We start from the raw sequence: 56,580 nt of genomic DNA on the forward strand, positions 1-56,580 counted from the left end.
TTATAACGTATAAAAAGCTTTTAAATTTTTGAATAAAATTAGAAATTTCGGGTTTTATGTTGAAGTTAAATTTTTTATTTTGCTTTAAATTTTATTTGTTTTTGCGCAAAGCTTATAATATAGGCATTAGAAAAGTTTAGTTATATAGGCTAAATATATATAAATAAATTTTTTTAACTTATATACTTGACATTGATAAACTAAAGTTGTATAATCCGCTTAGCAATTAAAAAGAAAGAGTGCTAAAAGTGAGTAAAACAAATAAACGCGATTTGATACTAAATTCTATCATTGAAGCCTATTTGCAGAACAATGCGCCTATTGGCTCAAACGAGCTTGGCTCTCGCATGAGTATGGCGATACCGGCATCTACGATACGTGTTTATTTTAAAAAGCTTTCAGATGAGGGCGAGATCACAAAGCTTCACATCAGTGGCGGCAGGATCCCAACTATCGCTGCGATGAGGAGATATTGGAGTGAAATTTTTGCTGAAAGCGACATAAATTTAGAGATAAATGATCCAAGAAGCTTAAAGATGCTCTGTGATGAATTTGAGCTTTATTGTATGATTTTTGGCACGATTGACAAGGAGTTGCTAGAAATTTTAAATTTAAATGATAGATATTTGGTTTTAAATTTTAGTGGTGATGAGATCGTTATCAAATTTGACGCTAGGATGTATAAATTTTTAAACAACCTTATCGGAGTTAGTTTAGACAAGCTTGAGCTTATCTGCTCTCAAGTTGGCTTAAGCGAACTAAAAAACAAGATAAGAGAGCTTAAGAGGACTAAAATTTACTTCCAAGAAAATGAAATTTTAGCCTTTGATATGTTTAAGGATAGACGCTTTAAGATGGTTTTTGACCCAAGTTTTAGCTTGCAGATGGATGAAGAACTTACATTTTCTCCTATGTTTGATGAAAATTACATGGGGCTTAAATTTAAAGCAAACTACCTTGGTAGCGAGGCACAGATGATCTGTGCTGGCAGTGTTTATACTGATTATGTGAAATTTATAAATCTAATAAAGGAGGTCGCGTGAGCGAAGAGACAAAAGAGCAAAATCTACCTGAGGTCGAGCCTGTGCAAGAGGCAGCTAGCGATAGCGTAAATTTAGATGCACTTGGCGATATCTCAAAAGTGGAGAAGCTCGAAAAAGAGCTTGGTGAGATCACTGATAAATATTACAGAGCGAATGCTGAGTTTGAAAATATCAAAAAGCGTTACGAAAAAGAGAAAGCAGACGTTGCAAGCTATGCAAATGAGAAATTTGCAAGGGACTTGCTACCAGTCATCGATGCGCTTGAGATCGCTGCAAATTTTGACCCAGAGGATGATGAATTTGCTAAAAAGATCAAAGAGGGTATTTTGATAACGATAAATCAGTTTAAGAAATGTTTTGAAAAGCATGGCGTGAGCGAGATCGCAACTGATGCCGAGTTTGATCCAAATGTGCATAATGCCGTTTTAAGGGTTGATAGCGAGGAGAAGCAAAGCGGTCAGATCGTGCAAGCTTTGCAAAAAGGCTATATGATAAATGGTAGGGTTTTGCGCCCAGCTATGGTCAGTGTGGCAAACTAAATTTAAAAAATAAATCTAATAAAGGAAAAATATGTCAAAAGTTATAGGTATAGACTTAGGTACAACAAACTCTTGTGTGAGCGTTTTTGAGCGCGGCGAGAGCAAGGTTATCCCAAACAAAGAGGGCAAAAACACAACTCCATCTGTTGTTGCTTTTACAGACAAAGGTGAAATTCTAGTAGGTGATGTTGCAAAACGTCAAGCAGTTACAAACCCTGAAAAAACGATATATTCTATCAAACGTATCATGGGTTTGATGAGTAATGAAAAAAATGCTGAAGAGGCAAAGGCTCGCTTGCCATATCATGTCGTAGATAGAAATGGCGCTTGCGCGGTTGAGATCGCTGGCAAGGTCTATACTCCGCAAGAAATTTCAGCAAAAATTCTTATCAAACTAAAAGAAGACGCTGAAGCATATCTTGGCGAGAGCGTGACAGACGCGGTTATCACTGTGCCTGCATACTTTAACGATAGCCAAAGAAAGGCTACAAAAGAAGCTGGAACGATCGCTGGTCTAAACGTGCTTCGTATCATCAACGAGCCAACAGCTGCGGCACTTGCTTATGGTCTTGATAAAAAAGAGGCTGAGAAAATTTTAGTTTATGACCTAGGTGGCGGTACATTTGACGTTACAGTGCTAGAAACTGGCGATAATATCGTTGAAGTTTTGGCAACTGGCGGTAATGCATTCTTAGGTGGCGATGACTTTGATAACAAGATCATCGACTGGTTGGTAAGTGAGTTTAAAAACGAAACTGGTATCGATCTAAAAGGCGATATCATGGCGCTTCAACGCTTAAAAGAAGCCGCTGAAAATGCTAAAAAAGAGCTAAGCTCAGCTCAAGAGACTGAGATAAATTTACCATTTATCACAGCTGACGCGACTGGTCCAAAACACCTTGTCAAAAAGCTAACTCGTGCTAAATTTGAAGGTATGATCGACTCACTTGTGGGCGAGACTATCACTAAGATAAATGAAGTCATCAAAGATGCAGGCCTAAGCAAGGGCGACATCAAAGAGGTCGTAATGGTCGGTGGTTCAACTCGTGTGCCACTTGTTCAAGAAGAGGTTAAAAAAGCATTTGGCAAAGAGCTAAACAAGAGCGTAAATCCAGATGAAGTCGTAGCTATCGGTGCTGCGATCCAAGGTGCAGTTATAAAAGGCGACGTAAAAGACGTGCTACTTCTTGACGTTACTCCACTTAGCCTTGGTATCGAGACACTTGGCGGCGTGATGACTAAGATCATCGAAAAAGGCACAACTATACCAACTAAGAAAAGTCAAGTCTTCTCAACTGCAGAAGATAACCAAAGTGCCGTTACTATCATGGTTTTACAAGGTGAGCGTGAGTTTGCTAGGGATAATAAATCACTTGGTAACTTCAACTTAGAGGGCATCCCAGCAGCTCCAAGAGGCGTGCCTCAAATCGAAGTTGAATTTGACATCGACGCAAACGGAATTTTAACCGTTTCAGCAAAAGATAAAGCAACTGGTAAAGCGCAAAATATCACTATCTCTGGATCAAGCGGTCTTAGCGAAGATGAGATAAATAGCATGGTAAAAGACGCTGAGCTTCACAAAGAAGAGGATAAAAAACGTAAAGATGCAGTTGAAGCTAGAAACCAAGCAGACGCGCTAGTTCATCAAACTGAAAAGAGCATGATCGAGCTTGGCGAGAAAGTCCCAGCTGATGATAGAAGCAACATCGAAGCTGCGCTAAATGATCTAAAAGAGGTCTTAAAAGATGAAAACTCTTCAAAAGAGCAGATCGATGCAAAGGTAGAAGCCCTAAGCAAAGCTAGCCACAAACTTGCAGAAGCTATGTATAAAAAAGATGAAAACGCTGGCGCAAACGGCGGCAATAAAAAAGACGACGACGTAATAGACGCTGAAGTCGAGTAAAACTCCTAGAGCAGGGCGCTTGCCTTGCTCTTTTAACTTATAAATTTAAACCTCTAAACACTTCTTAACACACTCTCACAACATCATCTTATAAGATGAAAAGTATAAATTTCTAAAATGCATAAATTTAGCCGCGCCTAAAAATTTAAGACCTTCTTACAATCTCTATCCACCTATCAAGCTCTTGTTGCTCGGCTTTTAGCGTGCTACCTTCGCCGTGTCCTGGATAAAGTGCGAAGTCGCCATTTAGATTTTTGCATTTTTCTAAACTTTTTAGCATCTCATTTTTATCTGAAAATGGAAAGTCCCAGCATCCGATGCTACCTTTAAATAAAAAATCCCCACTAAAGATCGCATCTTCTATCTCTATCATCGAGCAACCTGGTGTGTGTCCTGGAAAATGGTGAAATTTAAAAGAAAAGTCACCCACCGCAAAGCTCTCATCGCCATCAACTAAAATGTCTGGCACAAAGGTATTTTTCATATAGCCAAAAATGTCACTCTCACACATAAAAGCATCAAATTTATTGATATAAACTGGGATTTTTAACTCATTTTTTAGCTCGCTCACGTCGTAAATATGATCAAAATGTCCATGAGTGCAAAGTATCGCCTTTAAATTTTGTGCATTTTGCAAAACACACTCTTTTGCGCCGTCGCCTGGATCTATCACCAAACTTGAGCCATTTTTGGTAACAATGTAGCAATTTGTCCCAAAATCGCCAAAATTTTTATGCATTACTCTCATTTTTTACCTTAAATTTATTATTTCTTAAATATTTGCATCTTTTTACTTAAACTTAAAGAAAAATTTTAAATTTAATTAGTATAATTTTTGCAAAAGGAAGCAAATTTAGGCAAAGGGACAATGAAGGGGTATCAAAAAATAGAAGAAACCTTAGTTTTTAGCTTAAAAGATAAAACTAAAGGTAAAAAACTACTATTAGGCGTAAGCGGCGGTATTGATTCTGCTGTGGTTGCGACACTTTGTGCGAGAGCAAAGCCAGATGAAACTCATGCACTCATCATGCCAACAGCATCATCAAACAGACAAAATATGGATGACGCCTTAAATTTATGCGAAAAACTAAACATAAAATACAAGGTTTTATCCATAGAGGGCATTTTAAATGCCTTTTGCGAAACGATAGATGCAAATTTAAGCAATTTAAGAAAAGGGAATTTAGCAGCTAGAGTTAGAATGAGCTTGCTTTATGATTATTCATCTAGTATAAACGCTCTAGTCATCGGCACAAGCAACAAAAGTGAGCTTATGCTTGGCTATGGCACTATATTTGGGGATTTAGCATGCGCGATAAATCCTATCGGAGAGCTTTATAAGAGTGAAATTTTTGAATTTGCAAAACATCTTGGTGTTGATGAAAATTTTATCAAAAAAGCACCTTCTGCTGATCTTTGGGATGGACAAAGTGACGAGGGCGACATAGGTTACAGCTATGCTGTTATCGACGAGATTTTACAAAATTTAGAAAATAACAAGGAGCAAGCCATCAAAAAGTTTGGATTAAAAGCGGTCTTGGATATAGAAAATAGAGTTGTGTCAAACAGGTTTAAACGACAAATGCCGTTGATAGTGAAAATTTAAAGGATTAAAGATGAGAGAAATTCCGTTTTACAAACCAACTATCACTGAGCGTGAGAGTGAGCTTATCGAAGAGGCTTTGCATTCTGAAAATGCTACTGATACGGTTGCTAAATTTGAAGAAAAGCTAAAAGAGTACTTTGGTGCTAAATTTGTTGTCACTACAAATAACATCGCAGCAGCGCATCATCTGGCTCTAAGTGCGATGGATACAAAGCGCGGTGACAAGGTCATCTGCTCAGTAAATGCCTTCCCTAGCGTGGCTCAGGCTGTTAGGCATTTTGATGCTGAGCCTATCTTTGTCGATATCGATGAAGAGGACTTTAACATCAGCCCAGAAGCCCTTGAAAAGGTGCTAAAAGAGCAAAATCACAAGAAATTAAAATGTGCTTTTATCTCACACATCGCTGGACAAAGCGCTAGACTTGATGAGATAAAGGCTATCTGCGAAAAATATGGCATCGTCGTTTTAGATGATGCAAACCGAGGCATAGGACTAACATATAACGGCAAAAAGGTTGGTTCGGACTCGTTTTTGTCATGCTTTCAGACAAACTCACGCGTGCAAAATCCTATCTCAACAGTTGGATTTTTCACGACAAATGACGAAGAGGTCTATAAAAAAGCAAAACTACTTCGTAACTATGCCCTTGTAAATGGTATAGATAAATTTGGTAGTTTAAGCTACATCTATGACGTCGTTGATATAGGTTTAAAATACGACATAAACTCGATAAATGCGGCATTTTCTATCGCCCAGCTTGAAAAGACAGACGAGCTCATAAAACGTAGAAAAAAGATCGCTGAAATTTACGATAAAGAGCTTAAAGAGTGTCACAACATCACAACTCCAGTCAAAAAACGCGAGCACATCTACACTCAGTACATCATCAAGATAAATAAAAACCGCGACAGCTTTGCTAGAGAGCTTTTGGAGCGTGGAATTCACACTTCGTTGCACTACATACCGATACATTTGCTAAGCTATTATAAAAATAAATATTCGCTTAAAGTAAATGACTTCCCAAATGCTCTAAAGACATATCAACAAGTCTTGTCGCTACCTATATATCATAGTTTGAGCGACGAAGAGGTGCAATATATCTGCAACACTGTAAAAGAAATTTCTAAATCTCGTGTTTAAGAAATTTAACATCCTTTTACACTCTTGGGCGAATAACTACTTCTTTCGCCCAAATTTCTTTCAAATTTTACTAGCATTTTTACTTTTGCCACTAAGTTTTATCTACGCTTTAGTCGTTATTTGCAAGAATTTTAGCGCGCAAAAAAAAGAGTTTGGTATAAAGATAATAAGCGTTGGAAATTTGACCCTTGGAGGAAGCGGCAAGACCCCACTTTGCATCGCTATCGCTAAGAATTTCGAAGGCGCTTTTATCATCCTTAGAGGCTATAAAAGAAAGAGCAAAGGCATGCAAGTTGTCGCAAGGGATGGAGAAATTTTACTTGACGTGGCGGCAAGTGGCGATGAGGCGATGATATACGCTACAAGCCTTAAAAACGCAAATGTGATCGTTAGTGAAGATAGAAAAGTAGCCATAGACTACGCCAAAACTCACGGCGCAAAGTATATCTTGCTGGATGATGGATTTTCTAAATTTGATATAGCCAAATTTGATATTTTGGTGCGCCCAAACCCAGAGCCAAAGCTAAAGCTTTGCCTGCCAAGCGGGGCTTATAGATATCCATTTAGCTTTTATAAATTTGGTGATTTCATCGCACGTGAGGGGCAAACTCACTTTAGAAAGAGCGAAATTTTAAACAAAAGCGAAAAAATGGTGCTAGTAACCGCCATAGCAAACCCAGCCCGCCTTGAAGCATTTTTTAGTGAGTGCGTGGGGCAGGTATTTTTCCCTGATCACTACGACTTTTCAAAAGAAGAGCTAAGTGAAATTTTACAAACCTACGGCGCGACCTCGCTTTTGATGACGCAAAAGGACTATGTAAAGGTAAAGGACTTTGGGCTGAGAGTTTCGCTTATCACGCTTGAAGTTACGCTAAGCAAGGAGTTTAAAAAGGTTTTGGCGCAGCAAATTTAAGCCCATTTTGTTATAATGAGCCACTTTTTAAAAGGAAAATTTAGATCAAAATGAGAATTTTAATCACCTCAGTCGCAGAGAAAAAAGAGGCAAAAAAACTAAGCAAAAAGCTCGTGAAAAAGGGACTTGCAGCTTGCGTGAGTAGCTTTAGCGCAAAGAGCATTTATCTTTGGCAAGAGAAGCTTTGTGATGAAAAAGAGCAAATTTTACTCATAAAAACAGACATGAAATTTAAAAAAGTAGCTAAATTTATAAGAAAGCATCACAGCTACGAAACCCCAGAAATTTTGGCACTTAAGCCAAAAGAGATATTTAAAAAATATGAAAATTGGATAAAAAAATCAACCAAAAAAGGCAAAAAATGAGACTAACACCAACTAGAAGCGTGAAAGATGAAAAGGTAAAAAATGTAAATTTAAGCACAGCCATGCTTAGCCCAAGCTCCGCTCACGGCGGACTTTACGCGCCAAAGAAGTTACCAAAGATCACAAAGGTAAAGTGGCAAGAGCTCTCAAGCCTAAGCTACGAAAAGCTCGCACTTCACATCATCTCGCTATTTAAATTTGATGTGCCAGAGGCGTTTTTAAAAAAAGCACTCAAGAGATATGCAAGCTTTGATGATCCAAAGCACCCTGTCATTTTTAAAAAAATAGATAAAAATTTATACGTAAATGAGCTCTATCACGGCCCAACTAGGGCATTTAAGGATATGGCGCTTCAGCCTTTTGGCTCGCTACTTAGCCAGCTAGCAAAAGAGCGAGGCGAAAAATACCTTATCATGTGCGCGACAAGCGGTGACACGGGTCCTGCGACGCTTCAGACCTTTGCAAATGACGAAAATATAAGGGTTGTCTGCCTCTATCCAGACGGCGGTACGAGTGAGGTGCAAAAGCTTCAGATGCAGACCATGCAGGGTGAAAATTTAAAGGTTTTTGGCATAAAAGGCGACTTTGACGACGCTCAAAGGGCGCTAAAAACGTTGCTTGCAAATGATAATTTTAAGGCCGAGCTTAAGAAAAAGCGTCTTAAACTAAGTGCGGCAAACTCGGTAAATTTTGGAAGAATTCTATTTCAGATCATCTACCACGCCTATGCCTACGCAAATTTGCTAAAACAAAAGGCGCTTAAGGCAAACGAGAGCTTTGACATCATCGTGCCAAGCGGAAATTTCGGCAATGCACTTGGAGCGTATTACGCTAAAAAAATGGGCGCAAAGATCGGCAAGATCAAGATCGCCTCAAACGCAAACAACATCTTGACGCAGTTTTTTACGACCGGCGTTTACGACCTAAGAGACAAAAAGCTAGTTAAGACGATAAGCCCAGCCATGGATATCTTAATCAGCTCAAACGTCGAGCGCTTGCTATTTGATAAATTTGGAAGCGTTAGAACTAATGAGCTTATGCAAAGCCTTGCTAAAAATAAATTTTATAAGCTTAGCAAGCAAGAGCTTGAAGCGCTAAAAGAGGACTTTGAGGCTAGCTGGTGCGACGACAAAGAGTGCGAGGCATACATCGCAAAGCTCGCAAAGGACGGCTACGCGATCGATCCGCATACGGCAACTTGCTTTAAAATGGTGGATGCTGGACGCATAAACGTTATCACATCGACCGCGCACTGGATGAAATTTACTCCAAGCATGATCAAGGCGTGCCAGATCAAAGATACAAAAGATGAAAAAGATGCGCTGGCAAAGACCGCTAAAATCTTAAACGATCATGTGCCAAACTCGATAAACTCGCTATTTAGCGCGAAAATTTTGCATAAAAATATCATAAAAGAGGACGAGATCGAAAAGTGCGTCCTAGAATGGATCGAGCGATGATAATCATCCCAGCCCGCCTTGCCTCAACAAGGTTTAGTAATAAAATTTTAAAAGAGATAAACGGCGTGCCGATGTTTGTGGCGACGGCTCTTAGAGTAAGCAGCGTGGATGATGTGGCGGTTGCGGTGGATGAGCCAAGCGTGCTTGATATCGCCAAGGCTCACGGCATAAAAGCTGTGCTAACTAGCAAAGATCATCAAAGTGGCACTGACAGGATAAACGAAGCGGCGCAAATTTTGGGGCTAAATGGGGGCGAGATCATCATAAACGTGCAAGCCGACGAGCCATTTATAGAGCCTGAAAATATCGCTAAATTTAGGGTATTTTGCGAGCAAAACAAGGAGAAAGCCTTTATGTTTTCTTGCTACAAAATGATGGACGATGAGTTTGCTGATGATAAAAATTTAGTCAAAGTGGTGACTGATTTTGAGGGCTATGCGCTCTATTTTTCAAGATCGAGGATACCATTTAACAGAAGTGAGTGCAAAAACTACAAGGCGCACCTTGGCATCTATGGATACAGCGTAAAAAGCCTAAAAGAGTTTTGCGGCCTCTTACCTTCAAGCCTTGAAAATACCGAGAAGCTCGAGCAGCTGCGTGCCCTAGAAAATGGCAAAAAGATAGTGATGCTAGAGGTTGAAAGTCAAAGTATCGGCATCGATAGCGAAGAGGACTACCAAAGAGCGCTAGCTAAATTTGGCAAATGAACCTAAATTTGCTCTGTTTGGGCGTTTTGGTTGCCGCAGAGCAAGTTCTAAATTTTTATAAATTTGGGTAATGGTTTGGCTGATATTTTGTATTTGATTTTGTGGTCTTGTTCGTCGCTTGCTTGCACGTGATTTTGATTAAGTTCTAGCTGTGTTATTTGTTAAATTTACTACAAATTTCATATTTTTAAATTTATTTGAAAAATTTTGTCTATTTGCTGAGATATTCTAAATTGCAAACTTGACTGAAGTTTTTTGACTTCGCGGTCTTGTTTGCGCGTGAGATGAGTGAAATTTGATTGCATTTTAGTTGAATCCTAAGGCTAAGTTAAATTTATTGTAATCTTCGCGGTTTGGGTTGTTTTAGCAAATTTTATATTTGCTGAGATATTTTAAAATTTCATGAATTTAAGATAATCGTAAGCTTTGTTTAGTTTTGTTTTCGCATTACGGTCTTGTAGCACGCGATTTGGTGCAAAATTTGATTAAATTTTTAGTTGTCTTGCTGCCTTGGCGCTAAACTAAATTTAGTTTCTATTTCTACTTGTTGGCATGTTTTAAAATTTGATAAATTTAAGATAATTTGCAAGTTTTGACTTTGCGATTTTACTTATGTCGCCGCACAATATAAATTTGATAGCTGATTTTACTTATTTGCTACATTTCTAGTTAGCTACAAGGTTTGCAAAGCCTAGATAAATTTAGCTGATAAATTTAAAAATCCAGCCAAATTTGCTTTTGTAATCTAAATTTTCTCAAGCTTTGCTAGGAAATTTTGAGCATTTATAAAGCCGATCGTTCTAAGTGATTTTTGCTCTTCGCCGTTTTTAAAAAGTAGAAGTGCAGGCGGATCAATGAGCTCAAAATTTCTTAACATCTCATCATTTTGCGACCCGCCACTTGTCACGTCGATGCGAATAAGCATAAAATTTGCCAAAGCATTTTTCACGCCAGCGTCTTTAAAAGTGATATGCTCTATCTCTTTGCAGCTCGCGCACCAGTCGGCGTAAAAATCCACCAGCACTGGCTTACTTGAGCTTTTTATCATCTCATTTAACTCGTTTAAATTCCTAGCTTGTTTAAAATTTAGCTCACTCTCGTTTTTGGCTAAATTTAGCCCAGAAAGCGGCGAAAATGCGTCTTTTGAGCCCAAAAATGCGCCAATTATTAGCATGAAAGAGTAGATAAAAGCTAGCATGCAAAGTGCTTTTTTAAATTTAGCCCAGCCGTTATTTGCTGCTTCAAACGCCCCAAGATAAATGGCTGCAAAGACGCCTATGACGCCATAACCAAGTAGCTCAAAAAACGCTCCAAGCACGCGTGCAAGGATCCAAACGGCCATGATGAGCATCAAAAAGCCAAAGAGTTTTTTGACCTCGTCCATCCAGCCACCAGGTCTTGGCAGGAGCTTGCCAGAGCTTAGCCCTATCACAAGAAGTGGCACGCCCATGCCAAGCCCCATGACAAAGAGCATGATGCCCCCATAAAGTGCATCTCCGCTTTGCGCGATATAAAGAAGTGCGCCTGCTAGCGGTGCTGCCACGCAAGGCGAGACGATGAGCGCTGAGGCAAAGCCCATGATGAAAACGCCGATGAGACCCGAGCTGTTTTGCGACTTTTTGCTAATCATATTTTCAAATTTAGAGGGCAGTTTGATGTCGTAAAAGCCAAACATACTAAAGCTTAAGATGACAAAAATGGCCGCAAATGCGCCGAGCACGTAGATGTTTTGGAGTGTCCCTGCGATGCCAAAGCCAAGTAGGCTTGCTCCAACGCCAGCAAGCGCGTAAGCAAGGCTCATCGCAACTACATAAACTAGCGAGAGCAAAAAGCCTTTTTTAGCATTTAGACTGCCACCCTTTGAGACGATGATGCTTGATAAGATCGGTATCATTGGAAATACGCAAGGTGTGAGCGAAAGCAAGAGACCGTAGCCAAAAAAAGTGGCAAGTGAGATAAAAAAGTTTTTGCTACTTAGCTCGTTTGCAATGCTTTGATCTTCTGAAAGCTCGGTAAATTCAGGATTGGTTTCATCTTTTTGCTCTTTTTCAAAGGCTATGATGCTAAATTTGCCAAATTTCTCAAAGATGTCATAAATTTTAGTTTGCGGACGGTAGCAAATGCCATTTTTAGCGCAGCCTTGATAGCTTAAATTTAGCCTAGCATTGCCGTTTTTAAGATGCTCTTTTACTAAATTTAGTGGGATAAACAGCGAAAAATCTTTTGGGTAAATTTCGTATTCGCCAGTGTTTTCACTCTTTGGCATATTTAAGAGGCTGTTTATCTTCTCTTCGCCAAGCTTAACCTCAAAGCTATCTTTATAAAGGTAGATATTTTCGCCAAATTTAAACTTGATCTCAACGCCTTGTTCGTCGATACTTGGGCTTAAAACAAATGCCTTGCTAACATCTAAAACCTCGGCAAAAAGTGAGCTTGCAAATAAAATGAAAGAAAAAATAAATTTAAAAAACATGCTAATCCTTGCTAAATCAAAAGAGATGATTTTAGTCTAAATTCTTAAATTTATTCTATTTTATAGTAAAATCTTGAAAATTTTAGAAGGAGCGAAGATGTCAAAGGATAAAAAACACCAAAAAAGCGATAAACTTGGCTACGAAGAAGAGCTAAGACTGCTTCAGATAGAACTTTTAAAATTCCAAAATCATGTCAAAGACAAGGGACTTAGAGTGCTTATGCTAATGGAGGGGCGAGACGCAGCCGGCAAGGGCGGCACGATAAAACGCCTAACTGAGCATCTAAATCCGCGCGGTTGCCGTATCGTAGCGCTTACAAAGCCAAGTGATGTCGAGAAGACGCAGTGGTACTTTCAAAGATATGTGACGCATCTGCCAAGTGCTGGCGAGATCGTGATCTTTGATAGGAGCTGGTACAACAGAGCTGGGGTTGAGCCAGTGATGGGCTTTTGCACGCAGGCTGAGCATAAAGAATTCCTGCGTGAAGTGCCAAAATTTGAAGAGATGATCATAAACTCAGGCATCATTTTTTTTAAAATTTACCTCTCGATCACAAAAGAGGAGCAAAAAAAGCGCTTCAAAGAGCGTCTAAATGACCCACTAAAGCAGTTTAAAATCTCTCCAGTAGATCAAAAAGCGCAAGAACTTTGGGATCAGTACTCCATCGCCAAATACTCGATGCTGCTAGCCTCTCACAATAGCATCTCGCCGTGGGTGATCGTCTCAAGTGACAATAAAAAAGAGGCGAGGCTAAATGTCTTTAAATTTATCCTAACTCACGTAGAATATCCAAAAAAGATAGATGAGTATCTAAAATACGACAAAAGCGTCGTAAGAGATGGAAGCGAAGAGATCAAGCGCATAGAAGAGGGGCTTAATAAAGATAAGCTAAAGAGTATCGACTGAAAATTAGACTTGGCTGCAAATTTGGGTTTAAATTTACAGCCAAATTTTACTGCTAAACCCACCACATAAATTTAGCCAAAACGACCATTATCAGACAAAGAATAAGAGCTATGAGGTGCGAAAATTTACCAAATGGATCTGGCTTTTTTAAGATAGTGACATTAAAAACAGAGATGAAAGTGATAAGACACATAAGAAGCAAAACTGCAATCTTTGCTAGCAGTAGCTTTTGAAAGTCGCTTTGCCACCAACCATGCTCGCCTCCAAGATAGTCCTTTGCCATATATGCTCCACTTATCAAAAGTAGTAAAAATGCCGTGCCAAAAACCTTTGCACTACCTTTTGTATAGGCTTTCTTGACAGCTTCAAGGGTTTGTGGATTTATCGTTTTTTTGGCAAATGGATATATGCAAACATCAAAAAATACATAACCTATAAAGATAATTGCGCAAACTAAATGCGTAATGAGAAAGAAAAGATGCATTTTTTGCCTTTTTTGTTTGCATTATATAAATTTTATTAGTTGTATTTGCTGATTTTGATTAAGTATTGAGAAGTTTAGAAGATCCGAGCGAAAGCTCGCTCGGATAAATGTTTTTAGAAGCTATATTTTGCTTCAAATCTGATACGATCTTGTTTGTAGCTTTCGCCATCTTTTTTGTCTTTAGCAGCTGCATACCAAGAAAGGAATGTAAGTTTTTTGCTGTATTTGTAGCTAGCGTCAAGAGACCATTCGCTTCTTTTTGCTCTCTCTTTACCAAGTTCCCAGCTATAACCTTTGCCTTGAGTATATCCAGCACCAAAGCCAAATTTATCTATATCGTAACCAGCTTTAACAAACCAGTAGTCATTGTTTCCTTTGATGTTATTGTAGTATTGTCTGCCACCACTCATTACGCCATTTAAGATTTTTGTTGGATTGATTAGATCGCCATTTCCATCAAGTGTTGCAAATGAAATTTTATTATTGTCTTTGTTTTTAGCGTCAAAGTCTAAATAACCAGCATTAAGTTTAGCACCAAATAGTTTTGTGCCAGCTTGAATAGCCCAGAAATTAGCATCAGCTACATCTTTGTGATCTGAGTCATTGTGAACAAATTGACCTTTTAAGTTTAGGTTAATATCGTCAGTTACATTGAAGCTAACGCCAGCATCTGCACCATAAAGTGTAGCAACTTCAGAAATATTAGCTACAGCTATTTTAAATGAAAGTGGGTCATAGTTTCCAAGAGCTGCTAAATAATAAATATTTGCAGATGAATCACTAAATAGGCTGCCATCTACTAAATCGCCTACTAGTGGACCATTTGTATCCATACTCTCTGACTCAATAGCATCAAATGCAGCTGCTGCTAAAGTAAGACCTGGAACATCAGTATTTGTTACTTTAAGACCTGTGCCTGCTATATCTTTACCATCATAAAAAGTACCTAAGAGTTGTTTGCCAGCTGTAACAGTAGTGTTGCCTACTTTATAGCCTAGATACATCTCATATACACCAAATGATCCAGTTGTATTTGTTTTATCTGTGCCATTGTTATTAACATAATCATATCTATTGCTGAATTTACGTCCAGCATTATCGCCTGAACCATCATTTGCTTGATATCTTAGGTTTAAAACACCAAAGAAGTTGTCGTCTATAGCAGCTTTAAATGCTGTTTGCATTCTAAATGTATGAGCAGCTATGCTTGATTTTTTAGTGTCAGAGGCAGCGCTATCTTTAAAATGATCGTTTGTATAACGATATCTTGCGTATCCTGAAAGATCTACATTTTTTATAGCTTCTTCAAGTGGAGTTGCACTTGCAACGCTTGAAAATGCACCTAAAGCAACCAAAGCAGCTAAGCTAACTTTTGTAAGTTTCATCTAAATCTCCTTTTGATAAAAATGTTTTGAAAGGATATTATCATAGAAAATTAATTTTATAGCTTAAATTTAGTTAAAAATTTCAAAAATTATTACCGATCGTTTACCAAAATAAGATAATGAGATAAGATTTGTCTTTAAAATTTTGAGTTTATTTGAAGTTAAAAGATGAGAAAATTATATCTCATCAGTTAAATTTAGCCGTTGTTTTTGGCCTGCGCCTCTTCGCGCTCTTTCTTTTGTCTTATAGCGGCTTCTTTTTGGATATTTTTTTGCTGAGTGACAAAGATATGCTCTTCGAGCGTGACCAGCTGAAAGACACCTTCAAAGATCTTGATCTCTTTTACGTAGCCTATCACTTTTACCTCTCTTTTTCTACTCTCTTCAAACCTTGCTTGTGCGTCAAATTCGACCACATCGCCAAGCTTGAGCGGTCCAAAGAAATTTATCCTAGCTCCGATGCTAACGCAAAATTCTTCGTTTATAGCTAAAAGTGCTGCGTAGTTAGCCCCCATAAAGACAAAGCCGCTATGTATGAGCCCCTCAGCGTCACTTACCATGTCAGCCGTGGTAAAAAATCTAGTTTTTGCGTGATTTTTCTCAAGTAAAAATGCCGTTCCACTAAAATTTAGCTTTGTTAAAGGAGCTGTTTTTATCTCGTTTCTTAGCGGGTTTTCGTCCTCTGGGAGGATTATTTGCGACTCGTCTTTTGCTTCAAAAATATTTTCATCTGCCATATTTATCCTTAAATTTTAACTCTTACATAGGCTCTTTTTGGTGCTGGATAGCCCTCGATGGTCTTTGTGCTGTCATCTGGGTCTAAGAAATTTCCAAGGCTCTCTCCGTCTATCCACTGTGTTTTTCGCTGTTCGTTTAGATCAGTCGCCTTTGTATCAAGCAGGGTAAAATCCTTAAATTTAGCCCTCTCGCACCAGTTACAAAGCGCGCTAAGCGTTGGCACAAAGTAGATATTTGGAATTTTTGAGTACCTATCTTTTGGACTAAGTGCAAAGTCGCCATCCATATCTATATACATCGTATCTAAAAATAGCTCGCCGCCTGGATTTAGCGCGGTTTTTAGCTCTTTTAGCATCTTTATAGGATCGCTTCTGTGATATATCACGCCAAGGCAAAAAATGGTGTCAAATTTCGCTGCGTATTCTGGCAAGCTCTCTACCCCAAGAAGCTCATAGTTGATATTTGAGCAGATAAATTTATTTAAAAACTTAAACTGCAAATATGTATGCACGCTAGGATCAAAGCCAGTTATGCTTTTTGGACCGTACTCAAGCATCTTAAACATATAATATCCATTGTTGCAACCCACGTCAGCCACGCACTTGTTAGCTAAATTTAGGTGTGGGGCAAGGATATTAAATTTAATAAAACTTTGCCACTCGCTATCTATATATATATCATCAAGTAAAAATGGCCCTTTTCGCCAAGGCTTTAGGCTAAGAGCGAGGTTATAAATTTCATCTTTTTTGGCTTGATCTAAATTTTTAAATTTGACATTTACGCTATCAGAGAGGCTAAATTCGCAATCAAAATTTGCTAAATTTTCTATTTTATTTAAAATTTGCTTTTGCTGCTCGTTAAATTTGCTAAGATCCACGCTATTTCCAGTCGACGATGTTGTGCGGACACTCTTTTTGGTAGGTGCCAGTCGCGTCATAATACTCTTTACAATCATTATAATATTGCGTCGAAACTCCACGATCGTTCATATAAAGACAACCGTTGCAAAATAGCGCTATAAAGCCTAAAAATATAATCTTTTTCATGTGGCGGATTTTATCATAAATAAAAATTTTATGCTAGAATAGCAGGCAGTTTTAGAGCCAAGTTTGGCTAAGATTAAGCAAAAGGCATTTTATGCAAAGAAGAGATTTTTTTAAATTCAGTAGTTTTTTAGGTGCAGCAAGTCTGCTTCCAAGTGTCACTCTAGCTAGCGACGAGCCAGCAAACTCAGTAGTTAGAAATTTTGACGTAAATTTCAAACACCAGCTTCTTGAAAAGGGCAAAAGCTCGAGAATTTGGCTACCGCTCCCACTAAGCACCACTTATCAGCAACTAACCCAAGACTACGTCATAAACACAACTGCTAAAAACGTCTATATCTCAGACACGCTAATACCAACAATGTATGGCGAATTTGAAGAAAACGAGCAAAGACCTATTTTAAATATCCAGTTTAAAATTCAAACAACAGAGCGCAATACCGACTTTAGCAAGGTAAATTTCGATCCAAATGAGAAGGTCGATCCTGCTGTTTTGGAGTTTTTAAAACCAACTTCACACATCCCAACAGATGGCGTCGTAAGAGCAAAAGCGCTTGAGATCGTTGGAAATTTAAAGGGCGATTTGGAGCGCGCAAAAGCGATCTATACGTGGGTTGCAAACACTATGCAGCGTGACAATAGTATCCTTGGATGTGGCACAGGCGATGTTAAAGCCATACTTGAAAGTGGCAAGCTAGTTGGTAAATGCACCGACATAAACTCAGTTTTTGTGGGACTTTGCAGATCAGTTGGCATCCCTGCTAGAGAAATTTTTGGCATTAGAGTTGGTCAGTCTAGATTTTCAGACCAGATGGGTAGCGCAAAAGATGGCGTAGCTAAAATTTCAGGCGGACAGCACTGCAGGGCTGAGTTTTACCTAAAAGGCTATGGTTGGATACCGGTTGATCCAGCTGACGTCACAAAGGTAAGGCTGGGCGAGAAATTAACAAACGACGACGCTAAGATCGTAGCTGTTAGGGATTATTGCTTTGGTAACTGGGAGATGTGCTGGATAGGTTTTAACTACGGACGTGACTTTATCTTAAAGCCAACTCCAGAGCAAACACCGCTAAATAACTTTGGCTATCCATACGCTGAGGTTGATGGCAACACGCAAAACTACTATTCGCCAAAAGAATTTAGCTACGACTACGTATCAACAGAGCTAAAATGAGAGCCTTTTGGCTGATACTAACATCCATAGGTAGTGCTATCGGCGCTACCTTGTGCTGCTTGCCGGCACTTCTTTTCTTGCTTTTTGGCACTTCTTTTTCATTTCTATCTTGGACACAAAATTTATACGAGTACCGCGTCCCTTTAAGCGTCGTGGCAGTCATTTGCTTTGTGATCTCTGGTATCGCTCTGTTTTACAAGCCAAAAAGCTGCAACCTAAGCTATAAAAAGAAAAAATGGATACTTATATATATACTTTTTGGAGTGATTTTGCTTTTACTCCTTACATATCCGGAGCTTTTAGGAGAAATTTATGCGTAAAATTTTAGTTTTAGTTCTTCTTGCACTTAGTTGCTACGCTGAGAAAACGATAGAAATTTTAGTACCCAGCATGCACTGTCCGCTTTGCACGGCGATAGTAAGAAAGGCCGCACTTAGCGTTGAGGGCGTAAAAAAGGCAGACGTATCGCTAAAAGAGCGAAAAGCTGTCGTTGTAGCAGATGACAAGGTCGATGAAAAAGAGCTTTTAAAGGCGGTCGATGCGACTGGCTATAAGGGCGAGATAAAATAAATTTATGGAGGCAAATATGTCAAAGAGCGAAATTCTAACGAAATTTGAGACACTTGCAGCGATACCGCACTGCAGTTACGATACTGATAAGATGCGTGATTTTTTGGCTAGTTATGCAAAAGACAAGGGCTGTGAAGTCGTGGTCGATAGTTTTGGCAATGTTCATGCGTTTAAAGGCAAGCCAAAAATTTGCTTGCAAAGCCACTACGATATGGTCTGCATGGGCGATGCGCCAAAGATCGAGATAGTTTATGGCGATGATGGCTATATGAGGGCTAAAAACTCATCTTTAGGCGCAGATAACGGCATAGGCGTGGCTATAATGATGCAGATGATAAGCGAATTTGATGACATTGAGTGCCTCTTTACAAACAACGAAGAGGTCGGCATGGTCGGAGCTGCTGGCTTTAGCGGCGATCTAAAAGCCGATAAACTTTTAAATTTAGACAGCGAAGAGGATGACCGTGTCACTATCGGCTGCGCTGGCGGTATAAATTTATTTGCGACTATTGCGCTAGATAGTAAAAAAACAAAAGAGAGTACGCTTTACGAAGTAAAAGTGAGCGGCCTACCTGGCGGACACTCTGGCAACGAGATACATAAAAATATCCCAAATGCGATCAAGGTTTTGGCGGCATTTGTGACTAAAAATGGCTGCAAGCTTGTTAAATTTGAAGGTGGCGAGCGAAGCAACTCTATCCCAAGCGGCGCAACTGCACTGGTTTTAAGTGATAAGGAGCTAAAGAGCGAATGTGAAAATTTAAGCGTGAAAAAGCTTGGCACGGGAGATGAAATTTTAGAAAATGGCGAGAAAATTTTAGCTTTAATAAACTCATTTTCACAAGGTGTAAGAGCCTACAACTGCGAGCTAGGCATACCGCAAGATAGCGTAAATCTCTCTTTGGTAAAGATCAAAGATGATGGCACACTTGAAGTGGAGTTTTTTGCTAGATCTATGAGCAAAGACGGCCTAAATAGGATGGAATTTGAAATTTCTGAGCTTGCAAAAGCAGTTGGTTTTAACGTCATTTCAAAAGATAGAAACCCAGCTTGGAAGCCAGTTAATGATAAATTTGCAAACGATATCTTAGAAGAGCTTAAAATTTATAAACCAAATGCGAGGATAACAGCTGTGCATGCTGGACTTGAGTGTGGAGTGCTTTTGGAGAAAAAAGCAGGTCTTAGTGCATGTTCAATAGGACCAAACATCTACTCACCTCACTCTACAAGAGAGCACTGCGAAGTAGCTTCTGCGCTTTTTATCGAAAAAGTAGTTCGCGGTATCGTTAAAAAGTATAACTCATAATAAAACAAAATTTGCTAGAAATTTCTAGCAAATTTTTATCTATATCACCTTATCCTTGCTCTTACAAAGATCGTTTAATATGCACTCAAAACAAAGCGGCTTTTTAGCCTTGCAGGTGTAGCGTCCAAAAAGAACCATGCCTTGATGAAGCTTGCCAAGGTCGGTTTTAAAGGCAAGAGTTAGATCCTTTTCAGTCGCTTCTGGCGTCTTTGCGCTGCTTAAGCCAAGTCTATGCGATACTCTAAAAACATGCGTATCAACAGCCATTACATTTGCGTTTGTGGCTTCCAAAAGCACGACGTGAGCGGTCTTTTGCCCAACTCCAGCAAGCGCTTTTAGCTTCTCCTCATCAAGTGGAATTTCTCCGTTATAAAGCTCAACCACGCTGTTTGCCATTTTGATCAAATTTATGGCTTTGTTGTTGAAAAAACTGCATGAGTTTATCATGAGTTTTAGACTGGCTAAATTTGCGCTAGCTAGCTCAAAAACATCTTTATACGCCTCAAATAGAGCAGGAGTGATTAAATTTACCCTTTTGTCTGTGCACTGAGCTGAGAGCATGACGCAGACAAGCAACTCGTATAAATTTCTAAATTTAAGCTCGCTTTTGGCATCTTTAAATTCGTCCAAAAGTCTTCTTTTTATCTCTAAAATATCTTTTTTTGTTCTCATCTGGCTATTTTACCTAAAATTACAAGTTAAACGAAAAGTTACCGCATTATTTGATATAATCTTGCCCATAAAATCAATTTTTTAAAGGATTTGTATGAAAAAATTTTTGTTTCCAGCGGTTTTAAGTTTAGCTGCAGCTGTCACTCTAAACGCAGCAGTAGTTGCAACAGTTGATGGCGATGCTATAAACGATAGCGATATCTCAGCACTTTTATCAGCGGCTATGCCAGGATTTGACGCTAGCAAGCTTCAACCAAATGAGAAAAAACGTATAATCGACGATCTAATCAACAGAAAACTTCTTTTAAAAGACGCAAAAGCGACAGGCATTGAAAAAGATGTTGATTACATCAAGGCTGTAAAAGCTGCACAAGAGGGCATCGCAGTTGAGCTTTATATGAGAAAACTATTTGACGGTATAAAAGTAAGTGATAGCGATTTAAGAGATTTTTATAACAAAAACAAAGCTAGCATGAACCAACCAGCTCAAGCAAGAGCAAGACATATCTTAGTTGAAGATGAAAAAACAGCAAATGACATCATCGCTCAACTTAAAAATTTAAAAGGCGAGGCTCTAACTAAGAAATTTGCAGAGCTAGCAAGCCAAAAATCAATCGACAAAGGCTCAGCAGCACATGGTGGCGAGCTTGGCTGGTTTGGTCAAAGCCAAATGGTAAAACCTTTTGCAGACGCAGCATTTTCAATGGCTAATGGCACAGTTTCAACTAAGCCAGTTAAAACTCAGTTTGGCTACCATGTTATCTTAAAAGAAGATGGCAAAGCTGCTGGTACTGTAAGCTTTGAGCAAGCAAAATCAGAGATCGAGCAAGCTGTAAAAATGGAGAAATTCCAAGCTGCTGTTAGACAAAAAAGTGAAGCTCTACGCCAAAAAGCAAAGATAGAATACAAATAAAATTTGGAGGATAAAATGGGCGTTTTAGATATCGTAAAACCTGGTGTTTTAAGCGGAGATGATGTAACAAAACTTTATGCTTATGCCAAAGAGCAAGGTTTTGCAATACCTGCTGTAAATGTCGTAGGCAGCGACTCAGTAAATGCTGTTTTAGAAGCGGCAAAGGTTGCTAACTCGCCTGTTATCGTTCAGTTTAGTAATGGCGGTGCAGGTTTTTACGCTGGTAAAGCCTGCGAAAATGCAGCCGTTCTTGGTGCGATCGCTGGAGCAAAGCACGTTCATCTACTTGCCAAGGCTTACGGCGTGCCAGTCATTTTACACACTGACCATGCCGCTAGAAAGCTTTTGCCTTGGATAGATGAGCTAGTAAAAGCAAGCCATGAGTATAAAAAAACTCACGGTGTGCCACTTTTTAGCTCTCATATGCTTGACCTTAGTGAAGAGAATATCAACGAAAATTTAAGCACGTGCGAGAAGTATCTAAAAGAGCTTAGCGAACTTGGCATCAGCCTAGAAATCGAGCTTGGCGTCACTGGTGGCGAAGAAGACGGCATAGATAACACAAGCGTTGATAACGCACTTCTTTACACTCAGCCAGAGGATGTCGCGCTTGCTTATGAAAGACTAAGTAAGATAAGCGATAAATTTAGCATCGCAGCTAGTTTTGGCAATGTTCATGGTGTCTATAAACCAGGCAATGTCGTGCTAAGACCAGAAATTCTTAAAAACTCACAAGCTTACGTCGCTAAGAAATTTAATACAAAAGATAGCAAGCCTGTAAATTTTGTATTTCACGGCGGTAGCGGCAGTGAGCTAAAAGATATCAAAAATGCTGTAAGCTACGGCGTTATCAAGATGAATATTGACACCGATACTCAGTGGGCTTTCTGGGACGGCGTACGCGAGTATGAGGCCAAAAATAGAGCGTACTTGCAAGGTCAGATCGGCAACCCAGAGGGTGAGGATAAGCCAAATAAAAAATACTACGATCCAAGGAAATGGCTAAGAAGTGGCGAGGAGAGCATGGTTAAGCGTCTTCAGACTGCTTTTAGCGACTTAAACTGCCTAAATAGGAACTAATCCTATGCAAAATCAAAATGATTTTAGTGAGCTAAGCGTGCCAAAAGAGCACCAAGCTCACTCTTTCTTTGTCTTTTTTAAAGTTATCTTTATCCCTTTAGCCATCTATGTCTTGGCAATACTAGCGTATCTTGGCGTTATAAATTTTCAGATGAAGCTTCACACCATCGTGATGATGGGCGTTATACTCTTTGTCGCTTTTATATTTTCACGCCACAGTGCCTTGGTGGCTTACTCAAATTTCTTAGCAAATGCCAAAGACTACAAGATAAGACTAAAAGAATTTATTATCGCTCATCTCTTTGAAATTTCAGGCGTCAAAAAGGCAAACACTAAATTTGAAGACTTTTTCGAGAGCTATACAAGAAATTTTAGAAATGACAACCTAGCAAACATCGGCCAAGCAGTCTTTCCTATGCTTGGAATTTTGGGCACATTTATCAGTATCACTATCTCGATGCCAAGCTTTAGCTCAAGCACTGCAAACGGACTTGAAAAAGAGATCGCTATACTGCTAAATGGCGTGGCTACGGCGTTTTATGTATCGATATATGGCATATTTTTAGCACTTTGGTGGATGTTTTTTGAAAAGATCGGCATTAGTAAATTTGAGAAATTTTATAGCGAGCAAAAAGAGCTAAGCCGTGAGTTTTTCTGGCAGGAAAATGAGCTAAATGCAAATTTCATGAAAGCAAGTGTAGGCTACTTTAAAGATAGCCACGACTCCTTTAAAATGGTACTTGATGATAAATTTGTAAAAGAGCTAAGCGAGCAGACAAATGAGAAATTTAAGAGCCTAAAAGAGCTTTGCGAGGTTGAAAAAAATATCATCAATCAAAGCAAAGCAGAGCTTAGCGCAAGTTTAAAAATGCTAAATGAAGCCAGCCTAAAACAAGATGAGTTTACAAAGATCCACACCGACATACTAAAGGCAGTTGGCGTGTTTTCTAACGCCTTTAAAGATATGGAGGTTAAAATTTTAACCGAGCATGCAAAGCTTGGCGAAATTTTTAGCAGAAATTTAAATGCCACAAAAGAGAGCCAGCTCAAATTTGAGCAGACTATCAAGAGTTTTGACACCATTTTAAAAGAATTTTCTCTCTCTTTGATGAAAGAGCAAAACGACGCACTAAAGGAATTTAGAGCCTCGCTCGTGGAGAGTGCGACGATATTTAAGGCAGCCTACGAGCAAGAAGGCAGGAGCTTGGAGCGTGAAAAAGAGCGCGAGAGCCTCATTGCTGAGCTTAAGAAAAACATAGACGAGATCGACAAAGAAGCAAATTCTGTAATAAAAAAAATCGAAAATCTAGTGCAATGAAAATAAACAAAAATAACGAGGATCAATCGAGCTTTTGGGTTTCGTACGCAGACTTGATGGCGGGTCTGCTCTTTGTTTTTATGCTGCTAATAGGCGCTGTCGTCGTAAAATACGTCCTAACTCAAAACACTCTTGAAAATAAAGAGCAAGCCATCATCGCAGCACTAGCAAATTTAAAAGACGCCCAGGGCAGAAATTTTACCCTTGAAGAGCTAAATGACGCCCTAAAAAGTGAGCTTTCAAAGATAAGCGACGAAAACATAAATTTAAAAAAATCAAATGAAATTTTTGTCATACAAATAGACGCCCTAAAAGAAAAACTAGCCCAGCTCATAGAGGAAAACAAGGACGCAAATGCGAGCATAAAAGAGCTAAATGCTAGCATTTTTGATCTAAACCAAAAAATGATCGTGCTAAATGATGAAATTTCTTCAAAAGATAGAGCGCTTAGCGATGCAAACGCAAGCGGTGAGAAAAATTTAGCCAAGATCGCCTTTTTGCTCGAGCAGGTGAGCAAAAAAGAGGCTAGATATGACGAGCTTTTAAGGGATCTAAATGTCACTCGTGACAGGGTCAAAAACCTAACTGGCATTAGAGTAAAAGTGATCTCCGCCCTAAAAGATAGGCTAGGATCTAGCATCGAGATCGACCCAAACTCAGGCGCACTAAAGCTTAGCTCCTCAGTGCTTTTTGACAAGGGCAGTGCTATCTTAAAAGAAGAGGTCAAAGAGGAGCTAAAGGCCACGCTTAGTAAGTATTTTGACGTGCTTTTAAATGATAAAGAGATCGCCTCAAACATCGATCAGATCGTCATAGAGGGCTTTACGGATAGCGACGGAAGCTATATTTACAACCTAGAGCTTTCGCAAAAAAGAGCATACGCGGTGATGGAGTTTATAAACTCATTTAGCGATGACGCGCGCCTTAGAAAGCTGCTTGTCGCAAGTGGCCGAAGCTACAACGAGCTAGTTTTTAAAGATGGAGCCGAGGACAAGGACGCTTCAAGGCGCATCGAGATCAAATTTTCACTCTCAAACAAAGAGGCTATCAACGAGATAGAGAAATTTTTGGAGTTTAAGGGTGATTGATAAAATTCGCTTAAGAGAGCGAGAATTTTGGCTTTTAAGAGATGATCTGCTAGGCGAGTTTAACGGCAACAAAGCAAGAAAACTAGAGTATTTTCTAAAGGCCGATCTTAGCGGCATCAAAGCCATCGTATCTCATGGCTCAAGCCAGTCAAATGCTATGTATAGCCTAAGTCTTTTTGCCAAGCTAAAAGGGCTTAAATTTTACTACGTCGTCTCTCATCTAAGCTCAAATTTAGAGCAAGATCCAGTTGGAAATTTTAAATTTGCACTTGAAAATGGCATGGAAATTTTTGTGAAAGAGGAGCGCGAGAAATTTGCTAAAGAGCTAGCAAAGAGCGAAAATGCGCTCTTTATAAACGAGGGCGTGGCGCAGAGTGAGGCTGAGCTTGGTTTTATCACGCAAGCAAATGAGATCAATGAGTGGAGCAAAAAAAATGGCATAAGGCCTGATATTTTCTTGCCCTCAGGAACAGGCACAAGCGCATGCTATCTGGCAAAGCACACCGATCTTAGGGTCTTTACAGCTCCTTGCGTAGGGGATAGCGACTATCTAAAAAAGCAAATTTATGAGCTAGATAAAAACAGCAAAGTGCAAATTTTAAATCCGCCAAAGAAGTATCATTTTGGAAATTTATACCCTGAGCTTTATGAAATTTGGCTTGAAGTGTGCAAAAGTGGCGTAGAATTTGAGCTTATCTACGACCCAGTGGGCTTTATGACGCTTTTTGCAAATTTAGATAAGCTTGGGAGTGAAATTTTATATATCCACCAGGGCGGAATTTTGGGTAACATTACACAAAAGCAAAGATATGAGAGAAAACTAAAAATAAAGGATCATAAATGAAATTTTTACACAGCAGCGACGCTGACTTTGAGAGTAGATTTTCGCAGCTTGTTAGACGAAGTGACAACGACATGAGTGCCGTGATGCCAGTAGTTGCGGGCATCATAGACGAAATAAAAAAAGATGGCGATAGCGCACTTTTTTCGCAGATAACCAAATTTGATAAATTTAATGTCACAAGCAAAAACGATATAATAATTGACGTAAAAGAGATGGAAGCGGCCTACAATTCGCTAGATAACGCCCTAAGAGTGGCTCTAAATTTAGCCCACGACAGGATAAAAAGCTATCACGAGCGCACAAAGCCAAGTGACTGGACCTATAAGGATGAGCACGACATCTTACTTGGCGCAAAATACACCCCAGTTGATCGCGCTGGTCTTTATATCCCAGGCGGCAAGGCGGCATATCCTAGCTCGCTTCTCATGAATGCTATCCCAGCAGTTGTTGCAGGCGTAAAAGAGATCGTAGTTTGCACCCCAGCGCCAGGCGGCAAGGTAAATCCTCTGCTTCTTGCAGCGATGCATCTATGTGGCATCAAAACAGCCTTTAAAATAGGCGGTGCAAGCGCGATCGCAGCGATGGCTTACGGCACAGCAACCGTGCCAAAGGTCGATGTCATCACAGGGCCTGGCAACATCTACGTAGCGACTGCTAAAAAGCTAGTTTATGGCGATGTAAATATCGATATGATCGCTGGTCCAAGCGAGATAGGCGTGATAGCTGATGATAGCGCGGACCCTCGCCACATAGCGATCGATCTACTCTCGCAAGCTGAGCACGACGAGATCGCGAGTGCCTTTTTGATAACGCCAGTCGAGGCCTTTGCAAGAGCAGTGCAAAGACACGTAGAGGACGAGCTAAAAACTCTAAAACGAGAACCAATCGCTAGTGCTAGCATGAGAAACAAAGCCGCTATCATCGTCGCAAAAGATTTGCAGGAGTGCTTTAAACTGATGAACGAGCTTGCTGTGGAGCACCTAGAGATCGCTACAAATGACGCTTTGAGCTATATGGACGAGGTAAAACACGCTGGAGCGATATTTTTTGGACACTTCACGCCTGAAGCGATGGGCGACTATTTAGCTGGACCAAACCACACCTTGCCAACTGGCGGAAGTGCGAGATTTTACTCACCGCTTGGAGTTGAAAATTTCATGAAGCGAAGCTCTATAATCTCAGTTAGCAGAAAAGGTATCATGCACCTTGGCAAACCTTGTATGCAGCTAGCCGAAGCCGAAGGACTAACAGCTCACAAAAAATCAATCGCAGTGAGACTAGAAGACTAAAAAGGGCAAAGAATTTAGGAAAAATGGCTTTTTTCTAAATTCTTTTTATAATATTTTTTGCTTTAAGAAATATTTTTGCAACTTTTTATGAAATTTATAGTAAAATCCATCACGAAACTACTAAAAAAGGAGTTGATATGAAGTTAGGAACTTATACTGCAAACCAGGCTTCAGGAAACTATTATTTAGATCAAGCTAAAAATAGCGAGAAAAAGGCGCTAAACGCCATCTCTGCAAGTAGCGAGATCAAAGCATCAGGTGCAAATTTGCAAATCGCAGAGAGCTTACTTTCGCAAACAAATGTCCTAAATGAGGGCATGGCAAATGCAAACGATATGATAGGCATGCTCCAGATCGCTGACTCAACGCTTTTAAATTTAAGCGAGAGCGCGGATAAGATCGGTGAGCTATCAAGCAAGCTTTCAAACCCAGCTCTTTCGGCTAATGAGCAAAAGGGTATAAAAGGCGAGATAAATGCGCTTAAAAATGCGATGAGCGACAGCGTAAAAGAGGCTAAATTCAACGGCAAAAACGTTTTTGACGCTGAGCTTGGATTTTTCACAGGTGAGGGCACAAAAAATATAAATTTAAGCACAAATGCTCTTTTAGACGTGAAAGAGGACGGCTCAAATTCAGGTGAAATTTTGAAAAATATAAATTCACTTCGCTCAGAGATCGGCTCAACACAAAATGCTGTATTTAGAGGTATGAACGCTCTAGCTGCTAGAAGCGTAGCAAACGCTAATAGCATAGAAAACCTTGATAGTAGTGACATCGCAAAGAGCTTGGAAGAAAATTTACAAGCAAATTTAAAGCTACATGCTGCCTCTTTAGCTAAAGCTCACGATACTACGAGCTTGGCTGCAAAACTAGATAAACTTCTAGGCGAATAAATTTTTACCGGTCTTGTGCCGGTAAAACTTTCTTTTTACTTTTTATTTCTATTTTTTTAAGTTATAAAATATATTTATAAATTAAAAATTTTTTATGCTTCTTAAGCTATTGTTTTTGGAATTTGATTGAAATTTTATAGCTAATATATCCTCGAAGAAACTTTTTTTATAGCAAGTATACCCTCAAAATGAAGGTTAGATTAATTATGCTTTAAGATGATAGCCATATGCAATGTTTAAAACAATTTTTGTGTACAGATGCTATAAATTTTTCAAAGAGAAAGTCCTTTAAAGGGTATAGAAGCTAACAAATTTCTCAAAGATAAAAAGCCATCCAAACAAAGAGCATATATATGCCAAAATAGGGTATAGACACATGCAAAAACACTAAATTCCTTACCAGCCTTTTTCACACTTCGGTCACAAAAATAACTTAATTATAGACTAGGATATAAATTTAAAGAGTTTAGATGCGGACGCCCAAAAATGGCAGGGCTTGTTAGCCCTCGATGTAGTTTTTGAGTTTTCTACCAACTTTTGGGTGTTTTAGTTTCTTGATAGCCGAGCTTTCTATCTGGCGGACACGCTCACGAGTGACGTTTAGTGCCTTGCCGATCTCTTCAAGTGTGCGGTCACTCTCATCTTCAAGCAAGCCAAATCTCATAGAAATAACCGCCTTTTCGCGCTCATTTAGCTGTGAAAGCACATCGTCGATCTGCTCTCTAAGGTCACTTTTTAAAATTTGATCTATCGGTGATAGCGAAGTTTTGTCCTCGACAAAATCTCCAAATTTACCATCCTCTTCGTTTGCGATAGGAGCTTCAAGGCTGATAGGCTCTTTTGTGATCTTGATCACCTGTTTTACTTTATCAACGCTTAGTCCGACCTCTTTTGCGATGACGCTTACGTCAGGCTCTTTTCCCTCTTCTTGGAGGTATTTGCGGTTGATTTTGTTGATACGGTTTATCGTCTCTATCATGTGGATAGGTATCCTAATCGTCCTTGCCTGATCGGCGATCGCACGTGAGATAGCCTGGCGGATCCACCATGTGGCGTAGGTTGAAAATTTATAGCCTTTTCGGTACTCAAATTTATCAACCGCCTTCATAAGGCCGATGTTGCCCTCTTGTATGAGGTCAAGAAACGGCAAGCCCCTATTTGTATAGCGTTTTGCGATACTTACGACTAGACGGAGGTTTGACTTGGCCATTCTAGCTTTTGCTTCGTCTGAAATTTTCTTTCCACGTTTGATCTGCTCCAAAATTTCTTTTAGCCTTGCTGGCTCAAGATCAAAGCCTTGTTTGCTCGCCTCTTTTGTCGTAAAAAGCTTTTTGATTTCGACGTAGGTCGATACCATTGTAGCCTCTGGCACGCGAGCTGCGATCTCTTCTTTGCTAAGCTTGATGATATCTTTTAATATGCTTTTGTGATTTTTCTTAAGCTCGTCACTAAACATCGGTAAGCGATACTCCAAGCGTTTTAGCTCTCTGTCAAATTCATCGTCACTTTTTAGTGCTGTCTCCATTGATTTTACGATCTCGCTGATTAGCTTACTTGTTGGACCAAGGTCCATCAGCTTCTCTTTTAAAATTTTCTTTTTAAACGCAAGCGTCATCTTTGAAGCTGTGTCGTCACTTTCTACTTTATCTTGCTTGTTCGCGGTCTTTAGCCACTCTTTTTTAGCCTTTTCAAGGGCTTTAAAGCTCTCTATAACTTTTTCAGCACGCTTGTCGTTTTTGGCTGATTTTTTAGGAGTTTCGTTCTCTTCGTTCTCCTCTTCCTCTTCGTCTATATCCTCTTCGCCATCTTCGTTTTCATTTTCGCTCTCGTCTTCAAAGCTTTTAAAAAGCTCTTTTACGCGGCGTTCTCTATTGATAAGTGGCTCTTTGTAATCAAGTATGAAATCTATCAAAAACGGCACCGAACAAAATGCATCGATGATGATATCTTCGCCAAGCTCGATCCTTTTGCTGATCTCCACCTCTTCTTCTTTTGTAAGAAGCGCGATCTGACCCATCTCTCTTAGATACATCCTTACTGGACTATCTGATCTTGACCACTCTAAAAGGTCGCTCTCGCCTGAAAGATCGAGATCCTCGTCGATATCTTGGTCGCTTTTTTGAGCATTTTCTTGACGTTTTTTGGCGTCAGCTAAATTTCTAAGCTTTGCAGCTTCAGCAGATGTGATGAGCTGGACTTTGTTTGTTTTTGCGAGTTGTTCTATCTTCTTTACTATCGTAGCCGTCGGAGCTTTGTCTAATAATTTTACTAATTTTTCATATGTCAAAAAGCCTTTTGCATTTTCAACAAAAAGCTCTTCTATCTGAGAAAAAGAGTCTTTTGCGGCGCTCATAAATTTCCTTTCAAATCGTATCATTGTGATTTAAGTGTTGGTTAAAAGAAAGTGGATTATACCCAAAATTTTTTAAATGTCTATAAAAAGAAAGTTGGAACGATGATTGCTTAGTAGCTATAAAAATCAAATTTTGATTAGGAAAATTTATGCAAAATGGTTATTATCAAGCCACAGCTGGCATGGTAACGCAGTTTAACAGACTAAATGTTATCTCAAATAACCTTGCAAATGTAAATACGATCGGCTACAAGCGAAATGACGTAGTTATCGGCGACTTTGCGAGAATTTTTAAAGAGACACAAGACGAGCTTCCACTTAAAAATCACACAAAAGACGGAGCTAAATTTCTAAACAGAACGCTTGATCGCGTGCCACAAGTGAGCGAAGAATACACCGACTTTAGCGCTGGTGGCTTTAAATACAGCTCAAATACGCTTGACTTTGCGGTAAAAAGAGAGGACGCTTTTTTCTTGGTCGATACTCCAAATGGCGTAAAACTAAGCAAAAATGGCTCTTTTAGTCTTGACGGCGACGGATATATCGTCACAAAAGAGGGTTATAGGGTGTTACCAAGTGGCTATGAGGCGCAAAATCCTGGTCAAAGAGGCATCCAAGTGCCACAAGGCGAGGTCTTAACCTCTGATAAAAATGGAAATTTATACTCAAATAACAATCAATTTTCTAAATTTTACATCGCTCAGCCAAGAGAGATAAGAGATCTAAAAAAGGTCGGCGACAATCTCTTTGAAACGAGAAATTTTGACGACATAACCGAGCTTGACGAGGCTGATAGCGTGATGCAAGGCTACGCTCAGATGTCAAATGTAAATCCAGTCTTAGAAATGGTGGGTCTGATAGAAACCCAACGCTTAGTTGATATGTATCAAAAGGTTATGACAAGCCACATGACTGACCTTAACCAAGATGCTGTTCAAAAACTAGCCCTAAAAGCTTAATAAAAGGATAAAACTATGATGAGATCACTTTACACCGCGGCCACTGGCATGATCGCCGAGCAGACGCAGATAGACGTAACCTCACACAACATTGCAAACGTAAATACCTATGGATATAAAAAAAATAGGGCTGAATTTGCCGATCTTATGTATCAAGTCATGGAGTACGCAGGCACTGCCACAAGCCAGACTACCACAAGCCCGACAGGCATCGAAGTAGGTCTTGGTGTGCGCCCAACAGCGATAAATAAAATTTTCTCTCAGGGCTATTTTAAAGAGACTAGCAACAACCTAGATATGGTCATAGCTGGCAACGGCTTTTTTCAAATTCAACTCCCTGACGGCACGACGGCTTATACTAGAAACGGCGCATTTAAGCTTGACGCAAACGGCACGATCGTAAATAGCGACGGCTACCAGCTCATCCCTCAGATCACAGTCCCTGCAAATGCGACGCAAATTTCAATAGGCACAGATGGCACCGTCTCAGTTTTGCAGGCTGGTGAAACAGACATGGCTCAGATAGGTCAGATCGAGCTAGCAAATTTCATAAATCCAGCTGGTCTTCACTCGATGGGTGATAATAACTACCTTCAAACAAGCGCTAGTGGCGACGTGGTGGTAGGTGTAGCAGGCCTTGACGGACTTGGCACCATTAGACAAGGCTTTGTCGAGATGAGTAACGTTCAGCTTGTTGAAGAGATGACTGATCTTATCACAGGTCAGCGCGCATACGAGGCGAACTCAAAGGCGATAACTACGAGTGATTCGATGTTAGAGATAGTAAATGGACTTAAAAGGTAGGTGATATGGACGCGACTTTGGCTATTGTTGGACTTATACTCGTTGCTTTTACGCTTGATGTTTTTTACTTTTCGGACAGGACCCCAAAAGGCAAGGGTCCAAAAAGTCAGGTGCATTAAATTTATAGAGCATTGTAAATTTGGCAGTCTTCGTCGTTGCCTAGCTCGCAGGACTTGCCAAAGTACTTTTTAGCTAAATTTTTATCTCCTTCTGTTTCATAATAAATAACCCCAAGGTTGTGACAACCATCTCCAAAGCCCATTTCGCAAGCTTTTATAAAGAGTTTGCTAGCTCTTTTTTGATCTTTTTCTACATATTTTCCACTATGAAGCATCATGCCAAGGCTATTGCAGCCTGCTGGAGCGTCTAGGTCGCAGCTCTTTTCAAAGAGCTCTTTTGCCTTTTTGGCGTCTTGCTTTACGCCATTTCCGTCATAGTATAAAAGTGCAAGACCGTAGTATCCGTCGCCATCTTTTAGCTCGCATGCCCTTAAAAAGAGCTCTTTTGACTTTTGATAGTTTTTATCTAGCGTATAGACAAATCCGAGCCTTGCGCAGCCAAAGCCGTCGTTTAGCTCGCAGCCCTTTTGGTAAAATTTGGCTGCATTTTTGTTATTTACATCTTTTATATAGTCCATGTCGTAGAGTACGCCTACACTACTGCAAGCACTTGCGTGTTTTAGCTCGCAAGCTTTTTTGTAAAACTCGCCCGCTTTTTGGTAGTTTTTGCTCTCTTGATAGATAGCTCCAAGCTCGTAGCAGCTTGCGGTATCAGCCTTTTCGCACCGAGACTCAAGCTCTTTATGTTCTAAATTTGCGCCCCACAAAAGAGCCGCAGAAGATAAAAGTAAAACGATCTTTTTCATTGCCTGCCTTTTTAAAAATTTAAATAAGTTTAGATAAAAAGGTCTAAATTTATAGTAAATATATTCTCATTATCGTTTAGGATGTGAAATTTAATACCCAAGAGAATTTAGCAAATTTCTCATATCGCAGCCCTTTTTAAAGCCCAGCTCGCATGATCTTGTAAAGTAGCTTTTGGCAGTCGTTTTATCCTCTTTTTTGCCGCCACCCAAAAGCGCGTAGTTAAGAAATCTAGCGTATCTATTTAATATGATAGTTTGATTAAGCTCGCTACCCACGTCGTTGTAGCTATTTTGGTAGTTGAGCGCAGCGCTGTAGCAACCCTCTTTCATATCATTTTCGCAAGCTAGTAAAAATATCTCTTTTAGCTTTTTAAAATCTTTATCATCGCTTGATGAGTTATAAATTTTTGTAGCAGCTCGTTAAATTTGCTCTTATATCGCCCTCGCTTTGGCACATCTCGTCTAAATTTTCTGCATTTAGAAGCAAAAAGAGAGATAAAGAAAAAATTAGCTTTTTCATAAACGCTCTTTAGTGAAAATTTCTAACTATCTCGCAAGCCTCTTTAAGGCCTAGCTTGCAAGCTTTTTTAAGCTCTTTTTCTGCCAGCTTTTTATCCTTTTTTGTGCCTATACCATGATAGTAAAAGTATGCAAGATGTTTGCACCCACTTGCGCTATCTAGCCTGCATGCTTTGTTGTAATACCTAAACGCCACTTCATCATCTTTTTCTACGTCAAGAGCATCGTCGTAAAGGCTGGCTAGGTTATTGCAAGCATCGGCAAAGTCAAGCTTGCAAGCTTTAAAATAGAGCTTACTGGCCTTTTCATACTCTTTTTGCTCTTGATATAAGCTCGCTAGGTTGTAGCAAGATATGCTAAAGTCGCTATCACAAGCCTTTTTGTAAAGCTTTATCGCTTCTTTGTAGTCGCGCTTTACGCCTGGGGTGTTGTGGTATAAAACGGCTAGGTTGTAGCATCCTTCATAGAAATTTTGCTCGCAAACTTCTTTGTAAATTTTAGCAGCCTTTTTGTAGTCTCTTTTTACGCCGCCGCCGTTATTATATAAAACTGCGACGTTAAAACAGCTTTGAACAAGCGTGAGATCGCAACCCTTTTTAAAAGCATCTAAAGCCTTTTTGTGATCTTTCATCTCTTGATACTCGACACCAAGGTTGTGACAGGCAAATTTATTGCTTTCACCGCAAGCTTTGTTAAGAATTTCTAGTGATTTTGCCATGTCTTTTTTTACGCCAAGCCCATTTTTATAAAACTCAGCCAGATAGATGCATGCATCTAAATTTTTAACCTCGCACTCACTTTTATAAACTCCAAATAGCCTTTTATACTCATCATCGCTATATTTGCGGCTAAAGTCGATGCAGTTATCCTCGATGTTGCAGCTATTTGCTTGAGGGATTTTTATCTTTGGATTTGTTGTTAAAGCTATTAAATTTAGTGTTAAAAATATTAGTAAAACTATCTTTTTCATAGAAATTTTCTTTATAAATTTTGTTGTTATTTTATAAAATTTAGTTTTAAAATGCGAAAAGGTCATTAAATTTATAAGTAAAAAAGCTTTTTAAAATTTAAATTTTTAAATTTTTGCTAACATTTTGGCTTTTATTAAGGTAAAAATTTGACATTTAACTACGTTTTTAAACTATCCATTCCTATCTTTATGGGCTATTTCCCGCTTGGTGTCGCTTTTGGTGTGCTGGCAAAAAGCATGGGAGTGAGCGCATTTATCGCTGTGGCACTTAGCACGCTAGCATACGGCGGCGCAGCGCAGTTTATGATGCTCTCACTCTTTAGCGTTGGCACGAGCTATGTTGAGGTCTTTATCGTGAGCTACCTTGTAAATTTGCGCCACACTTTTTATGGAATTTCACTTTTAAAAGAGTATAGCGGGATCAAATTTAGGCTTTTAAACATCACTTTGCTAACAGATGAGACCTTTGCGATATTTAAAAATTTAGGGCTAAGGGATGCAAGTGAGCGCAGCTTTGTCTTTACCTGGCTAAATTTGCTTGCTTGGTCTTACTGGGCGGCTGGCACGCTGCTTGGAGCGATACTTGGCGATCTTATAAAGGCCGATACAAAGGGGCTTGAGTTTAGTTTGACCTCGCTTTTTATAGTGGTCGTCATCGAGATGTTTAAAAATGATAAAAACTACCGCGTGCTCTTTGCGGCGGCCTTTTTTGGCGTGCTTGGAGTGAGCCTATTTCCAGCTAAAATTGTGCTTGTTGGCTCGATGGCGCTTTGTTTTGTATTTTTGCTTTTGTTTAAGGATAAAATTTGATAAGTGTAAGCTCAAGTGAGATGGTGCTTTTTGTGGCGGTGCTTTTAAGCGCCATAGCTACTTTTATAACGAGAGCGACGCCATTTTATGCGTTAAGAAACTATAAGTCAAATCCTTATTTAGACGCTATTGAGAAGCATATGGGTATGATGATAATGGTCGTTTTGGTCTGCTACGGGCTAAAAGATACGAAATTTAGCGAGTATCCATACGGCTTAAGCGAAATAGTGGCGGTTTTTACGGCTGTTTTGGTGCATTTAAAGTTTAAAAACGCCCTTCTTAGCATAGTCGTTTCAACTGGAATTTATATGCTTTTGATAAGAATTTTTTAAATAAATATAAATTTTGAAAATTAATAAATTTTTTAAATATATGACGTTATAATGCTCTAGCAAATTTTAATGCAAAGGAGCTAAAATGCGTTTAATCTTTAAGGCGGTGTTACTCATGATTTTAGGTGCTACTTTAGCGGTTGCTAAGCCAACCATCTACATCCTAGCTACTGGTGGAACGATAGCTGGAAGCGGCTCAGGCTCGCTTGATTCAAGCTATACTTCTGGAACTGTTACGGTCGATAAACTAATCGCAGCCGTGCCAGATATCAACAAGATCGCTACCATAAAAGGCGAGCAAATTTCAAATATCGGCTCACAAGATATGAACAACGAAGTTTGGCTTAAGCTTGCAAATAGAATAAATGAGCTTCTAAATAGCGGCAAAGCTGATGGTATCGTCGTTACTCACGGCACAGACACTATGGAGGAGACAGCTTACTTCTTAAATTTAGTCGTCAAAAGCGACAAGCCAGTTGTACTTGTAGGTGCGATGAGAAATAGCGGCTCACTAAGCGCTGATGGCCCGCTAAATTTATTTAACGCTGTAAATGTAGCTATCAGCAAAGATAGCGTAGGCAAGGGCGTTGTAGTCACTATGAATGACGAAATTCACGCTGGCAGAGAGGTTACAAAAACTAACACTACAGGCGTTGATACATTTAAATCACCAAATAGCGGCAAGATCGGCACAGTCTTTTATGGCAACGTAAAATACTATATGAACCCAATCAGAAAACACACAGCAAGCTCAGCTTTTGACCTAACTGGCGTAAAAGAGCTTCCAAGAGTTGATATCATCTACTCTCACGCAAATGACAACCCTGACTTTGTAAATGTAGCTGTTAAAAACGGCGCAAAAGGCATCGTTAGCGCTGGTCTAGGCAACGGCAACCCTTACTTTAGCGTGCTAGAGGCTCTTGGTGAGGCTTCAAAAGCTGGCGTAGTGGTAGTTCGTGACTCACGTGTGGGAAGTGGCGAGACAACTATGAATGGCGAAGTTGATGACGCAAAATACGGCTTTTTAACAAGCGACAACCTAAATGCTCAAAAAGCTAGAGTGCTTTTGATGCTTGCCCTTACAAAAACAAGCGATAAGGCTAAAATTCAAGAGTTTTTCTTAACTCATTAATTTTTTAATTCTTGTGGCGGATCTATTAAATTTATAGCTCCGCCCTCTCTTTTTTAAAATTCACATTAAATTTAAGGCTCTAAAATGGGGATTAGCGCGCACTACTACGCCTACTTGCAAGATGATATAGAAAAGATCAAAAATGGCGGCGGCGGAGAGCTTTTGGACGAATACGACATGGATAAGATGTGGGACGCGATGTGTAAGATGCTAACTGGCAAAAATTTCAAGCAGAGGCTTAAGGCTGGCGACATTTTTAGCTCAAAGGAGCCTTTTAGCTGGGCTATTTTTGGGCGAAGTGCGCTAAATGAAGAGCTAAGCGAGATGATCTCTTATACTAACGCTTTGGATGTAAAAGAGGTGGCTGAGGCGTTGAAAAATGTTGATATCAATGCACTTTTGGCAAATATAAATTTAAAAGAATTTGCTAGCTCAAAGACATATCCTGATATTTTTGGATGTGAGAGTGAATTTGAAAATATAAAAGAAAAGCTAAAAGAGCATTTTGCCGGGCTTTTAAATTTTTATCAAAAAGCCGCCGACAAAGGGCTTGGTGTGCTGATAGTAATAGCCTAAATTTAGTGGGGCTATTTTGCTCTAAATTTAGCCAGCCTTTGTGGTAATTAAATTTATAGTGCCTACGTGGCAAAAGCTAAATTTGTCATCTAGGCTGCGAAACACACACAAAGTCGCCCTTGTTTTTGCGCTAAATTTATTAAATTTATATGTCTAGCACCAAAAGCCAAATTTCTCACGTCCAAAAGCAGGCTAAATTTGCTAATAAAGCGCTCTTTTATCATAAATTTATAGATTTTGATTTAGCATTTCATTAAAATTTCAAGGTCTCTTATGAATTTCTTGCTCTTTTTTGTCACGATTTTCCCGATCTCGATGATGCCAGGTATCAACATGACTTATGCGATGAGCGTTGGCATGAGTCTTGGATACAAGCACTCATTTTTCGTGATGGCTGGGCAGCTTTTAGCACTTGCTTTTGTCTCGTTTAGCTGTATGCTGGGCGTAGGCGCGGTGCTTCATCACTTTGAGTACGCATTTAAGGCGCTAAATATCATCGCAGGCCTTTATATGCTCTATCTTGGCGCTATGCTCTTTTTTGGTAAGGGCGAGCTTAGCATCACAAATGTCTCAAATTTGCCAAGCAAAAAGCAGATGTTTATAAATGGCTTCATCGTTAGCGTCTCAAACCCAAAGGCGTGGATATTTTTATCAGCCTTGCTGCCTACATTTTTAGACAAAGACGCCCCATTTAGCCTAGTTCGCATGTGCGTTATCACTGTAACGCTCGTTTTCATCGAGTTTTTATCGCTAAATATCTACTCACTTGGCGGAGCTATGCTAAAGAAATTTTTACAAACGCACCTAAGACTACTTGAAATTTGCACCGCCGTCATCGTCTGCACGATCGGCGTGCTTTTACTTTTTAGATAAATTTATCCCCTTTTTACATGATTTGGCTAAAATTCTCCAACTTTGCACTACCAAATGAGCAGTTTATCTTGCGTGAAATAGCACCAAAAAGCCAGAAAAACTACGATGCGGGTCTTGTGACGATGCTAAAGGTTTGTGGTAGCTGCCAAACAAGATGCGGTTTGCATGTGGGAGAGTCTTATTTTGAGGCTGAGGTGAAAGGCAGCATGGATATCTTGTCCGAGTGGGTGAGAGAGTGCGATCAGGTGATGACATTTTAGAGCAAAAAGGAGAATTTATGAGTTTGACATTTAGTGTAAAAAACAAAAAGAAGCTGCTTGGCGGATATGCAAAGGCGCTTAGTGAGCGTGAAATTTCAGCTCTTGTTGAGGGGCTTTTCTTTTTTAACAGCGAGCAAGATGAGCCAAGCGCAAATGAGCTGGGTGCTGACGTGATGATAGCAGGCGTGTGGCAAAAGAGCGCTCGTGGCTTTGAACTAAACTACGAAGATGGCGAGTATATCGTGCGCGTTTATACTCCAAGTGGCGTCGGCGACTGGCAGATCGCACTTGAGCTACTCTCAAAGCTCTCGGCTCAAACTGGCTCAAAAATAGAGTGCGACAACGAAAAAATTTATGATAGTGAGCAAATTTTAAAATTTGACTACGAGGCTGACATCGCAGCTGGACTTGAAGCGTTAAAAGATATAAAAGAGAAAAATCAAACGCTTTATATCTCTGGCGCGGGGCGAGACGTGGCGTTTGACGCGGTTATGGTAGATGAAATTTTTGCCAGTGCCAGCCCTGCGGCTAAATTTGATGAGATGATGAGACAGGTGCAGTATCTTGACGCATACAGTGCAAAAGAGCACCTCTATCAAGACAAAGACGGCAACGAAATCTTTGGCACATATACTCTTAGTGAAAATTTACCGACCATCTTGCCTTACGCTCCAGCTCCGTCATGGCAGGCGCAAGAGGCACTTGGGGAGCGCAAGGTCTCACGTTGGGTGCTAACGCTAGTTGTGGGTGTGCACGATAACGACGCACATGTGCTTGATGAGTGTGAATATGGAGCTTTCATGGCAAATTTACCAAAAGCAAAATACCGCTTCATCGACGCTGCAAACGTGCTAGTTGAGCCACTTAGCGAGGATGAGATGAGAGAGATTTTACAAAGGGCAAAGGCTTAAATTTAGGGCTTTTGGAGCGCTTGATTTGGCTTTTTGATTATTTATTTAGCTTCTTTTGGTTAAAATCAGCCCAAATTTACAAAACTAAAGGTTAAAAATGAAACAAGGCAAAGTTTGGAAATTTGGCGATAACATCGACACTGACATCATCATCGCCGCAAGATATTTAAACACTTCAGACGAAAAAGAACTAGCAAAACACATCATGGAAGACGCTTATCCTAAATTTAGCTCAAAAATAGCAAAAGGCGACATCATCGTAGCTGGCGAAAATTTTGGTTGCGGTAGCTCAAGAGAGCACGCCCCGCTAGCGCTAAAAGAGGCTGGCATAGCAGCTGTTGTGGCTAAGAGCTTTGCGAGGATTTTTTACAGAAATAGCTTTAACACAGGGCTTTTGATACTTGAGATCAAAGAGACTGATGAGATAAACGAGGGCGATACGCTAAAGATCGACGTAGATAACGGTGTCATCGTAAATGAAAGCACAAAAAAAGAGTATAAATTTAACGCTATCCCTCCATTTATGCAAGAGCTTTTAAACGCTGGTGGCCTTATCGAATACGCAAAAGCGAAGATGAGCTAAGGAGCGGCGATGAAAAACTATAAAATTTGCGTTATAAAAGGCGATGGCATCGGCCCTGAGATCATCGACGAGGCGATAAAGGTTTTAGACGTCGTAAGTGCTGAGTTTGGTATCAAATTTGAGTACGACTACAAGCTTATGGGCGGCGCAGCTTACGACGTTTTTGGCGAGCCATTACCAGATGAGACGCTAAAATCTGCGCTTAGTAGCGACGCTGTGCTTTTTGGAGCGATCGGCGGCGAGAAATGGGACAGCCTGCCAAGACACCTAAGGCCAGAGAGCGGGCTTTTAAAGATCAGAAAAGAGCTAGAAGCTTATGCAAATTTACGCCCAGCCATCATCTTTGACGAGCTAGTAGATGCTAGCACGCTAAAGCCAGAGGTTTTAAAGGGCGTTGATTTTGTCGTGGTTCGCGAGCTAACTGGTGGGCTTTATTTTGGTCAGCCACGTGAAAAAGGCGAAGATAGAGCGTTTAATACGATGCTTTATTCTAAATTTGAGATCGAGCGCATCGCAAAGATCGCCTTTGAGACGGCTATGCTTCGCAAGAAAAAGGTCTGCATGGTCGATAAGGCAAATGTGCTTGAGACAAGTCAGCTTTGGCGTGAGGTGACTAGCGAGGTGGCAAAGGGCTATCCTGAAGTAGAGCTTAGCTTTATGTATGTCGATAACACAGCGATGCAGCTAGTAAGAGCGCCAGCAAATTTTGACGTCATACTTACTGAAAATTTATTTGGCGACATTTTAAGTGACGAAGCGAGCATGGTTTGTGGCTCGATAGGACTTTTACCAAGTGCTAGCATGGGCGGTAAAGTGGGAATTTATGAGCCTATCCACGGCTCAGCACCAGACATCGCAGGGCAGGGCATAGCAAATCCGATCGCGACCATTTTAAGTGCAGCGATGATGCTAAGATACGCATTTGGTGAGAGCGAAGCTGCAAATGCGATAGAAAATGCCGTAAAAACAGCGCTTGCAAAGGGATATAGAACAAAAGATATCGCCGCTTTTAACGCAGTTGAAATTTGCTCAACAAGCGAGATAGGCGACGTGATAGCAGGATTTATCAAAAAATGAAAAACACGATCACTGAAGCACTGATCTACGAGGCGCAGGGACTAAAAGATGATGCGCTTGAAATTTACAAGAACATCTTAAAACAAGACCCGTCAAACAAGGATGCCCTTAGCGCGATAAACCGCCTGAGCGGACTTCGCAAAGAGCGCGTTATAAAAAATGAGCAGATGAAAGAGTTTTTTATCAGGATGAAAAGTGACGAAGAGATAAATGAATTTAAAAGGTGGTTGATAAGATTATGAAGCTTGATGATATCGCTAGGATGGCCATTAGTGAGGTTAGCGCCGAGCTTGAGAAGATAGAAGCGCTGCAAAACAAAAAGCAAGAAGAGCTCGAAAGGGAGAATTTAAAAAAAGAGCTTTTAACAATAGAATCTGAAGAAGAGCATGTGCTTGAAGAGCCAAAAGTAGAGGCAAGCGTGCAAAGCGAGTCGGAGCTAAAGGTGGCGCAAATTTCGCCAAAGAGCAGGGAGATAAGCGAGGAGGAAATTTTCTTAGCAAACCTTGCTGAACGCATCGAGGTGCTTTTTGAAGGGCTTAAGCAAACTAGCGAGCAAGAGCTTAGCCAAAGGCTCGAGCTAACGACTAAATTTTTAGAATTTACCCTTGCAAACATCGAAAATAGACTCCAAAATCTCTCAAAATAATAAATTTGAGGCAAAAACTGGGACAGAAATTTACAAAAATAGCGAGCTAGACTTTTTTAGATCACTATTTGCTCCATTTAGCAAGCGTGTCTATCTAGTCGGCGGCTGCGTGAGAGATGCGCTTTTGGGGCGAGAAATTTATGATTATGACATTGAAGTTTATGACATCGACCCTCTCAAATTTGACGAGCTGATGGCTAACATAAAGGCTAGCGGTGTTGGCAAAAGCTACTTCATCTACAAATACAAAAACTACGATCTTGGTCTGCCACGAAGCGAGAGTAAGACTGGAAATTCTCACAAAGACTTTGCTGTAAGCTACATAAACGATCCTAGCCTTGCAAGTCTTAGGCGTGATTTTACGGTAAATGCCATGATGATGAATATCTTTGACGGCGAAATTTTAGACTTTCATGGCGGTAAAAAGGACCTTGAAAGCAAGACGCTAAGGCACATAGATAGTGAGAAATTTAAAGAGGATCCGCTAAGGGTGCTTAGGGGCGTGCAGTTTAGCGCTAGGCTTGATTTTAGCATAGCGGACGAGACGCTAGAGCTTATGAAAACGCTTGATCTAGCGCATCTAAGCAAGGATAGGATAAATACCGAACTCATTAAATTTTTTAGAGCAAAGGAGCTTGAAAAGGGGGCGTTTTACCTTTTTAAGCTTGAGCTTTTTAGGGAAATTTTTGGCGTGGATATTTGCGAAAGTGATGAGTTTTTGTACGAACTTAAAAGTGCTAGAAAATTTGTAGATGACGAGAGGCTGTTTTTGTATATGCTTTTTGGTAAATTTGAGCTTGACGCAAAGGAAATTTTAGAGAAAATGCGCCTGCCAAAGAGCTATTTTTCTATCTTAAAAGAGCCATATTTTAAAGACATGCCAAGTGATAGCGAGCTACTGCAAATTGCTCTAAATATGCCACTAAAATCATGGCTGGGAGCTTACAGCAAAGAGCGCATAGAACGTGCAAAAGAGCTCGGAGTATACGAGGCTAAATTTGACGCAAAGGTCGATGTGAGCAAGATCTTGGCGGCTGGCTTTAAAAATGAAATGATCGCCGCTGAGATAAAACGCAGACAAGAGCTTGAAATTTCAAACTATCTTAGCGAGCGCAAATTTAGAAAATCTTAATCTTTAAAACTCTTAAAAGCCCATTTTAGCTAGAATAAAGCAGTTTATAACACTTTTTAAGGCAAAAATAAATTTATGTTTAACATAGTCCTAGTCCATCCTCAGATACCGCAAAACACCGGAGCTATCGGCAGAATGTGCGTAAATGCAAATTTAAAACTTCACATCGTTAAGCCAACCGTGTTTGACCTGAGCGAAAAGGCTGTTAGACGTGCTGGGCTTGATTATTGGAAAATTTTAGATCCAAAAATTTGGGGGAGCCTAGATGAGTTTTTACAGGCAAATTTAAGCCACAAAGAGCGATTTTTCTTTGCTACGACTAAGACAAATAGGCTTTACTACGACGCTAAATTTGAGCCAGGAGATTTTATATTTTTTGGCGGAGAGAGCACGGGACTGCCAAGAGAATTTATGGATATAAATTTTAAAAATGCCATAACAATCCCGATGGGAAAAGAGGGCAGGAGCTTAAATTTAGCCATGAGTGCTGGCATCATCGCGTATGAGGCGATCAGGCAAAACATCTCTAAATTTGACTTTAGGAGCGAGGTTTGAGAGCGCTCTTTGCATTAGTTTTTGCCGTTTTTATGGCATTTGCTAGCGAGATAAGCATCGCAACTTATAATGTGCAAAATTTATTTGACTGCAAGGACGATGGCAGCGAATATCCTGACTTTAAATCTAGCACTTCAAAGTGGGACTGCGAGGCGGCTAGCTCAAAACTAAAAAGAACAAAACAGGTCATAGACGCTATAAATACCGACATCATCGCACTTCAAGAGGTAGAAAACGAGCAGGTTTTAAAGGCTTTAGTTGATGGCAGCGAGTATAAATTTATAGCCTTTAGCAAGGCAAAAAACTCTCCAGTTGGGCTGGCTCTTGTGTCAAAAATAAAGCCAAGTGGTAGTGAAATTTTTGAAGTGCCAAATGTAAAAACTAGAAATATTTTAAAGGTCATTTTCGAGGTGGAGGGTAAGAAATTTAGCGTTTTTGTTAATCACTTCCCAGCTTATAAAAATGGCATAAATATGCAAAAAAAGGCCGAAAGAACTCTAAGAGCAGCTCTTGGTAACGATCAAAATGCCATAGTTTTGGGCGATTTTAACTCACCTTATGGGCAAAAATCCATCTTAAACGATATCATCGCAACTCGTGGATTTTACGATCTTTATAGCTTTTTAGCCCCAAAAGATAGATACTCTCACGCAGTCCATGGCAAAAAGCGTGCCATTGATCACGTTTTGCTCTCGCCTAGCTTTATGGCAAATGGCGATCTAAGCTATGTTGATGGCAGTTTTGAGGTCTTTAAGCCAAGCTTTGTGCTTGATGAGCATGGCTTTGCAAAGAGCGATCTTTACTCAGACCACTTTGCGCTTAAATTTAAAATCTCAACCAAACCAAGTCCTGCTAAATCAAATGAAAATTTAAAAAAAGAAGCTAAAAAAGTAGAGGATCAAAACTATAAAAAAGCTGACATAGAGACGCTTTTTGAGCATCCTGAGGATGTGCCAGCACTTGTGGAGCGAGCCGTTGTCATCTTAAAAGATAAGCATGGCTTTATCATCTCAAAAAATCGCCGAGGAATTTACGTATATGATCCTAAAAATAGCGTCGGCGTGGGCGATGAGCTTGACATTTTGATCAGGCGAGTGAAATTTTACAAAGAGGCGCTTGAAGTAAGCTCTTATGAGATCATAAATGAGCATGGCACAAAAGATGTGAGCGAAAATTTGCTTGATAGCTCAAAGCTAAGCATTGCAAGAAGCGGCGATGTGATCGCTAAAATTTCAGGCAGGCTAGAGAGTGGCTACTTGCATACACCGCATGGCAAGATCAGAGTTTATAGCAAAAAAAGGCTAAAAGATGGCGAGTATAGCTTTGAGCGGGCGAGGGTGAAAATTTATAAAAACGAAAAAGAGATCGTTGTGGAGTAGATGGTGCAAATTTTAGATATTTTTATGATCGCAGCGTTTGTTTTGTTTGTGATATTTATGATAAGAGGCGTCATTTTGCAGGCGCAAGAGAAGGAGAGAGCAAGAGAGATGATAAGAGAAAAAAGAGAAAATTTTAATAAAAAGAGTGAGATATGAAAGAGTTGTTACTAGAGATCGGAGTCGAGGAGCTCCCAGCGATACCATTTTTAAGAGAGCTGCCAAACATCAACGCTAAATGGCAGGCTGTGCTTGAAAAATATAACATCAAAAGCGAGTTTAAATTTTACTACACGCCGCGCCGTTTGGTCTTTTTTCATGAGAAATTCCCACTAGCTCAGCCAGATAGCGTGGCTAGCTTTGTTGGCGCGCCAAAGCAAGTAGCGCTAAAAGACGGAGCTTTTACGAAGGCTGCACTTAGCTTTGCAAATAAATGTGGCATAAGCGAGAGCGAGCTTAAATTTAAAGAGATAGATGGCAAAGAGGTGCTTTACTACGAAAAAGAGGTAAAGGGCGAGCCAGTTGCTAAGATAATGGGCGACATGGTCGAGGAGTTTTTAAAGAGCCTTAGCTTTGGCAAGTCTATGCGCTGGGGCAATGGTGAGTTTGAATTTATCCGTCCGATAAGATCATTTTTGTGCTTGCTGGGTGATGAGGTCATTAAATTTAACAAATTTGGCGTAGAGAGCGGCAACTCTACATATCCTCACAGAAGCATTAGCTACGACAAGATAAAAATTTCAAATATAAAAGAGTATTTTGAAGGCTCAAAGAGCCGTGGCGTCGTGCTTGAAGTGGACGAGAGAGAGAAGATAATTCTTGATGAATTTGAAAAGATCAGTCAAAAAAGCGGGCTAAAGATCGAGATAGATAAAGAGCTGCTAGCTGAAGTAGTGGCGATCACTGAGTATCCAACAGCGCTTCTTGGCTCGTTTGAAGAGGAGTTTTTGGAGGTGCCAAGCGAGGTCATCATCACTTCGATGAAAGAAAATCAGCGCTACTTCCCAGTCTTTAAAGATGGCAAGCTAGCAAATGGCTTTGTTGTCGTTAGTAACGCCATCACAAAGGACTATTCGCTCATCATCAAAGGCAACGAAAAGGTGCTAAGAGCAAGACTAAGTGACGCGATGTTCTTTTGGCAAAGCGACCTTAAGGCCGAATTTAGCCCAGAAAAACTAAAAAATATAACCTACCTAAAAGAGCTTGGAAGTATCTATGAAAAGGAGCTCAGAGAGCTAAAAGTGGCTAAAAAACTTGCTAGCAACTATGGTGAGCTACTTAAAAAAGAAGCTGGCGAGTACGCGGCTAAGCTAGAGCGAGCTGTGATGCTAAGTAAGGCTGATCTTACAACGCAGATGGTTTATGAATTTACCGAGCTTCAAGGTGTCATGGGTGCTTACTACGCAAAGGCTAAAAATGAGGATGAAAACGTCGTTTTAGCCATAAAAGAGCAGTATCTGCCAGACGGCGAGGAGGCGCAGTGTCCAAGCAAGGTCTTTAGCTCGGTTGTGGCGCTTTCAAATAAGCTTGATACGCTAATGGGGCTCTTTAGTATCGGCAAAATCCCAAGCGGCACCAAGGACCCATACGCTCTAAGACGCGCGGCAAATGGCGTTATAAAGATCGTTTTGGCGCATAATTTGAAATTTAACGTAAAAGAAATTTTAGAAGATATCGCAAAAGATTATAAGAAATTTGACGTTGAAGTGCTTATAAATTTCATCCTTGATAGGCTCTATACCTTCTTTGACGCAAACGCTTCTATCGTAAAAGCGTGCATAAAAAGCGGCGAAAAGGATATCTTGGAGCTAACTAAGATGATAGAGGCGCTTGCTAAAATTTCAAGTGAGGCAAATTTTAGAGAGAATTTCTCGACATTTAAACGCCTTGCAAACATCATAAAAGATGATAAATTTAGCAAGGTGAACGAGAGCCTCTTTGAGATAGATGCTGAAAAGGCCTTAAATGACGCATTTAAAGCGGTTGATAAGGGTCTAGCATACGAGCCAAGACTAAAAGCGCTATTTGCACTAAAGCCGCAGATAGATGAGTTTTTTGACAAAGTTATGATAAACGTTGAAAACGAGAAAGTGCGAAATAACCGCGTCGCGATCATCGGTCAAATTTATAGCGAGATATTAAAAGTAGCTGATATAAAAGAGATCAGCTTTTAGGCTTGCGCCAGCTTCGGGCTTTGCCTAGGCTGGCTTTTAAATTTACTCCCTAAAAATATCAAATTCTGGCTCATAAGCCTTAGTTTTTACCCCAAAATATCCAAGCACTGAGCTAAAGACAAAATCATGCGAAAGACTTTCGCCTTTTCTAGTTTTTAGCCTTTTTAAAAGCTCGCTATCGCTTGAAAAGATGATGGCTGGGATGTGTTTTTGATCGTCTGGAGCGATGGAGTAAGGCAGTCCGTGTAAATATATGCCATTTTCGCCCAGGCTCTCTCCATGATCTGAGAAAAAGAACATGGCAACTTCAAATTTATCTTTTTTTGCTTCAAGGGTGTTTATCAGCTCGCTTTGCAGATAGTCCTCGTATAAAATGGTGTTGTCATAGGTGTTTGCTATCTCATCTGGCGTGCATTTGTTTAGCTCGGCAGTGTCGCATGTTGGGGTGAATTCTTTAAATTTACTTGGATAGCCTTTGTAGTAGATAGGACCATGCGAGCCTTGTAAATGTAGCACGATAAAAGTAGTGGAGTTTGCATCTTTTATGACCTTTTTTGCCTCATCAAATATCACTTCATCAAAACCTTCTGCTTTGTGCTCTGAAGTGTGGTTTTGATCAAGATTGTCGCAAACGCCCTTGCAGCCGCCACTATTATTGCCAAAAAAGTATGTTTTTATGCCAAGTTTATTGATGATATCAACTAAATTTTCACGAGCCTTAGCCTCACGGTTGCTAAAATTTTCTCGCTTTAAGTCTGAAAATAGGCAAGGCACGCTAGTCTCTGTGGCAGTCCCGCATGAGTAGAAATTTGTAAAACTTACCACATCTTTTTGCTTGGTGAATTTGTTTGTATCGTTTTTAGCGTAGCCATTTAGCGAGTAGTTTTTGCTCCTTTGTGTCTCGCCAACTATCAAAACTAAAATTTTCTTTTTATCGTTAGTAAGAGTTGCGTCATCTGCCACGTAGGTAAAAGGGAGCGGTTTTTGCGCCAAAGACTTTTCTAATCTTATACCAGAGTAGATAGGATAGTATGGGAGTAAAACGCTTATGGTTGAGGCGTTATGCTCTCTAAAAAATGGTATAAAAATTTTAGACATGAGTGTAAAGATTATAGCTGCACTTGCCAAAGTGCTAAGGGCTATTTTTACCCTTGATCTAAGCGCATTTTTAAAACTGCCATAGCTAATCTTTACAAGCGCTACATATACGCAGGGCAGGATGGTTATAAAAATAAGCCAAAGAGATAAGCTGACATTAAAATAGCTAAAGGCCTCTCTTGTGTCAGTGTGCAAGACGTTTAATAGCATGCCTTTATCTATAATGACGCCGTAAATTTGCATAAAGTAAGTAGATATGCTGCTAATTGCGATGAGAAAGATAGCAAGAGGCTTTAGTAAAAATGGCACAAGCAAAATGCAAAAAACTCCAGCAAAGAGTAAAAGAAAAAATATGCTAAGTAGAGTAAAAAGCAGTATAGAAAAAGATAAGGTGTCGCCCGATAAAAACCCTAAAAATACGCCCTTAAATAAAAATATGTAGTTTATGAAAAACATATAAGCTACAAATAAAATTAAAAATTTTACAAAGCTTATATGTCTTATTTTGTTGATGTTTAGCACTCTAGCCACCTTTTTTCAGGGGCGTGATGATAGAGCTAAAATGTAAATGGCTAGAAATTTATAAAAGAAGAATTATTTTTTCTTTTTCTTGCTCTTTAGCTTCTTACTTTTTGACTTCTTTTCAGGCTCAGCCTTTTTCGCCTTTTGGCTATCTTTTACACTAAGCTTTTCTTTGACCTTTTGCATGTCGTTAAAGCCGATGCCTTGAACCTTCTCAAGCTCCTCGACACTTGTAAATTTATGAGCTTTTCTATACTTTATGACGTTTAGCGCCTGGCTTTTGTTTAGTCCAAGGCTCATTAGCTCGCTCTTGCTAGCTGTGTTTAGATCAGCGCCGTATGCAAGGCTTGCAAGCGCTAGACAAAGTAAAATTTTTAATCTTTTCATCTTATCTCCTAAAATAATAATCCATCGTTTTCTTGATCTTGAATGATGTCGTTTGTTGGCGTATTTTGCGGCAACGGCGAGTCGTTTGTGTAGTACTCATCAGCGCCGTTGTAGTATCCTTTATAGACGCCATCAGGCTGCTCAAACGCACGTCTTAGGGTAGGGTAGAGCTTGATGTAGCCCTCCATAAATTTCTTAAAGACTGGTGCAGCTGTCCTGCCGCCACCCTCGACCTTTTTCATAGGGCTGTTATCGTCGTTTCCGTACCAGATGATGGCCTCGATATCAGGTGAGTAGCCGCAAAACCAAGCGTCGATGTTGTTATTTGTCGTGCCAGTTTTACCAGCGATCTGCACGCCGTTTATCTTGGCGTTGCGTCCAGTGCCGTTATTTACGACGTTTTGAAGCAAGGTTGTCATCAAAAATGCCTGCTCAGGTTTTAGCACCTGCTTCTTTTGAGGCTCATAGTCCATCGACGCGCCAAAGCTATTTTCTATGTGCTTAATGAGTGTAGGCTCGACCACTTCGCCATCGTTTGGAAACATCGAGTAAAATTTCGCAAAGTCAAGTGGTGAAATTCCAAAGCTTCCAAGTGCGATTGATAAATTTTCAGGGATATCGTTAAAGCCCATATCCGTAAGCTGTTTGCGAACTGAGCTAAGACCAAGATCGTTTAATAAATTTATGGTTGCTAGGTTGCGAGACTGAGTTAAGGCTGATTTTATCGTGATGTAGCCTTGAAAGCCGCCGCTATAGTTTTTTGGCGTCCATTCTTTGCCATTGCCCATATCAAATGTCCTAGCGATGTCAGCTACTTGAGAGACGACTGAGTAGCCGCTATCAAGGGCTATTTGATAGATAAATGGCTTAAAGCTTGATCCTGGCTGACGCTTGCTCTGAGTGGCGCGGTTGTAGCTACTTTTTGCGTAGTCGATGCCGCCAATTAGAGCTAAAATTTGTCCGCTTTGTGGATGAGTGACGACGATAGCGCCATTTAGCATCTCTGGATTTGCCTTTTTATCTCTTTTTAAAATTTCATTGTAGCCATAGACTAGAGCGTCCTGAGCGATCTTTTGCACGTTTAGATCAACGGTGCTTTGTATCTTGTAACCGCCAGTTTTTATATCGTCAAATTTCTTTGAAGCCTCTTTTATGATCTCATCGACCACGTAAGGGGCTTTGTTACGTGTGAGCGTATCGTCAAAGACTGCTGGCTCTTCAAGCACGCCCTTTCGGTACTCATCCTCGTTTATCCAGCCGATGTTATACATCCTCTCAAGAACCCTGTTTGCGCGGCTAAGAGAGAGGTCGAGGTGCTTTGTAGGATCATAGGTGCTTGGCGCTTTTGGCATGCCAACTAGCATCGCTATCTCTTTTATGCTTAGCTCATTTAGCTCTTTTCTAAAGTATCCTTCAGCAGCCGTTTTGATGCCGTAGTAGCCATGCCCGAAATATACGTGATTTAGGTATCTTTCGATGATGTCCTCTTTGCTAAGCTCGCTTTCAAGCTTCATAGCAAGCACAACCTCTTTTATCTTTCTTGTAAATTTCTTCTCGCGGCTTAGGGCTAGGTTTTTTATGAGCTGCTGGGTTAGCGTAGATGCGCCCTCGACTAGCTTTCTAGCTTTGATGTCCTTTATCGCCGCTCTTGCCATGGCTTCAACATTGATACCGCCATGCTCAAAGTAGCTCGTATCCTCGATAGCCACGAGCGCTTCGATGACACGTGGTGGGATGTCGTTATACTTTACGTAAATTCTGTTTTCTTCAAAGATATTTGCGATAAGCTCGTTGTTTCTATCAAAAATTTGTGTCGCAAGCTTTGGCTTGTAGTCGATGATGGTATAAGCGTCAAATCTCACCTGCGAATAAAAATATAAAAACGCTCCACCAAGTGCGATGGCAACTACAAAGATAAATGCCAAGATATATTTCATAAAAATGCCTTTAATATTTTTAAATTTAACCCCATTGCCGTGCTTGTCTCGCCGTGCTGGGAGATGATGTATTTTTTATTAAAATTTTCTATCGTCATGGCTCCAGCTTTGCCTTGCCACTCGCCACTTTCTAGGTAGCTTTTTAGGTCTTGCTCGCTAAATTTAGCAAATTTATATGTAGTCTTGCTTACATTTATAAGCTCAAATTCGCCTAAAAATATCATCGCCGTATAGACGCTACACTCATTGCCACTTTGTAAATTTAGCATAGCAAGTGCCTCGTTTTCATCCTTTGCCTTGCCTAAAATTTTATCCCCACACGCCACACAGCTATCTGCAAAGAGTAAATTTAAAAGCTTGCCATTTGCCTTTAAAAACTGCTCTTTTTTAGCTTTTACGACGTTTTGGACGTAAATTTCTGGTTTTAGGCTCTTTGCTATCATGCTCTCATCAAAGCTGCAAGAAATTTGTTTAAATTCTATCCCAGCATCTTTTAGTAAATTTGCCCTTGTTGGCGAGCTAGAAGCAAGAGTGATCATCAAAATCCCCTATAGCTCACGCCAAGATAGACAGCCGCGAGTGAAGCTAGTAAATTTAGAGGCGTGAAGTAGTAGATGATGACGATTAGGCTTTCGTTTAGCTCGATCATCTCGTGCGATCTTAGAGTTTTTAAAGCCTTTTTATATCTATAAAAGATGTAGCTTAAATTCAAGAGTAAAAATAGCTCTATCGCCCATTTGGTCGCTATTATCGCACTTGCCATCGGATTTTGCATTTTGCCATCATCAAAGTAAAAGATCATTATCAGGCTAGTTAGCGCGATGCCAAGAACTAGCGCAAAGATGGCCAGTCCAAAGCGCCTTATGATGTGAAGCAAGATGTGATAGCGCTCTTTATCTTCAAATTTATTTTTTATAAAATAGCTTCCAGCAAGCACCAAACCAGCTTGTAGTCCTATAAAAAGAGCTACGAAGCTAATGTGCAAGAATATGATTAGTTGATCAAATTTAAAAAAAGCGATCTCTTGATGAATCATTTTTCTAAAGCTTGCCTTGCATACTCAAGTGAGCTTTTTATGGCGTCTTCGATAGCTAGAGCATTTTTGCCACCAGCTGTTGCAAAGTCGTCTTTGCCGCCGCCATTACCGCCTAGAATTTGCGCTGCAAATTTAACCCAAGCACCAGCTTTTATAGGGGCATTTTTTACGCCAGCTGCAAGAGAAATTTTACCCTCTTCATCTGTTTGGATTAGCAAAATAGCAGCCTTTTCATGCCCATTTTTAAACTCATCTATCAAAGTTTTTATATCGCCACCATCGATGTGTGCCACACAAAGTTTAGTTTCATTTACATTTATAAAGGCTAGCTCCCCAGAGCTTTTAGCGTTTTTTAGCTTATCTTTTAAGCCCTTTATCTCGCCTTTTAGTTTCTTAACGGCATTTAGTGGCTCTGTGCTTTTTAGCTCATCTTTTAGCTCTTCAAGCTCAGCTCTAAACGACCTTGCTAAATTTAGCGCAGCCCTTGAACAAACAGCCTCTATACGCCTAACACCAGCACTTACACCGCTCTCTTTTGTGATGAAAAACGATCCGATCTCATCTATATTTTTCACGTGTGTGCCGCCGCAAAGCTCTTTACTGACATCGCCAAAGCTCACAACTCTTACTTTGTCGGCATATTTTTCATTAAATAGCGCGATCGCTCCGCTTTTTTTAGCCTCTTCAAGCTCCATAACCTGTGTTTTTGCATTTGCGCTGTTTAAGATCCACTCATTTACAAGGTTTTCGACCTTTGAAATTTCTTCGCTAGTAAGCGCCTTTGGATGAGAGAAGTCAAATCTTAGCCTATCTGCCTCGACATTTGAGCCAGCTTGAGCGATATGTGTGCCAAGCACGCTTCTAAGGGCTGCGTGAAGCAAGTGTGTGGCGCTGTGATGTCGCGCAGTCTCAGCTCTATCACTGCCCACTTCAAGCTCAACTTCGTCGCCAACTTTTAGTGCCGCGCTAGTTTTTACTAAAGATAAATTTAGCCCATGAAATTTCTCAGTATCAAGCACATTTGCTTTGCCTACTATCTTACCGCTATCGCCGCACTGACCGCCGCTTTGAGCGTAAAATGGAGTGACGTCAAACATCACCCAGCCCTCTTTGCCAGCATTTAAGCTACCAACGTTTTTAAATTCTTCATCAAGCAAGGCTAGAATTTTACTTTTACTCTTAAGCTCTTCGTAGCCTACAAATTTATTCTCACCAAATTTCTCAAGTAGCTCTTTAAAATCGCCCTTCGCGCTCTTGTCGCCACTGCCTTTCCAAGCAGCTTTTGCGCGTGCTTTTTGCTCGCTCATAAGCTCATCAAACCTTGCCTCATCGACTTTTAAGCCCTTTTCTCTAAGCATATCAGCCGTTAGATCAAGTGGGAAGCCAAATGTATCATAGAGCTTAAACGCAGCCTCTCCGCTAAAAATTTCTTTTGTATTTTTAAGCTCACTCTCAAATAGCTCCAAACCACTAGCGATAGTCGCTAAAAATCTCTCTTCTTCAAGCTTGATCTGCTCTTTTACAGCCGCTTTTTTCTCGTTTAGATAGGTGTAGTGTCCGCCCATAAGCTCGCAAACTTTATCGACAAGCTTATACATAAATGGCTCTTTTATGCCTAGCAAGTATCCATGGCGGATCGCACGGCGTAAGATACGGCGAAGCACGTAGCCACGGCCTTCTTTATCAAATGTCGTGCCTTGAGCTAGCAAAAATGTGACCGAACGGATGTGGTCGCTTATGACGCGGTAGCTAGCGCCACTTTCATAGACGTATGGCTTGCCGCAAAGCTTTGCTACTTCGTTTATGAGCGGCATAAAAAGTGTGCTGTCGTAGTTGCTAAATTTGCCTTGCAAGATAGCAGTAACGCGCTCAAGTCCCATACCTGTATCGATGCTTGGCTTTGGTAGTGGGCTTAGCTTGCCGTCCGCACTTCTTTCATACTGCATGAAAACAAGGTTCCAAATTTCTAAGAATCTATCTCCATCGCCACCCATGTAGTCTTCAGGTGTGTTAAAGTGTTCAGCCCCTTGATCGTAAAAAATTTCACTGCAAGGGCCGCATGGTCCAGTATCGCCCATCTGCCAGAAGTTATCATGGTCGCCAAAGCGGTAAATTCTCTCTTTTGCGATGTGTGAGCTCCAAATTTCAAACGCCTCATCGTCGCTTTCATGAACAGTTACATAAAGCTTATCTTTTGGCAGTTTTAGCACCTCTGTGACAAATTCCCAAGCGTAGGCGATCGCCTCTTTTTTGAAGTATTCGCCAAAGCTAAAATTTCCTAGCATCTCAAAAAATGTGTGGTGACGTGCTGTGTAGCCGACGTTATCAAGATCATTGTGCTTACCTCCAGCTCTTATGCAGGTTTGACAGCTAGTGCGAATAGGTGGTGTTGGGCGTGGCACTTCGCCTGTGAAGATGCTCTTAAATGGCACCATGCCAGCGTTTGTAAAAAGTAGTGTTGCATCGTTTGGCACGAGTGGTGCAGAAGCTACGACTTTGTGACCTTTTGATTTAAAAAAATCAAGATATGCCTTTCTTATATCTAAATTTTGCATTTTTATCCTCGTTAGTTTTAAAATTTTGCTTGATTTTAGCCAAAATTCGTTTGCGAAATTCTAAAAAGAGAAAAAATAGTGATATTTTGAAAACTATCTCTTGTTTTATCTATTTAAAAGCGATTTGTAAATAAAATAATTAAAAATTTCTAAAGTTTTAAAGGGTGAATGTGAAGCTAAAAATCGGCATTATCGGCTATTGCAGCACAGGTAAAAAACATTATTTAGAGCTTAGACGCTCAAACGAGTTTGAAATTTGTGGCATTTTTGACAAAGACAATGTTGATGAGTTTTGCAGAGCTGATTTTTATACTGATTTTAAAGAATTTATAGAGGTTGCCCAGCCTCAAGCAGTCGTGCTTTGCTCACCAAGAGAGGAGATGGTTGAGGCATTTTGCCAGTGCGCAAAATACTGCCAAAACATCCTCATCTCACGCCCAGTTTTTAAAAGTATCGCAGATCTTAAAGAGATAAAATATGCCGCTAAAACAAACAAAACTAGGGTTTGCACAGGCATTTCTGAGCGTTTTAATCCAACTATCTTGTCGCTAAAAAAGGCACTTTTAAAAGAAGAGGAAATTTATAGCATTTCTATCGCTCATTTTAAGCCACTTTGCGATGGAAATATCATAAATGAACTCTCAGTTTCTGACATCGACCTAGCAAAAAATATCATAAATTCAGAAGTCAGCGACTTTTACTACACTCAAACGAACAAGACAAATGCCAAAAGTGCCGACAACGTGGCGATCAGCTTTAAGAGTAAAAATCAAATTCTAGTGCATATCACCGACTCATTTTGTGGCTCACTGGAGCGCTTTAAGATAGAGGTAAATGCAAAAAATGGCGTCTATTTTGGCGATCTCATAGATCATAAGCTTCATCAAGTTAGCGAAAATGGACAGATGAATTTAAAGATAGATACAAATAATAGCGAACTAAAAGCGCAATACGAGGCCTTTTACGATCTTTGCCAAAGTGGCGAAAGCAGCGAACTTTCAAACATCGATGATGCGATAAAGATAAGAGAATTATTTTGATGAAAAAAGCTCTTTTGCTTTTAAATATGGGCGGCGCAAATAGCCTTGATGATGTCGAAATTTTTTTAACAAATATGTTTAATGACCCGTATATTTTGGGTATAAAAAATAAATTTTTAAGAAAATTTATAGCTTTCATGATCACAAAAGGTAGGCTAAAAACTGCAAAACATAACTACGAGCAAATAGGCGGAAAGTCACCACTTTGCGAGCTTACTGCTAAGCTTTGTGAGAAAATTTCAAGCTTGCAAAATGAATTTGAAGCGGTTGATTTTGCGATGAACTACACTTCGCCATTTGTAAAAGATGTGCTTAAAAAGTATGAAAAATTTGATGAGATAGTGCTTTTGCCACTCTATCCTCATCACTCACAAACTACGATAACTTCGAGCTTAGCTGATTTTAAAAAGGCAAAAGAGGAGCTTAATTTTAAAGCTAAAATTTCACTTTGCGAGCCATTTTATGATGATGACGCTTACAATAAGATCATTATCTCTCACATCCGAGAAGCGGTAAAAGATATCGATATAAGCGATATTAGTCTCATCTTTTCAGCTCACTCTTTACCTCGCAAGATCATTGAAAAGGGCGATATCTACGAAAAACACATAAACGAGCATGTGCAAATTTTAGGCAAAATGCTAAAAGAGCAGGGGCTAAATTTTAAAGATGTAAGCCTTGCTTATCAGTCACGTCTTGGCCCAGTTAAATGGCTGGAGCCATCTCTAAATGAGGCTTTGGCAAAGTGCGAAAATAAAAAAGCGCTTATCTATCCGCTATCTTTTTGCATAGACAACTCTGAGACCATTTTTGAGCTAGTTATCGAGTACGCTAAGCTTGCAAAAGAGCTAAATTTTGGTTTTTACAAAGTCGTTCAGTGTCCAAATTTTAGTGATGAATTTGCTAGTTTTATCCTAGAAAAGTCAAAAAACGCTAGAGAATTTAGCCTTTAGGAATAAATCTTGCTTATAAAAAGCATCTCAAATTTAAAAGGAGATGTATGAAGGTTCAAAATAACGATATTATCGATTATTTGTTGCAGTCAGGCTCAGGCAAAGCTAAAGATAAAAAAAATAGTTTTGATGAAATTTTAAGTCTAACGCTTGATAAGATCACAAGCGAGGCAAAGGTTTCAGATAAGCTTGAGCAGTTTAAGAAAAGGCTTACAGAAATTGGCGCTGCTGGCTTTATAAATGAGCTAAATTCAAATAAGATAGAAGAGAAAATAGCTCAAAAAAAAGAGG

The 56,580-nt window shown here is 40.0% G+C and carries 61 protein-coding genes (1 of these 61 cut by a window edge); 42 read left to right on the forward strand and 19 right to left on the reverse strand.

The genetic code is table 11. The features are described 5' to 3' along the window. Positions 1–248: 248 nt before the first annotated feature. From FZ945_RS04630 to dnaK, 3 genes are read left to right on the forward strand one after another with little or no spacing between them, the layout of a single operon-like run. Positions 249–1,043, forward strand: coding sequence for an HrcA family transcriptional regulator (locus FZ945_RS04630; protein ID WP_148802852.1), 795 nt, complete (start codon positions 249–251; stop codon positions 1,041–1,043). After that, positions 1,040–1,582 carry a nucleotide exchange factor GrpE gene (gene grpE / locus FZ945_RS04635; RefSeq protein WP_148802855.1) on the forward strand — a complete coding sequence of 181 codons (543 nt, stop codon included), beginning with the start codon at positions 1,040–1,042 and terminating at the stop codon, positions 1,580–1,582. Before FZ945_RS04630 ends, grpE begins: the two co-directional genes overlap by 4 nt. A gap of 31 nt (positions 1,583–1,613) precedes the next feature. Continuing rightward, positions 1,614–3,485, forward strand: a complete 1,872-nt coding sequence (dnaK, locus tag FZ945_RS04640; RefSeq protein ID WP_148802857.1) for a molecular chaperone DnaK — start codon at positions 1,614–1,616, stop codon at positions 3,483–3,485. Positions 3,486–3,630: 145 nt separating this feature from the next. Here the strand turns inward: dnaK and FZ945_RS04645 are convergent, their stop codons facing one another. Further along, positions 3,631–4,233: an MBL fold metallo-hydrolase gene (locus FZ945_RS04645; protein ID WP_148802859.1), complete on the reverse strand. Its 603-nt coding sequence runs from the start codon at positions 4,231–4,233 to the stop codon at positions 3,631–3,633. 120 nt (positions 4,234–4,353) lie between these two features. Here FZ945_RS04645 and FZ945_RS04650 point away from each other — a divergent pair, with 120 nt between their 5' ends. The 6 genes from FZ945_RS04650 to kdsB are packed head-to-tail and all read left to right on the forward strand — an operon-like array spanning position 4,354 to position 9,677. Next, a complete protein-coding gene (locus FZ945_RS04650) occupies positions 4,354–5,091 on the forward strand; it encodes an NAD+ synthase (protein WP_148802862.1) in 738 nt (245 codons plus the stop codon). Positions 5,092–5,101: 10 nt separating this feature from the next. Beyond that, positions 5,102–6,232 (forward strand): DegT/DnrJ/EryC1/StrS family aminotransferase, encoded by a 1,131-nt coding sequence (locus FZ945_RS04655; RefSeq protein ID WP_103606940.1) that lies wholly within the window; start codon positions 5,102–5,104, stop codon positions 6,230–6,232. Further along, complete coding sequence (locus FZ945_RS04660) at positions 6,225–7,145, forward strand: tetraacyldisaccharide 4'-kinase (protein WP_148802864.1); 921 nt, start codon at positions 6,225–6,227, stop codon at positions 7,143–7,145. Before FZ945_RS04655 ends, FZ945_RS04660 begins: the two co-directional genes overlap by 8 nt. Before the next feature lie 50 nt (positions 7,146–7,195). Next, positions 7,196–7,510 (forward strand): divalent-cation tolerance protein CutA, encoded by a 315-nt coding sequence (gene cutA / locus FZ945_RS10520; RefSeq protein ID WP_187424158.1) that lies wholly within the window; start codon positions 7,196–7,198, stop codon positions 7,508–7,510. Beyond that, positions 7,507–8,970, forward strand: a complete 1,464-nt coding sequence (gene thrC / locus FZ945_RS04670) for a threonine synthase (RefSeq protein ID WP_148802866.1) — start codon at positions 7,507–7,509, stop codon at positions 8,968–8,970. Before cutA ends, thrC begins: the two co-directional genes overlap by 4 nt. Continuing rightward, positions 8,967–9,677 (forward strand): 3-deoxy-manno-octulosonate cytidylyltransferase, encoded by a 711-nt coding sequence (gene kdsB / locus FZ945_RS04675; RefSeq protein ID WP_148803153.1) that lies wholly within the window; start codon positions 8,967–8,969, stop codon positions 9,675–9,677. Before thrC ends, kdsB begins: the two co-directional genes overlap by 4 nt. A gap of 745 nt (positions 9,678–10,422) precedes the next feature. Here kdsB and dsbD read toward each other — a convergent pair. Next, positions 10,423–12,150, reverse strand: coding sequence for a protein-disulfide reductase DsbD (gene dsbD, locus FZ945_RS04680; RefSeq protein WP_148802868.1), 1,728 nt, complete (start codon positions 12,148–12,150; stop codon positions 10,423–10,425). 97 nt (positions 12,151–12,247) lie between these two features. Between dsbD and ppk2 the strand changes: the two genes are divergently transcribed. Next, on the forward strand, positions 12,248–13,057 hold the full coding sequence (gene ppk2 / locus FZ945_RS04685) for a polyphosphate kinase 2 (RefSeq protein WP_002942696.1): 810 nt from the start codon (positions 12,248–12,250) through the stop codon (positions 13,055–13,057). A 52-nt stretch (positions 13,058–13,109) separates the two neighbouring features. Here ppk2 and FZ945_RS04690 read toward each other — a convergent pair whose 3' ends face one another. The 5 genes from FZ945_RS04690 to FZ945_RS09765 all read right to left on the reverse strand — a co-directional run bounded on the left by FZ945_RS04690 (position 13,110) and on the right by FZ945_RS09765 (position 16,710). Next, positions 13,110–13,541: a trehalose-6-phosphate synthase gene (locus FZ945_RS04690; protein WP_107856705.1), complete on the reverse strand. Its 432-nt coding sequence runs from the start codon at positions 13,539–13,541 to the stop codon at positions 13,110–13,112. 113 nt (positions 13,542–13,654) lie between these two features. After that, entirely contained in the window at positions 13,655–14,926 is a 1,272-nt protein-coding gene (locus FZ945_RS04695) for a major outer membrane protein (RefSeq protein ID WP_148802870.1), read from the reverse strand. Positions 14,927–15,123: 197 nt separating this feature from the next. Continuing rightward, complete coding sequence (locus FZ945_RS04700; RefSeq protein ID WP_087580924.1) at positions 15,124–15,663, reverse strand: thioesterase; 540 nt, start codon at positions 15,661–15,663, stop codon at positions 15,124–15,126. A gap of 8 nt (positions 15,664–15,671) precedes the next feature. After that, a complete protein-coding gene (cmoB, locus tag FZ945_RS04705) occupies positions 15,672–16,541 on the reverse strand; it encodes a tRNA 5-methoxyuridine(34)/uridine 5-oxyacetic acid(34) synthase CmoB (protein WP_262367157.1) in 870 nt (289 codons plus the stop codon). A gap of 1 nt (position 16,542) precedes the next feature. Next, complete coding sequence (locus FZ945_RS09765; RefSeq protein WP_187424159.1) at positions 16,543–16,710, reverse strand: hypothetical protein; 168 nt, start codon at positions 16,708–16,710, stop codon at positions 16,543–16,545. 91 nt (positions 16,711–16,801) lie between these two features. Between FZ945_RS09765 and FZ945_RS04710 the strand changes: the two genes are divergently transcribed. From FZ945_RS04710 to FZ945_RS04725, 4 genes are read left to right on the forward strand one after another with little or no spacing between them, the layout of a single operon-like run. After that, the gene (locus tag FZ945_RS04710) at positions 16,802–17,881 is read left to right on the forward strand and encodes a transglutaminase-like domain-containing protein (protein ID WP_148802874.1); all 1,080 of its coding nucleotides are present in this window, start codon (positions 16,802–16,804) and stop codon (positions 17,879–17,881) included. Next, entirely contained in the window at positions 17,878–18,201 is a 324-nt protein-coding gene (locus FZ945_RS04715) for a hypothetical protein (RefSeq protein ID WP_021090140.1), read from the forward strand. Before FZ945_RS04710 ends, FZ945_RS04715 begins: the two co-directional genes overlap by 4 nt. After that, entirely contained in the window at positions 18,194–18,451 is a 258-nt protein-coding gene (locus tag FZ945_RS04720) for a heavy-metal-associated domain-containing protein (RefSeq protein ID WP_148802876.1), read from the forward strand. Before FZ945_RS04715 ends, FZ945_RS04720 begins: the two co-directional genes overlap by 8 nt. A gap of 16 nt (positions 18,452–18,467) precedes the next feature. Further along, complete coding sequence (locus FZ945_RS04725; RefSeq protein WP_148802878.1) at positions 18,468–19,757, forward strand: M28 family peptidase; 1,290 nt, start codon at positions 18,468–18,470, stop codon at positions 19,755–19,757. Between the two features lie 39 nt (positions 19,758–19,796). Here the strand turns inward: FZ945_RS04725 and nth are convergent, their stop codons facing one another. Continuing rightward, positions 19,797–20,429: an endonuclease III gene (nth, locus tag FZ945_RS04730; protein ID WP_148802880.1), complete on the reverse strand. Its 633-nt coding sequence runs from the start codon at positions 20,427–20,429 to the stop codon at positions 19,797–19,799. 94 nt (positions 20,430–20,523) lie between these two features. Between nth and FZ945_RS04735 the strand changes: the two genes are divergently transcribed. From FZ945_RS04735 to FZ945_RS04765, 7 genes are all read left to right on the forward strand, one after another. Further along, on the forward strand, positions 20,524–21,342 hold the full coding sequence (locus FZ945_RS04735; RefSeq protein WP_148802882.1) for a peptidylprolyl isomerase: 819 nt from the start codon (positions 20,524–20,526) through the stop codon (positions 21,340–21,342). A 15-nt stretch (positions 21,343–21,357) separates the two neighbouring features. Next, positions 21,358–22,422: a class II fructose-bisphosphate aldolase gene (gene fbaA / locus FZ945_RS04740; RefSeq protein ID WP_148802884.1), complete on the forward strand. Its 1,065-nt coding sequence runs from the start codon at positions 21,358–21,360 to the stop codon at positions 22,420–22,422. Between the two features lie 4 nt (positions 22,423–22,426). After that, positions 22,427–23,740, forward strand: coding sequence for a MotA/TolQ/ExbB proton channel family protein (locus FZ945_RS04745; protein WP_148802886.1), 1,314 nt, complete (start codon positions 22,427–22,429; stop codon positions 23,738–23,740). Next, positions 23,737–24,828, forward strand: a complete 1,092-nt coding sequence (locus tag FZ945_RS04750; protein WP_148802888.1) for an OmpA family protein — start codon at positions 23,737–23,739, stop codon at positions 24,826–24,828. Before FZ945_RS04745 ends, FZ945_RS04750 begins: the two co-directional genes overlap by 4 nt. Continuing rightward, on the forward strand, positions 24,821–25,672 hold the full coding sequence (locus tag FZ945_RS04755) for a pyridoxal-phosphate dependent enzyme (protein ID WP_148802890.1): 852 nt from the start codon (positions 24,821–24,823) through the stop codon (positions 25,670–25,672). The genes FZ945_RS04750 and FZ945_RS04755 overlap by 8 nt, the downstream gene beginning before the upstream one ends. After that, the gene (gene hisD / locus FZ945_RS04760; RefSeq protein WP_148802892.1) at positions 25,669–26,961 is read left to right on the forward strand and encodes a histidinol dehydrogenase; all 1,293 of its coding nucleotides are present in this window, start codon (positions 25,669–25,671) and stop codon (positions 26,959–26,961) included. The genes FZ945_RS04755 and hisD overlap by 4 nt, the downstream gene beginning before the upstream one ends. A 137-nt stretch (positions 26,962–27,098) precedes the next feature. Next, complete coding sequence (locus FZ945_RS04765) at positions 27,099–27,854, forward strand: flagellin (protein WP_187424160.1); 756 nt, start codon at positions 27,099–27,101, stop codon at positions 27,852–27,854. A gap of 499 nt (positions 27,855–28,353) precedes the next feature. Here FZ945_RS04765 and rpoD read toward each other — a convergent pair whose 3' ends face one another. Then, positions 28,354–30,207, reverse strand: a complete 1,854-nt coding sequence (gene rpoD, locus FZ945_RS04770; protein ID WP_148802896.1) for an RNA polymerase sigma factor RpoD — start codon at positions 30,205–30,207, stop codon at positions 28,354–28,356. Between the two features lie 149 nt (positions 30,208–30,356). On the opposite strand from rpoD, the gene FZ945_RS04775 reads away from it, so the two are divergent. Together FZ945_RS04775 and flgG are read left to right on the forward strand one after the other, a co-directional pair. Continuing rightward, positions 30,357–31,166, forward strand: coding sequence for a flagellar hook-basal body protein (locus tag FZ945_RS04775; RefSeq protein ID WP_148802898.1), 810 nt, complete (start codon positions 30,357–30,359; stop codon positions 31,164–31,166). 15 nt (positions 31,167–31,181) lie between these two features. Next, positions 31,182–31,970 carry a flagellar basal-body rod protein FlgG gene (gene flgG, locus FZ945_RS04780; RefSeq protein WP_002942100.1) on the forward strand — a complete coding sequence of 263 codons (789 nt, stop codon included), beginning with the start codon at positions 31,182–31,184 and terminating at the stop codon, positions 31,968–31,970. 121 nt (positions 31,971–32,091) lie between these two features. Here flgG and FZ945_RS04790 read toward each other — a convergent pair whose 3' ends face one another. The 4 genes from FZ945_RS04790 to FZ945_RS04800 form a co-directional block, all read right to left on the reverse strand. Then, a complete protein-coding gene (locus FZ945_RS04790) occupies positions 32,092–32,835 on the reverse strand; it encodes a tetratricopeptide repeat protein (protein ID WP_148802901.1) in 744 nt (247 codons plus the stop codon). Positions 32,836–32,925: 90 nt separating this feature from the next. Beyond that, positions 32,926–33,165 carry a hypothetical protein gene (locus FZ945_RS09770; RefSeq protein WP_187424161.1) on the reverse strand — a complete coding sequence of 80 codons (240 nt, stop codon included), beginning with the start codon at positions 33,163–33,165 and terminating at the stop codon, positions 32,926–32,928. 67 nt (positions 33,166–33,232) lie between these two features. Then, positions 33,233–33,355, reverse strand: a complete 123-nt coding sequence (locus FZ945_RS10130) for a hypothetical protein (protein WP_262367158.1) — start codon at positions 33,353–33,355, stop codon at positions 33,233–33,235. A gap of 9 nt (positions 33,356–33,364) precedes the next feature. Beyond that, positions 33,365–34,324, reverse strand: a complete 960-nt coding sequence (locus FZ945_RS04800) for an SEL1-like repeat protein (RefSeq protein ID WP_148802903.1) — start codon at positions 34,322–34,324, stop codon at positions 33,365–33,367. A 147-nt stretch (positions 34,325–34,471) separates the two neighbouring features. Here FZ945_RS04800 and FZ945_RS04805 point away from each other — a divergent pair, with 147 nt between their 5' ends. From FZ945_RS04805 to glyS, 16 genes are all read left to right on the forward strand, one after another. Continuing rightward, complete coding sequence (locus FZ945_RS04805) at positions 34,472–35,134, forward strand: AzlC family ABC transporter permease (protein WP_148802905.1); 663 nt, start codon at positions 34,472–34,474, stop codon at positions 35,132–35,134. Further along, entirely contained in the window at positions 35,131–35,466 is a 336-nt protein-coding gene (locus tag FZ945_RS04810; protein ID WP_148802907.1) for a branched-chain amino acid transporter permease, read from the forward strand. Before FZ945_RS04805 ends, FZ945_RS04810 begins: the two co-directional genes overlap by 4 nt. Before the next feature lie 115 nt (positions 35,467–35,581). Continuing rightward, complete coding sequence (locus FZ945_RS04815; protein WP_021089551.1) at positions 35,582–36,598, forward strand: type II asparaginase; 1,017 nt, start codon at positions 35,582–35,584, stop codon at positions 36,596–36,598. An 84-nt stretch (positions 36,599–36,682) separates the two neighbouring features. Beyond that, on the forward strand, positions 36,683–37,174 hold the full coding sequence (locus FZ945_RS04820) for a DUF1877 family protein (RefSeq protein WP_148802909.1): 492 nt from the start codon (positions 36,683–36,685) through the stop codon (positions 37,172–37,174). Between the two features lie 273 nt (positions 37,175–37,447). Continuing rightward, a complete protein-coding gene (locus tag FZ945_RS04825) occupies positions 37,448–38,047 on the forward strand; it encodes a LysE family translocator (protein WP_148802911.1) in 600 nt (199 codons plus the stop codon). Positions 38,048–38,064: 17 nt separating this feature from the next. After that, complete coding sequence (locus FZ945_RS04830) at positions 38,065–38,307, forward strand: hypothetical protein (RefSeq protein ID WP_262367160.1); 243 nt, start codon at positions 38,065–38,067, stop codon at positions 38,305–38,307. A gap of 17 nt (positions 38,308–38,324) precedes the next feature. Next, complete coding sequence (locus FZ945_RS04835) at positions 38,325–39,218, forward strand: DUF4299 family protein (RefSeq protein ID WP_148802912.1); 894 nt, start codon at positions 38,325–38,327, stop codon at positions 39,216–39,218. A 97-nt stretch (positions 39,219–39,315) separates the two neighbouring features. Beyond that, a complete protein-coding gene (locus tag FZ945_RS04840; protein ID WP_148802914.1) occupies positions 39,316–39,801 on the forward strand; it encodes a 3-isopropylmalate dehydratase small subunit in 486 nt (161 codons plus the stop codon). 9 nt (positions 39,802–39,810) lie between these two features. After that, positions 39,811–40,878 (forward strand): 3-isopropylmalate dehydrogenase, encoded by a 1,068-nt coding sequence (leuB, locus tag FZ945_RS04845; RefSeq protein WP_148802916.1) that lies wholly within the window; start codon positions 39,811–39,813, stop codon positions 40,876–40,878. Next, entirely contained in the window at positions 40,875–41,120 is a 246-nt protein-coding gene (locus FZ945_RS04850; protein WP_002941772.1) for a hypothetical protein, read from the forward strand. The genes leuB and FZ945_RS04850 overlap by 4 nt, the downstream gene beginning before the upstream one ends. Then, a complete protein-coding gene (locus FZ945_RS04855) occupies positions 41,117–41,524 on the forward strand; it encodes a CiaD-like domain-containing protein (RefSeq protein ID WP_148803156.1) in 408 nt (135 codons plus the stop codon). Before FZ945_RS04850 ends, FZ945_RS04855 begins: the two co-directional genes overlap by 4 nt. Further along, positions 41,484–42,656: a tRNA nucleotidyltransferase/poly(A) polymerase-related protein gene (locus FZ945_RS04860; RefSeq protein ID WP_148802918.1), complete on the forward strand. Its 1,173-nt coding sequence runs from the start codon at positions 41,484–41,486 to the stop codon at positions 42,654–42,656. Before FZ945_RS04855 ends, FZ945_RS04860 begins: the two co-directional genes overlap by 41 nt. A 75-nt stretch (positions 42,657–42,731) precedes the next feature. Next, positions 42,732–43,211, forward strand: coding sequence for a tRNA (cytidine(34)-2'-O)-methyltransferase (locus tag FZ945_RS04865; RefSeq protein WP_148802920.1), 480 nt, complete (start codon positions 42,732–42,734; stop codon positions 43,209–43,211). Then, positions 43,208–44,590 carry an endonuclease/exonuclease/phosphatase family protein gene (locus FZ945_RS04870; protein WP_148802922.1) on the forward strand — a complete coding sequence of 461 codons (1,383 nt, stop codon included), beginning with the start codon at positions 43,208–43,210 and terminating at the stop codon, positions 44,588–44,590. The genes FZ945_RS04865 and FZ945_RS04870 overlap by 4 nt, the downstream gene beginning before the upstream one ends. 3 nt (positions 44,591–44,593) lie before the next feature. Beyond that, entirely contained in the window at positions 44,594–44,746 is a 153-nt protein-coding gene (locus tag FZ945_RS09775; protein WP_162141601.1) for a hypothetical protein, read from the forward strand. Further along, positions 44,743–46,761 carry a glycine--tRNA ligase subunit beta gene (gene glyS, locus FZ945_RS04875; RefSeq protein WP_148802924.1) on the forward strand — a complete coding sequence of 673 codons (2,019 nt, stop codon included), beginning with the start codon at positions 44,743–44,745 and terminating at the stop codon, positions 46,759–46,761. The genes FZ945_RS09775 and glyS overlap by 4 nt, the downstream gene beginning before the upstream one ends. 42 nt (positions 46,762–46,803) lie before the next feature. Here the strand turns inward: glyS and FZ945_RS04880 are convergent, their stop codons facing one another. The 6 genes from FZ945_RS04880 to alaS form a co-directional block, all read right to left on the reverse strand. Further along, complete coding sequence (locus FZ945_RS04880) at positions 46,804–48,381, reverse strand: phosphoethanolamine transferase (RefSeq protein ID WP_148802926.1); 1,578 nt, start codon at positions 48,379–48,381, stop codon at positions 46,804–46,806. A 72-nt stretch (positions 48,382–48,453) separates the two neighbouring features. Further along, positions 48,454–48,768, reverse strand: coding sequence for a helix-hairpin-helix domain-containing protein (locus tag FZ945_RS04885; RefSeq protein WP_103590580.1), 315 nt, complete (start codon positions 48,766–48,768; stop codon positions 48,454–48,456). Positions 48,769–48,776: 8 nt separating this feature from the next. Continuing rightward, entirely contained in the window at positions 48,777–50,705 is a 1,929-nt protein-coding gene (locus tag FZ945_RS04890; protein ID WP_148802928.1) for a transglycosylase domain-containing protein, read from the reverse strand. Next, positions 50,702–51,244: a septum formation inhibitor Maf gene (gene maf, locus FZ945_RS04895; protein ID WP_148802930.1), complete on the reverse strand. Its 543-nt coding sequence runs from the start codon at positions 51,242–51,244 to the stop codon at positions 50,702–50,704. The genes FZ945_RS04890 and maf overlap by 4 nt, the downstream gene beginning before the upstream one ends. Continuing rightward, complete coding sequence (locus FZ945_RS04900; protein ID WP_148802932.1) at positions 51,244–51,741, reverse strand: 3-isopropylmalate dehydratase; 498 nt, start codon at positions 51,739–51,741, stop codon at positions 51,244–51,246. The genes maf and FZ945_RS04900 overlap by 1 nt, the downstream gene beginning before the upstream one ends. Then, positions 51,738–54,296: an alanine--tRNA ligase gene (alaS, locus tag FZ945_RS04905; protein WP_148802934.1), complete on the reverse strand. Its 2,559-nt coding sequence runs from the start codon at positions 54,294–54,296 to the stop codon at positions 51,738–51,740. The genes FZ945_RS04900 and alaS overlap by 4 nt, the downstream gene beginning before the upstream one ends. Positions 54,297–54,466: 170 nt before the next feature. Between alaS and FZ945_RS04910 the strand changes: the two genes are divergently transcribed. The 3 genes in view from FZ945_RS04910 to FZ945_RS04920 are tightly spaced (at most 47 nt apart) and all read left to right on the forward strand, a layout consistent with a single transcriptional unit that may run on beyond the window. Then, positions 54,467–55,336: a Gfo/Idh/MocA family protein gene (locus FZ945_RS04910; RefSeq protein ID WP_009294081.1), complete on the forward strand. Its 870-nt coding sequence runs from the start codon at positions 54,467–54,469 to the stop codon at positions 55,334–55,336. Further along, complete coding sequence (hemH, locus tag FZ945_RS04915) at positions 55,336–56,289, forward strand: ferrochelatase (RefSeq protein ID WP_148802936.1); 954 nt, start codon at positions 55,336–55,338, stop codon at positions 56,287–56,289. The genes FZ945_RS04910 and hemH overlap by 1 nt, the downstream gene beginning before the upstream one ends. A 47-nt stretch (positions 56,290–56,336) precedes the next feature. After that, positions 56,337–56,580, forward strand: partial view of a response regulator gene (locus tag FZ945_RS04920; RefSeq protein WP_103558542.1) — the 5' portion only. It continues 218 nt past the right edge of the window; the window shows 244 of its 462 coding nt (coding positions 1–244); its start codon is at positions 56,337–56,339; its stop codon lies beyond the right edge, outside the window.

The sequence above is a fragment of the Campylobacter concisus genome, assembly GCF_902460535.1.
In the GTDB taxonomy this organism is placed as follows: domain Bacteria; phylum Campylobacterota; class Campylobacteria; order Campylobacterales; family Campylobacteraceae; genus Campylobacter_A; species Campylobacter_A concisus_AS.

Coding starts and splice junctions, on each gene's coding strand:
- FZ945_RS09770 (WP_187424161.1), bottom strand. CDS start 33,165: ATGAAAGAGGGTTGCTACAGCGCTGCGCTCAACTACCAAAATAGCTAC.
- fbaA (WP_148802884.1), top strand. CDS start 21,358: ATGGGCGTTTTAGATATCGTAAAACCTGGTGTTTTAAGCGGAGATGAT.
- thrC (WP_148802866.1), top strand. CDS start 7,507: ATGAGACTAACACCAACTAGAAGCGTGAAAGATGAAAAGGTAAAAAAT.
- ppk2 (WP_002942696.1), top strand. CDS start 12,248: ATGTCAAAGGATAAAAAACACCAAAAAAGCGATAAACTTGGCTACGAA.
- FZ945_RS04900 (WP_148802932.1), bottom strand. CDS start 51,741: ATGATTCATCAAGAGATCGCTTTTTTTAAATTTGATCAACTAATCATA.
- FZ945_RS04850 (WP_002941772.1), top strand. CDS start 40,875: ATGAAAAACACGATCACTGAAGCACTGATCTACGAGGCGCAGGGACTA.
- FZ945_RS04840 (WP_148802914.1), top strand. CDS start 39,316: ATGAAACAAGGCAAAGTTTGGAAATTTGGCGATAACATCGACACTGAC.
- hisD (WP_148802892.1), top strand. CDS start 25,669: ATGAAATTTTTACACAGCAGCGACGCTGACTTTGAGAGTAGATTTTCG.
- FZ945_RS04725 (WP_148802878.1), top strand. CDS start 18,468: ATGTCAAAGAGCGAAATTCTAACGAAATTTGAGACACTTGCAGCGATA.
- FZ945_RS04645 (WP_148802859.1), bottom strand. CDS start 4,233: ATGAGAGTAATGCATAAAAATTTTGGCGATTTTGGGACAAATTGCTAC.
- FZ945_RS10130 (WP_262367158.1), bottom strand. CDS start 33,355: ATGAAAAAGCTAATTTTTTCTTTATCTCTCTTTTTGCTTCTAAATGCA.
- leuB (WP_148802916.1), top strand. CDS start 39,811: ATGAAAAACTATAAAATTTGCGTTATAAAAGGCGATGGCATCGGCCCT.
- alaS (WP_148802934.1), bottom strand. CDS start 54,296: ATGCAAAATTTAGATATAAGAAAGGCATATCTTGATTTTTTTAAATCA.
- FZ945_RS04690 (WP_107856705.1), bottom strand. CDS start 13,541: ATGCATCTTTTCTTTCTCATTACGCATTTAGTTTGCGCAATTATCTTT.
- FZ945_RS04825 (WP_148802911.1), top strand. CDS start 37,448: ATGAATTTCTTGCTCTTTTTTGTCACGATTTTCCCGATCTCGATGATG.
- FZ945_RS04710 (WP_148802874.1), top strand. CDS start 16,802: ATGCAAAGAAGAGATTTTTTTAAATTCAGTAGTTTTTTAGGTGCAGCA.
- rpoD (WP_148802896.1), bottom strand. CDS start 30,207: ATGAGCGCCGCAAAAGACTCTTTTTCTCAGATAGAAGAGCTTTTTGTT.
- dsbD (WP_148802868.1), bottom strand. CDS start 12,150: ATGTTTTTTAAATTTATTTTTTCTTTCATTTTATTTGCAAGCTCACTT.
- FZ945_RS04865 (WP_148802920.1), top strand. CDS start 42,732: ATGTTTAACATAGTCCTAGTCCATCCTCAGATACCGCAAAACACCGGA.
- FZ945_RS04735 (WP_148802882.1), top strand. CDS start 20,524: ATGAAAAAATTTTTGTTTCCAGCGGTTTTAAGTTTAGCTGCAGCTGTC.
- FZ945_RS04695 (WP_148802870.1), bottom strand. CDS start 14,926: ATGAAACTTACAAAAGTTAGCTTAGCTGCTTTGGTTGCTTTAGGTGCA.
- FZ945_RS04765 (WP_187424160.1), top strand. CDS start 27,099: ATGAAGTTAGGAACTTATACTGCAAACCAGGCTTCAGGAAACTATTAT.
- FZ945_RS04750 (WP_148802888.1), top strand. CDS start 23,737: ATGAAAATAAACAAAAATAACGAGGATCAATCGAGCTTTTGGGTTTCG.
- FZ945_RS04790 (WP_148802901.1), bottom strand. CDS start 32,835: ATGAAAAAGATCGTTTTACTTTTATCTTCTGCGGCTCTTTTGTGGGGC.
- cutA (WP_187424158.1), top strand. CDS start 7,196: ATGAGAATTTTAATCACCTCAGTCGCAGAGAAAAAAGAGGCAAAAAAA.
- flgG (WP_002942100.1), top strand. CDS start 31,182: ATGATGAGATCACTTTACACCGCGGCCACTGGCATGATCGCCGAGCAG.
- FZ945_RS04815 (WP_021089551.1), top strand. CDS start 35,582: ATGATTTTAGGTGCTACTTTAGCGGTTGCTAAGCCAACCATCTACATC.
- FZ945_RS04775 (WP_148802898.1), top strand. CDS start 30,357: ATGCAAAATGGTTATTATCAAGCCACAGCTGGCATGGTAACGCAGTTT.
- kdsB (WP_148803153.1), top strand. CDS start 8,967: ATGATAATCATCCCAGCCCGCCTTGCCTCAACAAGGTTTAGTAATAAA.
- FZ945_RS04855 (WP_148803156.1), top strand. CDS start 41,117: ATGAAGCTTGATGATATCGCTAGGATGGCCATTAGTGAGGTTAGCGCC.
- FZ945_RS04820 (WP_148802909.1), top strand. CDS start 36,683: ATGGGGATTAGCGCGCACTACTACGCCTACTTGCAAGATGATATAGAA.
- FZ945_RS04885 (WP_103590580.1), bottom strand. CDS start 48,768: ATGAAAAGATTAAAAATTTTACTTTGTCTAGCGCTTGCAAGCCTTGCA.
- FZ945_RS04720 (WP_148802876.1), top strand. CDS start 18,194: ATGCGTAAAATTTTAGTTTTAGTTCTTCTTGCACTTAGTTGCTACGCT.
- maf (WP_148802930.1), bottom strand. CDS start 51,244: ATGATCACTCTTGCTTCTAGCTCGCCAACAAGGGCAAATTTACTAAAA.
- nth (WP_148802880.1), bottom strand. CDS start 20,429: ATGAGAACAAAAAAAGATATTTTAGAGATAAAAAGAAGACTTTTGGAC.
- FZ945_RS04830 (WP_262367160.1), top strand. CDS start 38,065: ATGATTTGGCTAAAATTCTCCAACTTTGCACTACCAAATGAGCAGTTT.
- FZ945_RS04700 (WP_087580924.1), bottom strand. CDS start 15,663: ATGGCAGATGAAAATATTTTTGAAGCAAAAGACGAGTCGCAAATAATC.
- FZ945_RS04800 (WP_148802903.1), bottom strand. CDS start 34,324: ATGAAAAAGATAGTTTTACTAATATTTTTAACACTAAATTTAATAGCT.
- FZ945_RS09765 (WP_187424159.1), bottom strand. CDS start 16,710: ATGAAAAAGATTATATTTTTAGGCTTTATAGCGCTATTTTGCAACGGT.
- FZ945_RS04890 (WP_148802928.1), bottom strand. CDS start 50,705: ATGAAATATATCTTGGCATTTATCTTTGTAGTTGCCATCGCACTTGGT.
- FZ945_RS04655 (WP_103606940.1), top strand. CDS start 5,102: ATGAGAGAAATTCCGTTTTACAAACCAACTATCACTGAGCGTGAGAGT.
- hemH (WP_148802936.1), top strand. CDS start 55,336: ATGAAAAAAGCTCTTTTGCTTTTAAATATGGGCGGCGCAAATAGCCTT.
- dnaK (WP_148802857.1), top strand. CDS start 1,614: ATGTCAAAAGTTATAGGTATAGACTTAGGTACAACAAACTCTTGTGTG.
- FZ945_RS04715 (WP_021090140.1), top strand. CDS start 17,878: ATGAGAGCCTTTTGGCTGATACTAACATCCATAGGTAGTGCTATCGGC.
- FZ945_RS04745 (WP_148802886.1), top strand. CDS start 22,427: ATGCAAAATCAAAATGATTTTAGTGAGCTAAGCGTGCCAAAAGAGCAC.
- FZ945_RS04650 (WP_148802862.1), top strand. CDS start 4,354: ATGAAGGGGTATCAAAAAATAGAAGAAACCTTAGTTTTTAGCTTAAAA.
- FZ945_RS04835 (WP_148802912.1), top strand. CDS start 38,325: ATGAGTTTGACATTTAGTGTAAAAAACAAAAAGAAGCTGCTTGGCGGA.
- glyS (WP_148802924.1), top strand. CDS start 44,743: ATGAAAGAGTTGTTACTAGAGATCGGAGTCGAGGAGCTCCCAGCGATA.